The 57,671-nt window shown below is 34.0% G+C and carries 54 protein-coding genes, 1 other RNA gene and 1 pseudogene (2 of these 56 running past the window's edge); 17 read left to right on the top strand and 39 right to left on the bottom strand.

The genetic code is table 11. From position 1 onward, the window contains the following. From ilvA to SLH52_RS15205, 12 genes are all read right to left on the bottom strand, one after another. Positions 1-454, bottom strand: the beginning of a protein-coding gene (ilvA, locus tag SLH52_RS15260; RefSeq protein ID WP_320210131.1) for a threonine ammonia-lyase IlvA. It extends 818 nt beyond the left edge of the window; 454 of the gene's 1,272 nt are visible here — the first part of the coding sequence; the start codon lies at positions 452-454; its stop codon lies off the left edge, out of view. 233 nt (positions 455-687) lie between these two features. Then, entirely contained in the window at positions 688-1,200 is a 513-nt protein-coding gene (locus SLH52_RS15255) for a dihydrofolate reductase (RefSeq protein WP_320210130.1), read from the bottom strand. 9 nt (positions 1,201-1,209) lie between these two features. Next, on the bottom strand, positions 1,210-1,920 hold the full coding sequence (locus tag SLH52_RS15250; protein ID WP_320210129.1) for an anthrax toxin lethal factor-related metalloendopeptidase: 711 nt from the start codon (positions 1,918-1,920) through the stop codon (positions 1,210-1,212). A 175-nt stretch (positions 1,921-2,095) separates the two neighbouring features. Continuing rightward, a complete protein-coding gene (locus SLH52_RS15245; RefSeq protein WP_320210128.1) occupies positions 2,096-3,331 on the bottom strand; it encodes a dicarboxylate/amino acid:cation symporter in 1,236 nt (411 codons plus the stop codon). A 373-nt stretch (positions 3,332-3,704) separates the two neighbouring features. Continuing rightward, positions 3,705-4,307, bottom strand: coding sequence for a YpjP family protein (locus SLH52_RS15240; protein ID WP_413785542.1), 603 nt, complete (start codon positions 4,305-4,307; stop codon positions 3,705-3,707). A 443-nt stretch (positions 4,308-4,750) separates the two neighbouring features. Further along, positions 4,751-4,885, bottom strand: a complete 135-nt coding sequence (locus tag SLH52_RS15235; RefSeq protein WP_320210127.1) for a YuzL family protein — start codon at positions 4,883-4,885, stop codon at positions 4,751-4,753. A 193-nt stretch (positions 4,886-5,078) separates the two neighbouring features. Further along, on the bottom strand, positions 5,079-5,858 hold the full coding sequence (locus SLH52_RS15230; protein ID WP_320210126.1) for a class I SAM-dependent methyltransferase: 780 nt from the start codon (positions 5,856-5,858) through the stop codon (positions 5,079-5,081). Positions 5,859-5,981: 123 nt separating this feature from the next. After that, entirely contained in the window at positions 5,982-6,416 is a 435-nt protein-coding gene (locus SLH52_RS15225; protein WP_320210125.1) for a BrxA/BrxB family bacilliredoxin, read from the bottom strand. A gap of 74 nt (positions 6,417-6,490) precedes the next feature. After that, on the bottom strand, positions 6,491-8,170 hold the full coding sequence (gene ilvD / locus SLH52_RS15220; protein ID WP_320210124.1) for a dihydroxy-acid dehydratase: 1,680 nt from the start codon (positions 8,168-8,170) through the stop codon (positions 6,491-6,493). Between the two features lie 384 nt (positions 8,171-8,554). Further along, positions 8,555-9,424, bottom strand: coding sequence for a LysR family transcriptional regulator (locus SLH52_RS15215; protein ID WP_320210123.1), 870 nt, complete (start codon positions 9,422-9,424; stop codon positions 8,555-8,557). A gap of 63 nt (positions 9,425-9,487) precedes the next feature. Next, positions 9,488-10,198, bottom strand: coding sequence for an aspartate/glutamate racemase family protein (locus tag SLH52_RS15210; protein WP_320210122.1), 711 nt, complete (start codon positions 10,196-10,198; stop codon positions 9,488-9,490). A 174-nt stretch (positions 10,199-10,372) separates the two neighbouring features. After that, a complete protein-coding gene (locus tag SLH52_RS15205) occupies positions 10,373-11,512 on the bottom strand; it encodes a conserved virulence factor C family protein (RefSeq protein WP_320210121.1) in 1,140 nt (379 codons plus the stop codon). Between the two features lie 247 nt (positions 11,513-11,759). On the opposite strand from SLH52_RS15205, the gene SLH52_RS15200 reads away from it, so the two are divergent. After that, positions 11,760-12,734, top strand: coding sequence for a peptidoglycan-binding protein (locus tag SLH52_RS15200; protein WP_320210120.1), 975 nt, complete (start codon positions 11,760-11,762; stop codon positions 12,732-12,734). 492 nt (positions 12,735-13,226) lie between these two features. On the opposite strand, the gene SLH52_RS15195 is transcribed toward SLH52_RS15200, so the two are convergent. Then, the gene (locus tag SLH52_RS15195; protein WP_320210119.1) at positions 13,227-15,110 is read right to left on the bottom strand and encodes an ABC-F family ATP-binding cassette domain-containing protein; all 1,884 of its coding nucleotides are present in this window, start codon (positions 15,108-15,110) and stop codon (positions 13,227-13,229) included. Then, the gene (locus SLH52_RS15190) at positions 15,107-15,751 is read right to left on the bottom strand and encodes an HD domain-containing protein (RefSeq protein WP_320210118.1); all 645 of its coding nucleotides are present in this window, start codon (positions 15,749-15,751) and stop codon (positions 15,107-15,109) included. The genes SLH52_RS15195 and SLH52_RS15190 overlap by 4 nt, the downstream gene beginning before the upstream one ends. Positions 15,752-16,552: 801 nt before the next feature. Here SLH52_RS15190 and SLH52_RS15185 point away from each other — a divergent pair. Continuing rightward, entirely contained in the window at positions 16,553-16,735 is a 183-nt protein-coding gene (locus SLH52_RS15185) for a hypothetical protein (protein ID WP_320210117.1), read from the top strand. Between the two features lie 220 nt (positions 16,736-16,955). Here the strand turns inward: SLH52_RS15185 and SLH52_RS15180 are convergent, their stop codons facing one another. The 4 genes from SLH52_RS15180 to SLH52_RS15165 all read right to left on the bottom strand — a co-directional run bounded on the left by SLH52_RS15180 (position 16,956) and on the right by SLH52_RS15165 (position 21,001). Further along, positions 16,956-17,798 (bottom strand): DegV family protein, encoded by an 843-nt coding sequence (locus tag SLH52_RS15180; RefSeq protein ID WP_320210116.1) that lies wholly within the window; start codon positions 17,796-17,798, stop codon positions 16,956-16,958. Positions 17,799-18,231: 433 nt separating this feature from the next. After that, on the bottom strand, positions 18,232-18,711 hold the full coding sequence (locus SLH52_RS15175) for a glutathione peroxidase (protein WP_320210115.1): 480 nt from the start codon (positions 18,709-18,711) through the stop codon (positions 18,232-18,234). Between the two features lie 75 nt (positions 18,712-18,786). Then, entirely contained in the window at positions 18,787-19,338 is a 552-nt protein-coding gene (locus SLH52_RS15170; protein WP_320210114.1) for a hypothetical protein, read from the bottom strand. Further along, positions 19,313-21,001 carry a formate--tetrahydrofolate ligase gene (locus SLH52_RS15165; RefSeq protein WP_320210113.1) on the bottom strand — a complete coding sequence of 563 codons (1,689 nt, stop codon included), beginning with the start codon at positions 20,999-21,001 and terminating at the stop codon, positions 19,313-19,315. Before SLH52_RS15165 ends, SLH52_RS15170 begins: the two co-directional genes overlap by 26 nt. Positions 21,002-21,472: 471 nt before the next feature. Between SLH52_RS15165 and metA the strand changes: the two genes are divergently transcribed. The 3 genes from metA to SLH52_RS15150 all read left to right on the top strand — a co-directional run bounded on the left by metA (position 21,473) and on the right by SLH52_RS15150 (position 23,523). Further along, a complete protein-coding gene (gene metA, locus SLH52_RS15160) occupies positions 21,473-22,381 on the top strand; it encodes a homoserine O-acetyltransferase MetA (protein ID WP_320210112.1) in 909 nt (302 codons plus the stop codon). A 28-nt stretch (positions 22,382-22,409) separates the two neighbouring features. Next, positions 22,410-23,105 (top strand): endonuclease, encoded by a 696-nt coding sequence (locus SLH52_RS15155; protein ID WP_320210111.1) that lies wholly within the window; start codon positions 22,410-22,412, stop codon positions 23,103-23,105. A 289-nt stretch (positions 23,106-23,394) separates the two neighbouring features. Then, positions 23,395-23,523 (top strand): hypothetical protein, encoded by a 129-nt coding sequence (locus SLH52_RS15150; protein WP_320210110.1) that lies wholly within the window; start codon positions 23,395-23,397, stop codon positions 23,521-23,523. An 87-nt stretch (positions 23,524-23,610) separates the two neighbouring features. On the opposite strand, the gene SLH52_RS15145 is transcribed toward SLH52_RS15150, so the two are convergent. Together SLH52_RS15145 and SLH52_RS15140 are read right to left on the bottom strand one after the other, a co-directional pair. Continuing rightward, the gene (locus SLH52_RS15145) at positions 23,611-24,396 is read right to left on the bottom strand and encodes a nucleotidyltransferase domain-containing protein (RefSeq protein ID WP_320210109.1); all 786 of its coding nucleotides are present in this window, start codon (positions 24,394-24,396) and stop codon (positions 23,611-23,613) included. A gap of 387 nt (positions 24,397-24,783) precedes the next feature. Continuing rightward, the gene (locus SLH52_RS15140) at positions 24,784-25,083 is read right to left on the bottom strand and encodes a DUF4870 domain-containing protein (RefSeq protein ID WP_413785544.1); all 300 of its coding nucleotides are present in this window, start codon (positions 25,081-25,083) and stop codon (positions 24,784-24,786) included. Between the two features lie 440 nt (positions 25,084-25,523). On the opposite strand from SLH52_RS15140, the gene yjcZ reads away from it, so the two are divergent. Next, a complete protein-coding gene (yjcZ, locus tag SLH52_RS15135; protein WP_214481214.1) occupies positions 25,524-25,634 on the top strand; it encodes a sporulation protein YjcZ in 111 nt (36 codons plus the stop codon). Between the two features lie 145 nt (positions 25,635-25,779). On the opposite strand, the gene SLH52_RS15130 is transcribed toward yjcZ, so the two are convergent. Then, positions 25,780-26,469, bottom strand: coding sequence for a class I SAM-dependent methyltransferase (locus tag SLH52_RS15130; protein ID WP_320210107.1), 690 nt, complete (start codon positions 26,467-26,469; stop codon positions 25,780-25,782). Between the two features lie 161 nt (positions 26,470-26,630). On the opposite strand from SLH52_RS15130, the gene SLH52_RS15125 reads away from it, so the two are divergent. Together SLH52_RS15125 and SLH52_RS15120 are read left to right on the top strand one after the other, a co-directional pair. After that, complete coding sequence (locus tag SLH52_RS15125) at positions 26,631-26,774, top strand: hypothetical protein (RefSeq protein WP_320210106.1); 144 nt, start codon at positions 26,631-26,633, stop codon at positions 26,772-26,774. Between the two features lie 436 nt (positions 26,775-27,210). Further along, complete coding sequence (locus SLH52_RS15120) at positions 27,211-29,379, top strand: DNA topoisomerase III (RefSeq protein WP_320210105.1); 2,169 nt, start codon at positions 27,211-27,213, stop codon at positions 29,377-29,379. 45 nt (positions 29,380-29,424) lie between these two features. Here SLH52_RS15120 and SLH52_RS15115 read toward each other — a convergent pair whose 3' ends face one another. Then, positions 29,425-30,402, bottom strand: coding sequence for an HD-GYP domain-containing protein (locus SLH52_RS15115; protein ID WP_320210104.1), 978 nt, complete (start codon positions 30,400-30,402; stop codon positions 29,425-29,427). 319 nt (positions 30,403-30,721) lie between these two features. Between SLH52_RS15115 and cspD the strand changes: the two genes are divergently transcribed. Continuing rightward, on the top strand, positions 30,722-30,922 hold the full coding sequence (gene cspD / locus SLH52_RS15110) for a cold-shock protein CspD (RefSeq protein WP_320210103.1): 201 nt from the start codon (positions 30,722-30,724) through the stop codon (positions 30,920-30,922). A gap of 314 nt (positions 30,923-31,236) precedes the next feature. Beyond that, positions 31,237-31,506, top strand: coding sequence for a DUF2564 family protein (locus SLH52_RS15105; RefSeq protein WP_320210102.1), 270 nt, complete (start codon positions 31,237-31,239; stop codon positions 31,504-31,506). A gap of 240 nt (positions 31,507-31,746) precedes the next feature. Here the strand turns inward: SLH52_RS15105 and SLH52_RS15100 are convergent. Beyond that, positions 31,747-31,944: pseudogene (locus SLH52_RS15100) on the bottom strand (zinc-finger domain-containing protein); the annotation flags it as partial. A gap of 32 nt (positions 31,945-31,976) precedes the next feature. After that, on the bottom strand, positions 31,977-32,630 hold the full coding sequence (locus SLH52_RS15095; protein ID WP_320210101.1) for a ribonuclease H family protein: 654 nt from the start codon (positions 32,628-32,630) through the stop codon (positions 31,977-31,979). Positions 32,631-32,929: 299 nt separating this feature from the next. Between SLH52_RS15095 and SLH52_RS15090 the strand changes: the two genes are divergently transcribed. Beyond that, positions 32,930-33,847 (top strand): DMT family transporter, encoded by a 918-nt coding sequence (locus tag SLH52_RS15090; protein WP_320210100.1) that lies wholly within the window; start codon positions 32,930-32,932, stop codon positions 33,845-33,847. Positions 33,848-33,893: 46 nt separating this feature from the next. Here SLH52_RS15090 and SLH52_RS15085 read toward each other — a convergent pair whose 3' ends face one another. Then, the gene (locus SLH52_RS15085) at positions 33,894-34,172 is read right to left on the bottom strand and encodes a DUF6123 family protein (RefSeq protein WP_320210099.1); all 279 of its coding nucleotides are present in this window, start codon (positions 34,170-34,172) and stop codon (positions 33,894-33,896) included. Positions 34,173-34,705: 533 nt separating this feature from the next. Here SLH52_RS15085 and sspL point away from each other — a divergent pair. Further along, entirely contained in the window at positions 34,706-34,855 is a 150-nt protein-coding gene (gene sspL, locus SLH52_RS15080) for a small, acid-soluble spore protein L (protein WP_413785541.1), read from the top strand. Positions 34,856-34,989: 134 nt separating this feature from the next. Here sspL and SLH52_RS15075 read toward each other — a convergent pair whose 3' ends face one another. From SLH52_RS15075 to SLH52_RS15060, 4 genes are all read right to left on the bottom strand, one after another. Then, positions 34,990-35,127: a hypothetical protein gene (locus SLH52_RS15075; protein ID WP_320210097.1), complete on the bottom strand. Its 138-nt coding sequence runs from the start codon at positions 35,125-35,127 to the stop codon at positions 34,990-34,992. Positions 35,128-35,210: 83 nt separating this feature from the next. Further along, positions 35,211-36,035, bottom strand: coding sequence for a sulfurtransferase (locus SLH52_RS15070; RefSeq protein WP_320210096.1), 825 nt, complete (start codon positions 36,033-36,035; stop codon positions 35,211-35,213). Positions 36,036-36,521: 486 nt separating this feature from the next. After that, a complete protein-coding gene (locus SLH52_RS15065; protein ID WP_320210095.1) occupies positions 36,522-36,788 on the bottom strand; it encodes a YpbS family protein in 267 nt (88 codons plus the stop codon). Between the two features lie 11 nt (positions 36,789-36,799). Next, positions 36,800-40,480 carry a dynamin family protein gene (locus tag SLH52_RS15060; RefSeq protein WP_320210094.1) on the bottom strand — a complete coding sequence of 1,227 codons (3,681 nt, stop codon included), beginning with the start codon at positions 40,478-40,480 and terminating at the stop codon, positions 36,800-36,802. Positions 40,481-41,362: 882 nt separating this feature from the next. On the opposite strand from SLH52_RS15060, the gene SLH52_RS15055 reads away from it, so the two are divergent. The 4 genes from SLH52_RS15055 (at position 41,363) to SLH52_RS15040 (ending at position 44,657) form a co-directional block, all read left to right on the top strand. Then, positions 41,363-41,875: a chemotaxis protein CheX gene (locus SLH52_RS15055; RefSeq protein WP_320210093.1), complete on the top strand. Its 513-nt coding sequence runs from the start codon at positions 41,363-41,365 to the stop codon at positions 41,873-41,875. Between the two features lie 497 nt (positions 41,876-42,372). Further along, positions 42,373-42,519 (top strand): cytochrome c oxidase subunit 2A, encoded by a 147-nt coding sequence (locus SLH52_RS15050; RefSeq protein WP_320210092.1) that lies wholly within the window; start codon positions 42,373-42,375, stop codon positions 42,517-42,519. 18 nt (positions 42,520-42,537) lie between these two features. Further along, positions 42,538-43,008, top strand: coding sequence for a cytochrome c oxidase subunit II (locus tag SLH52_RS15045; protein WP_320210091.1), 471 nt, complete (start codon positions 42,538-42,540; stop codon positions 43,006-43,008). Further along, positions 43,008-44,657: a b(o/a)3-type cytochrome-c oxidase subunit 1 gene (locus SLH52_RS15040; protein WP_320210090.1), complete on the top strand. Its 1,650-nt coding sequence runs from the start codon at positions 43,008-43,010 to the stop codon at positions 44,655-44,657. The genes SLH52_RS15045 and SLH52_RS15040 overlap by 1 nt, the downstream gene beginning before the upstream one ends. 139 nt (positions 44,658-44,796) lie before the next feature. Here the strand turns inward: SLH52_RS15040 and SLH52_RS15035 are convergent, their stop codons facing one another. The 9 genes from SLH52_RS15035 to SLH52_RS14990 all read right to left on the bottom strand — a co-directional run bounded on the left by SLH52_RS15035 (position 44,797) and on the right by SLH52_RS14990 (position 56,387). After that, complete coding sequence (locus SLH52_RS15035) at positions 44,797-46,317, bottom strand: carboxypeptidase M32 (protein WP_320210089.1); 1,521 nt, start codon at positions 46,315-46,317, stop codon at positions 44,797-44,799. An 83-nt stretch (positions 46,318-46,400) separates the two neighbouring features. Continuing rightward, positions 46,401-48,335 carry an ATP-dependent DNA helicase gene (locus SLH52_RS15030; RefSeq protein WP_320210088.1) on the bottom strand — a complete coding sequence of 645 codons (1,935 nt, stop codon included), beginning with the start codon at positions 48,333-48,335 and terminating at the stop codon, positions 46,401-46,403. A gap of 157 nt (positions 48,336-48,492) precedes the next feature. Then, on the bottom strand, positions 48,493-49,632 hold the full coding sequence (locus SLH52_RS15025; RefSeq protein ID WP_320210087.1) for a class I SAM-dependent RNA methyltransferase: 1,140 nt from the start codon (positions 49,630-49,632) through the stop codon (positions 48,493-48,495). 390 nt (positions 49,633-50,022) lie between these two features. Further along, positions 50,023-50,412: RNase P RNA component class B (gene rnpB / locus SLH52_RS15020), an RNA gene on the bottom strand. A 68-nt stretch (positions 50,413-50,480) separates the two neighbouring features. Beyond that, positions 50,481-50,774, bottom strand: coding sequence for a cell division regulator GpsB (gene gpsB / locus SLH52_RS15015; RefSeq protein WP_320210086.1), 294 nt, complete (start codon positions 50,772-50,774; stop codon positions 50,481-50,483). Positions 50,775-50,996: 222 nt separating this feature from the next. Continuing rightward, the gene (locus SLH52_RS15010; protein ID WP_320210145.1) at positions 50,997-51,563 is read right to left on the bottom strand and encodes a DUF1273 domain-containing protein; all 567 of its coding nucleotides are present in this window, start codon (positions 51,561-51,563) and stop codon (positions 50,997-50,999) included. Between the two features lie 225 nt (positions 51,564-51,788). Next, complete coding sequence (locus SLH52_RS15005; RefSeq protein ID WP_320210085.1) at positions 51,789-51,998, bottom strand: spore coat protein; 210 nt, start codon at positions 51,996-51,998, stop codon at positions 51,789-51,791. A 610-nt stretch (positions 51,999-52,608) separates the two neighbouring features. Further along, positions 52,609-53,841, bottom strand: a complete 1,233-nt coding sequence (locus SLH52_RS14995; RefSeq protein ID WP_320210084.1) for a ribonuclease H-like domain-containing protein — start codon at positions 53,839-53,841, stop codon at positions 52,609-52,611. Positions 53,842-54,140: 299 nt separating this feature from the next. Then, a complete protein-coding gene (locus tag SLH52_RS14990) occupies positions 54,141-56,387 on the bottom strand; it encodes a DEAD/DEAH box helicase (protein ID WP_320210083.1) in 2,247 nt (748 codons plus the stop codon). Between the two features lie 145 nt (positions 56,388-56,532). Here SLH52_RS14990 and SLH52_RS14985 point away from each other — a divergent pair, with 145 nt between their 5' ends. Beyond that, a complete protein-coding gene (locus SLH52_RS14985; protein ID WP_320210082.1) occupies positions 56,533-57,225 on the top strand; it encodes a Crp/Fnr family transcriptional regulator in 693 nt (230 codons plus the stop codon). A gap of 270 nt (positions 57,226-57,495) precedes the next feature. Here the strand turns inward: SLH52_RS14985 and hcp are convergent, their stop codons facing one another. Then, positions 57,496-57,671: the 3' end of a hydroxylamine reductase gene (gene hcp / locus SLH52_RS14980; protein ID WP_320210081.1), read on the bottom strand. 1,120 nt of this gene lie beyond the right edge of the window; 176 of the gene's 1,296 nt are visible here — the last part of the coding sequence; its start codon lies off the right edge, out of view; it ends in the stop codon at positions 57,496-57,498.

Below are 57,671 nucleotides of genomic sequence, written 5' to 3'. Positions count from 1 at the left end.
TCTCTAATTTACTGCATGTCATGGCTTCCTCGTAGGCATCGTCAAATGTATCACCTGTTAAGATAATTTCAACGTTCTCTTTCCCAAACAGCTCTACTTGTGATACCTTTTGTCTTGGAGTTGTTGATGGCATAAATATCTTGCCATGAATACCAAGATGTCTACAAGAATATGCAACTCCTTGAGCGTGATTGCCTGCGCTTGCACATACAACTCCAGATTCCAACTCTTGCTTTGACAAATGTTTGATACAATTATACGCTCCGCGAATTTTGAAAGAACGTACAACCTGTAGATCTTCTCTCTTTATATATATATTACAATCAAATCTTTCTGATAAGACTTCATTGCGCTGTAAAGGGGTATGAGTTACTACATCTTTCAATGTTTGATGGGCGATCATTATATCCTCGAGTTGAACACGCTTTACTTGTTGTTTAACTTGTTGGCTCATTATACAAACCCTTTCTGTAAGTAGTAATTACTTTAATACGTTAATGTTGTGATTGGAACATTATATCATGAAATATTTAAAATGAAATATATTTTCAGAAAATATTTTAAATTTCTCACCAACAATAAAAACATGCAATTATACTTGGGTTTGTCATAATGATTAACGGAAATGACATCATTAATCGCACCTGTTCAAAGTATTAGGTGCAGCAAAGCTTCTTATGCACTTTTTTACCTTATTACTTCTTCACTTCTCCTACGTTCATAAGTTAAGAAATAATAGTCTATATTGTTATCTTCATCCTTCAAACCTTTTGTCTTTGATTTCAAATCCCAGTCATCATCAGAAATGATAAAAGGAAAATACGTATCCCCTGCATATGTAGCATCAACAAACGTAACATACAGCTTATCGACATATGGAAATAGTTGCTTATACAGTGTCTCACCACCAAAAATAAATACTTCCTCGGTGTTAGCTTGTTCTTCAATACGAAAGATGTCATCGATTGTATGAATCAGTTGAACACCTTCTATTTCTATACTTCGATCTTTCGTTAAAACCACATTTTTTCTACCTGGTAACGGTCTCCCTATAGAATCAAATGTTTTTCTTCCCATAACTAAAGTGTGACCCATTGTTATACGTTTAACGTGTGCTAAATCATTAGGAAGGTGCCACGGAATGCTGTTGTTTTTTCCAATGGTACGGTTTTTATCAAATGCAACAATGATTGATAACATCTAATTTCCTCATTTCATTAACGGTAAGCTACGTATATATCTCGTTGTTAACGGGGCATTTTCCGCAAGAAGCTCTCTCGTTTCATCACTTGTATAGTACATAGCAAAAGCTTCTGCAAAAAATTCTTCTGGATAATCATTAAAATATGGTTGATTAGGAAATATGGTAGACACTTCCGAATTCCAAGCTGCCAAAAACTCCATACTATGTCTAATGTTATCAAAAACAATCGCATCAATCGAATGCGCTAACTCGTGCAATTCAAGGTTGTGAGAACCGTGACCTTGCCCTTTATCACTATGTCCTATTTTTACAAGTACGACGTAATTTCCTCCCATTCCAGGAACACTATCCCACTTCATGTCAGTATCCACATAACCTCTCGGTCTCACACCTGCTAGGTGGTTAGCAAATGGTTCATTAACAATCGAACCATTAAACAATTTTACATATACTTTGTTATTAACTAATTTCTGCATTATTGCAGAATCAATTCGGTTAAGCGATTGTATTATATTAAGAACTGCTCGTTCGTCAAATTCCTCATTTGGAAGTAGTAGAATCTCTTTAATATATTCATAGTTTGATAGTTGTTGAACAACTGTCATTTCATTTATTGGATGATAGTTTTTTAGTAGTACACCATATTGATTAGCAGAGGAAGGGATCGTAAGGAAGGGGACAAATATACATAATAATAGCGTCATTTTTTTCATCATGTTCAATGGTGCCTCCCCCCAACTTGAAAATCTAGTGTAATATATATGTAATCTTAGTGTAACATATATCATTCAGTGGAGGGTGTGCTCAAACTCTATTAAATTATGGAAATGAGAAGATGAACTACTTAAATATAAAAATAGCCAACCTAATTATTAGGTTAGCTATTTTGGTTTATGCAGTTTTAGCATTACTTGCTTCATGCTTTTCTTCTGATTTAGCGATAAACTTCGCACATGCAGCGTCACCAGTAATATTAACTGCTGTTCTTGTCATATCAAGTAACCTATCAACACCAAGAACGAGTGCAATTGCCTCTAAGCTTAATCCAACAGATGTTAGTACCATCGTTAACATAATTATTCCAACACCAGGAACACCTGCAGTTCCGATACTAGCTAATGTAGCTGTTAATACGATAGTAGCTAGATCAGCCATTGAAAGATCTACACCGTATAGCTGAGCAATAAATACTGTAGCAACCCCTTGCATGATCGCTGTACCGTCCATGTTGATTGTTGCACCTAATGGCTGAACGAAACCACTAATACTCTTAGGTATTTTTAAGTTCTTTTGAGCTGTTTCCATTGATACTGGTAAAGTAGCTGAGCTACTTGATGTACTAAAAGCAACAGCTATAGCTGGTAAGAAGTTTTTAACAAAAGTAATCGGATTCATTTTACCAAGAACTAATATAACTGAACCATATGTTATTGACAAATGTATGAATAGAGCTAATAGTACAGCAATGAAATATTTACCCATCGCAGCAATCGCATCAAATCCTTGTCCACCTATCGCAACCGCTATAAGTGCGAATGCGCCGATAGGAGCTAGCTTCATAACAACATCTACCAAGAACATTAATATACTATTTGATTCTTCAATTATCTTTTTAATAGAAGGTACTTTTCCTTCAAGCTGTGTAATAGCAAAACCTATTAGAATAGAGAAAAAGATAATTTGCAACATGTTTCCTTCAACCATTGCTTGAAATGCATTAGTTGGAATGATATCGATTAATGTATCCATAACCGGTGGTGCCTCTTTTGCTTCTACTTCTGTATCTTCACCTATAGTTAATCCATCTACTAGACCTGGCTGTAGAATATTACCTACAGATAAAGCAATTACTAGTGCAATAGAAGTAGTAATTAAGAAAAAGATAACTGTTTTAATCCCGATTCGTCCTAATTTTTTCGGATCACTTATTCCAGCAGTTCCTAAAATTAGTGAGATAATAACAATAGGTACTACTAATAGCTTAATTAAGCCAATGAAGATTTTACCGAGTGGAGTTAAAATGTAAGTTTCTGCTGCGTCAAACCATTGAGGAATTCCGATATTGAAAACTAACCCGACGAAAATACCTAATGCCATACCAATTAATATTTTTTTTGTTAATGACATAACTTCACCTCTTTAATACTTTGTTGTGTTAAAAACTATAGGGTAATAATACTTATGAAGATGAGGATACCAAAGTCTTCATGCTGCTTTTTTATTTTAATACATGTGAACGATTGTTGTCAATTATCAAAATATTATGATCTAAAAAATATTATTTTGTCGAAATCACGATCCATATTGTTACAATCAAGCAGCTTTGTTACTTAAGTATAATAAACTACTGAATAATTCATCTTAAAGAATGTATATCTATCCATCAAGAAAGTAGTTTTTCACCTGAATCATATTTAATACTAGTTTCCTAAATAGTTTTTTAATATAGCAAAAAACAAAAAAATACGTTGCTTTTGAAAAAGCAACGTAAAAATCGACCTTAGGTTTTCCACCGTGGTGGGGTATTTTTGTCCCAATATATACTACCTAAATCGTTGTGTGTTTGGAATGTATCTTGATACGTATGGTAGTGAAAATTGAACCAATATCCGTCCAAAGGTGGGTGATCTCTTCTGACATGAAAACGGACAAGATCCTTATTTTTCTCATTATCATATATGTTAAATATTTTTTCTCCATAGCCACCAGATGGACTTTCTGTAATTGATAAATTATGCAATTTATAATCTGGGTATTGTTTAGTTAAATCTAGTATTACTTCTTCGATTTTGGGTAATACAGCTAGACGAAATTCATCCTCGATAACAGGACCAATTTTTTGTCCAAATTTCTCAAACGACTTATCTTCAACAGCAGTCATCGTCGTTTCGATAAATTGTTGTCTATTATTCTCATCATCTTCAACCTTTAACTGGAATAGGTGCTCCTCATCATCAGCTGTCAGCTCAGAGTTAACTAAATCTTGCTTCGATGTGTCATTGGATTTAGAAACTGGGACTGTTAAAGATGGCGGTGGAGTTATTAATCCAAATGTACATATGGTGATTAAGATGACAAGTGTTTTTCTCACCCACAGTGGCATTGTAATTCTTCCTTCCTTTTTAAATAAATCTACTTTTATGTAAATGTTTTCATTCTATTATTCCACATGATGATCATAATATATTAATACGAGTTTAGTAGTATAAATGTTTCATTTTTAAGTTCGATATATTAATAAATATTATAGCACAAATATTATGTAGAGAGGAGGTTTCAATTATGGAAAGTGATATTGTTTATTTTGTATTATCTATTGTCACATTGGGGTTTTTAACTTATTTAAACATAACTGACTAACTTTGTGATAATACAAAAAAAACAACCTTCATAAGCTGCGAATAAGCTGCATTTCAACTTCAACTTATTCACTAAAAAATCTTATAGCAGTAAAGAAATAACCGGTAAACATACTAACATAAAGGCTGGTGATGTTAGTAGAGTTTTGGGACGACTCAAATGTATGTCGAGTCGCCCCAACTTCGCTTATGATTGTTTATTTTTCTTTCGAGCTGAACTTTTCTGATAATTTCCAGTTTCAGCTGAAGTAGTCCCTTGCCCCTCCACATCAGGAGAGCTTAAACCGATCGTTGCAGGGTTTTTCTTATGTTTTTTAGACACTATAATCACCTCCATCTGTATACTTTAACCTACTTAACTAATTTCATTCGAACAGCAATTTATTTAACCAAACCTCGTACTTTTTTTATTTAACCAAAGGCTGTTTGCACCTTGATTGTTGTTAATCGTACAAAGAGCTACAATGCTATAACGATATTGAAAAAAACAATTTTGAATAATCACTATGAGAACATCACATAGTGGCATGAATGTAGCCAAAGTGAAATTTAGCTGTTTTTCGTTTTTCTACAATAAAATTAAACTTGTCAAACGTGTTACTTTGATAATGATCTTTCAACACTATTCTTCGTTTTGCTACGCGCTTTGCTTCAGATAACACTTCCGCTGTAATTTCTGAATAAACTGCTAAATGTTTTAAGCTATTAATACCGTTTGATTCGTTTATCGTTTTTTCAAACATTGGATCAAAATATACGACATCAAAAGAATCGCTCGGACACTTTTTTAAATATAGTAAATGATCGTAATGAACAACTTCAATCCATTTCATAGCATTGTTCATTTCTAATAATTGAGAGTTCCATTCATGTAACCCTCTCTTAACCAAATATGCTAAATAACGATTTCCTTCAACTCCTACAACTCTTCCGCTCCTACCAACTACATAACTTGCCAAAATACTATCAGAAGCTAGTCCGACAGTGCAATCTAAAAAAGTCATTCCTTCTGAAAGTTGCACAGCTCTAAGAAATGGGTCATCTAGTCCTATCATTATGCGTTTTAAACGGAACATAGCTGAGTTAGGATGAAAAAACACCGGCTCATTAGCAGTGATAGGATGTATTTCTAGTCTATTTCTACCTATCATTAGCACATCTTTGTTATAATGGTGTTTCAATTCCTTTATAGACGATTTTTTTCTATCAACATAAGAGATTTTTAAATCCCTCGCTACTTCTTTTGCAAGTAGAATACCATTTTCATCTGTTCGACCACCAGTTGTCGCAATCAATGTCATCACCTATTATTAATTCTTCTGTAAAATCTCATAAATAGTTGTAAGCTTTATTTAATCAAATAATATTAAGTGTACTTTCACGTACCATAAGAAAGAGGACGTCATATAGACATCCTCTTAACATGATTTATTAAAAGCAGATTGTAAGTTCTCCATAATCTGTTCCATCGCATGACCTTCAATTTCATGACGAGGAATAAAATGTACTACTTCTTTCCCTTTCAGTAGAGCCATTGATGGTGATGATGGCTCAAGGTCGACAAAATACTCCCTCATCTTAGAAGTTGCCTCTTTATCTTGACCTGCAAACACTGTCACAAGCTGATCAGGTTTTTTGTCATTATTTAATACAGCCTGCGTTGCAGCTGGTCTAGCTAGCCCTGCTGCACATCCACATACCGAGTTAACTACAACTAATGTAGTGCCTTGTGCTTCATCTAAAAATTCTTCAACTGATTCAGCTGTCAATAGTTCAGTAAAGCCTGCACTGACTAACTCTTGACGCATCGGTTTAACCATTTGTTTCATATATTCTTCATAAGCCATCGACATAAACAATTCCCTCCAATTACATTCCGATGCTTAAAGAATACTGTACAAATCATAGAAAATCAACTAATAAAAACTTAATAAAGATCCGTGACCGCACCTTTTGAAGCACAAGAGACTTGATGAGCGAATTTTCCTAAGACACCTCTTGAATGTAACTTAGGTGCTACCCAGCTAGCTCGACGTTTTTCTAGCTCTACTTCTGAAAGATCAACGGATAGTGACTGTAACTCACTATTGATGGTTACGATATCACCAGTTTTCAATAACCCAATTGGGCCACCTACTTGAGCTTCTGGAGCAATGTGGCCAACAACAAGTCCGTGTGTGCCTCCTGAGAAGCGACCATCAGTTAATAATGCTACACTCTCTCCTAATCCTTTACCAACTAAGATTGCTGATATTGATAGCATCTCTGGCATACCAGGACCTCCCTTAGGTCCTTCATAACGAATAACAAGTACATCACCAGCTTTGATATCATCATTTAGTACTGCTTGAGTCGCTTCATCCTCTGAATTAAATACTTTAGCTGGTCCAGTTAAGTGCTTTGTTTTCAAGCCTGATACTTTTGCAACTGCACCATCTGGAGCTAAATTACCTTTTAAAATAACTAAAGGACCCGTTGGTTTTAACGGTTCAGAAAATGGCGTGATAACCTTTTGGCCTTCTACTAAAGGTGGTGCCTCTACTAAGTTATCTGCTAATGTTTTCCCTGTTACCGTAAGACAATGTCCGTGTAATAGACCTTCATCAAGTAATACTTTCATAACGGCTTGTACCCCACCTGCTTCATGAAGATCTTGCATCACATATTGACCACTTGGCTTTAAATCCGCAATATGAGGCACTTTCTTTTGTAATCTATCAAAGTCTTCCAATGACAAATCGACATCAACTGAATGAGCAATTGCTAATAAATGAAGAATTGCATTTGTCGATCCTCCAAGCGCTAATACTACAGTAAAAGCATTCTCAAATGCTTCTTTTGTCATAATATCCTTTGGATAAATCTCTTTTTCTAACAAATGATAAACAGCTTCTCCTGCTTTCAAACAGTCTTCGCCTTTGAAGGAAGACTCTGCTGGATTCGATGAACTTCCAGGTAAACTCATTCCCATTGCCTCTATTGCAGAAGCCATCGTGTTTGCAGTATACATTCCTCCACAGGAGCCAGCCCCAGGGCATGCATGACACTCAATTTGATGAAGCTCTTCACGATCAATATCACCTTTATTATACTGTCCAACTCCTTCAAATGCTGAAACAATGTCAATATCTTTGTCATTATGTCTACCAGGTTTTATTGTACCACCGTAAACGAATACTGCTGGCACATTAGAACGACCAATAGCGATCATACATCCAGGCATGTTTTTGTCACATCCACCGATAGCAACAAAAGCGTCTAAATTTTCTCCGCCAACAACGGTTTCAATTGAATCAGCAATAACTTCTCGACTAGGTAATGAATACCTCATACCTGCTGTTCCCATTGAAATGCCATCTGAAACAGTAATCGTATTAAATATTAACGGTGCACCACCAGCATTTTTAGCACCTTCCTTTGCCTTGATAGCTAACTCATCAATATGAATATTACATGGAGTTACCTCGCTCCATGTACTTGCAATACCAATCATCGGTTTTTTAAAATCTTCATCACTAAAACCGACAGCACGCAGCATTGCTCGGTTCGGTGCTCTTTTTACATCATCACTAAGCGCTTTACTTCGGATACGTAAATCCTTGGACATATTATCAACCTCTCTTTGAGTATATATTTTAACAATATAGTTTGTTTTCATTTGTTTTGCAATAGTTTTTTTGTGAATTTTTTTAAAATACTGTAAATAAGTTAAAAGCTGTTCACAATGCTACAAAATGAACATAGGAAAAGGGCAAGATTCCAAAAAGTTCAATTGCTTATTTTATTGGATCAACCGCCAATAAAAACAGCCAACTTCTTAGAACCTAACCCTTTTTAAGTCTGCTTTATTTATGTTATTAAATTTTGACTACTTTCGCATTGAGTTATTTTTCTTACTATGAAGTAAATACGTATAACCCAAGCGGTCGTGGAAACTTGTCGCATTTTAAATGAGGTCAGTTGCATAAATTAGTCTTAATAGCAACAATGTTTACGAAAAGAGTCTTTCCTTAAAATAATTGATAAAAACAGATTGTGAACTCCCTTTTACGTAAATAAAATCAATGCTTATATTCATTCTAATGGGTGGCGTTAATTCAACACGAACAAGTTGCTCCTTTTGAAGCTCCTTTTTCACACAATGTTCAGGTAAAAAGCTAATTCCCATACCTTGTATGACTAAGTTTTTTGCTGTTTCCATATTGTCAACTTCCAAAGATATATTCGGTGAAATCCTATTCGTTGAAAAAATTCTATGGATATAAAGCCAATCCATTGAGCCATAATCAAAAAAAATGAGTGGGTATTTTGCAACTTGCTCTAACGTTATCGTTTCCTGTTTCAGTAAAATATGGCCGTTTGAAACAAACAGACTAATAGGGTCATCGTATAAATGAATCCCTTCAATTTCTGGATGAGTTTCTCTTCTTATAATTCCAAAATCAACTTCTTGATTAATTACTTTTTGTAAAACGTCTTTTGAATGCCCTGTTATTATCTTCATTCGCACATTGTTAAATTTAGCTTTAAAGTCAGGTAACATAGATGGTAAAACATTATTAGCTATAGATAATGCACAACCGAATTTTAATTCGTTCGGAAGCAATTCTTGCTGGAGTCTATACTTTGCTTCTTGATAAGATTGCAATATTTTTTGCGCATGGGGAAAAAAATATTCACCTTTATCAGTTAGCGACACTTTATTTCCTTGACGAAGAAATAGCTTAATATTCATTTCACGTTCTAGAGATTGAATTCGTGCAGAAACGGAAGGCTGAGTTAAAAATAACGCTTCTGCTGCTTTATTAAAGCTCCCAAGTTGACAAACATATATGAAAGCTTCAATATTATCAATATTCATACTCCCCACCCTTTTGTTTACTCACTCTTCTAACTTATCACTCTACTAAGTTATACTCTTGCTCTATACAGAAAGTAACTCATTGTTCATATTTGTTGCTATGTGGACGACCTTTTTTGCAATAATTTCAGTTGGGTCTACCACAATCAATTGTTTAGTTGATTGAAGTACAAGTGGTATTTCTGTACAGCCAGCAATAATTGCATCAGCACCAAGGCCCTTCACCTCTTTAGCTACAGCTGATAAGTAAAACAATCCCGTTTCTAGTTTACCACCTTTGATAGAATATATCCCTTTCATTACATCTGCTTGCATTTCTTTATTTAAATTGATAAGGGCAATGTCATATTTATTTAAACAATGCTGATACAAGTTAGATTGTAAAGTACCGTCAGTAGCTAATAAACCGACTGTGTTGTATTTGTGCTCTTGTAAATATTTCGCAGTTTCAATTGGCATATGGATCACCGGTATATCGACTGAGTTTATAACAGCCTTGTAGAAAAAGTGTGCAGTATTACACGCAATCATTAATAAATCTGCACCAGCCTCTTGAAGCCGTTGTGCAGATGCTACAATTGATGGTGTGGGATCTAAGCCTTCACCTATAATTGCTGATGTACGATCAGGAATTTGTGAGTTGCTATCCACAATGAGGTGAAGATGGTCTTGATCATGTTTAGCTGGCGTATTATTAATTATTTTATTCATTAAATCTACTGTTGCCTTTGGACCCATACCACCTATTATTCCTACTATTTTGCTCTCCATCATTATCACAACCTTAAAATAATCATTAAGTATGAAGTAAATTATAGTTTTATTTTTCTTCATTGACTTATAGAAAAGTTCTATTTAATGATAGAAACATTTAATGACCTGTATAATCAGTGCCAATAAAAAACCAGGTGTAATAAACTCTACACCTGATTTGAGTATATACATCTCCTATATTAAATCTTTGTTATTCCTGCTATCGGTCATTTGTTTCCAAACAGACCCTTTGGCTTCCTCCCCTTCTTTAATTCGTTCAATTGCTAGTTTCATTTGCATACTAACTTCAAATTCAGGATCATCTTGAGCTTCAATTAAAGCAGGCAACGCTGAATCGTCTCCAACTTCATACAAAAACATCGCTGCTCTCCACCGTACTAATTTGCTTGGATCTTGTAAAGCTTTAATCATTGCCCCAATCGCACTTGGATCTCCAATATCTGATAGGCAATCCCCAGCCGTTCTTCTAACTGTTATACTCTTATCAGTCAACGCTTTATATAAATATGGCAACACAACTGGTTTTTCTATCATGCCTAAGTAGACGGTAGCGAGACGTCGTATTGAAGCTTTATCATCATTTAATGCTTGTGCTAAAACTGGTATATCTTCCTCAGTTGGCTCCATTTGTTCAAGAGCAGCATACCGTTTAGTCCAATCAGCATTTTCTAGCATTTCAGGTGTTACTTTGTAACTGTTTCTTAACAAATGACTTGCTGCGGTATGGTCTTTATTCTTTGCTGCATCAACTAGTCTATTTAAGCGGTCTTCATCATAAACAGCTATCAGTTCCTCAACCACCTCTGATCCAACATCTTCAATATCACCATAACGAGTTCCATATTCCTGCCATTGTCTATCACTAACGACATTATTTACGGATGATTGCATTGTTAATACTGCTTCTTTAAATCGCTCTGGTAAGCCATATCGTTTTTCAGTTTGTCCATCTAATAATTTCACTTGCATCGGAATAAATTGGATCATTTGCACAAAGACTTTTACGTCCCCAAATGTATCAGCAACTTCTTGGCGTTTATCACTAGATTCTTCAATATCTTCCCCAAAAGCCTCCCTTACTTTTGGTAAGATCTCTTGCCAATCATACTTGGCATTACGTTCTACAGCTAAAAAATCAGCAACATGGTATACTCCTTTCACACCATCAATCGACAAAATGTCCTGAATGATTTGTGGTGCACTTTCGCTATTCTCTCTCTTATAATTATTACTTTTTCCAGAGGGTAATTCTTTGTTTAAGATAATTTTCATTGTGTTTGGACTAGGTGTTGGTTCAATTGTATTGATCTTCAAACTAATCTCCCCTTTTTTACTACAAGTATAGTAAAAATAATTTTAACATACGTACGTCCTTCCAGCCATTACACTCACTCCTTAAAAAGTTGTCCGATATATTTCTACAAAAAATGAGTAATTCTACTGTTAATTTGTCATAATTATTCCTATTCATAAATATTAATGATATAAATAATGCCCCTCTTTCTAAGCTCAGGTAACTTAACTTATTGCAAATGACACTTTATTGGAATGGAGGCCAAACATGAAGTTATCTACAGGAACAAAGCATAACTTTGTTATGTCATCAGTTGCCGCCACTGTAGTATTAAGTACGTCATTGCCAATTAACACAGCTGTAAATTACGATATTATAAGTGTACAGGAACTAAAGAAAGAACAATTACGATATGGACATACTGGGCAAGCAGTGAAAGCACTTCAACTAAAACTTAAAAACCTGGCAATGTACCATAGTCATATTGACGGGGTTTATGGTAAGAAAACGAAGGAAGCTGTACAATTATTTCAAAGTAAATCACAGTTAGCTACAGATGGCATTACCGATCAAAAGATGTTAACTAGATTAGCTAAGCTTGATACACTCCAAAAGCAAAAAGTTCTTTCATACGGTTCCACGGGTGAAGATGTATTACAATTACAACACCAATTACAAAATCTTGATTATTATGAAGGACAGGTTGATGGAATATTCGGTCCACTAACATTAACAGCGGTAAAAACATATCAGCAACGTAATAAGTTGACAATTGATGGCATAGCTGGACGACAAACATTGCAACACCTTGAAACTAATAAGAATAAGATTGGTAAAACAATATATATCAAACCAGCAAAACAAACGACAGTGAACAGTGTTGATACATCTTTGATTACAATTGCACAAAAATACATCGGTAGCCCATATGTTTGGGGTGGAACTTCACCAAGCGGCTTTGATTGCAGCGGCTTTTTAACTTTTGTATTTGATCAAAAAAACATCAAAATCCCTAGGACTGTAAGTGACATATGGAATTTTACTGTTGACGTCCAACATCCAAGTATCGGTGATATTGTTTTTTTCGAAACGTATAAACCAGGCCCTTCTCATGCTGGAATTTACATTGGGAATAATCAATTTATTCATACTGATTCATCAGTTGGCGTTACAGTTAGTCATCTCAGTAACACCTACTGGAACGCTCGATATTTAGGAGCAAAGCGAGTTGTCCAATACTAAGAAAGCTTCTACAATATCTAATATATACGTCATGATGTGTATGTCTACTAAGCTAGGAATAGATTTATTATTTCCATCAGCAATCATCATGACATACAAAAAGTCCAACTGTAAAAGTTGAACTTTCATAATACATTAGAATGTGAATGACACTGTAAATTGTGTCCCTACAACCAAAGGTGTAGGTGTTGAAAAAAGGCTGTTTTTCGCAATAAGAACCAAACACATACACAACTAGATTTCCTGGCACTTTTCTTCCGTACAACAATGAGCAACCATGTAAAACTACTATCTATAGTACTAATTTGATTTTAATAGCAATAAAGTTTACGAAAAGAGCCTTGAAAAAACAATACTTTATTATGTTTTGAACTGGTGACCTTTATCAAAAGTTAATTAGTCGGAAGTTGTTTTCAAACGGGATCTAAGTTTTAGTTCAGCGCATTCATAACTAACAACCATAGATACAATTAATCTCCATAATTTAGAGATTCATTTAGTTGCTTCTATGACTTCAGATAATTCTTCCCAACGTTCCATCAACTGTTCTAATTGTTTTGTAGTATCCTCATGTTCCTTCATTAGCGATTGAGCAGTTTCAAAATCACTTCCAGTTTGTTCAATTTGTTGCGTCAAATGTTCGCAAGTTTGCTCCATTTCAGCGATCCGATCTTCAATTGTTTCCCACTCTTTTTGTTCCTTATAAGTTAGCTTCCGGATTTGCTTCTTTTCTTTTTTCGTAACTTCTTTTTCTTTTTGTAATTCTTTCACTATCGACTTTTGAGTACGCTGTTCAAGAAGTGCTGTGTATAAACCAAAGTGTGTTTTCACATGTCCATCACCTTGAAAAACGAGAATTTGCTCCGCTATTTTGTCCAAAAAGTATCGGTCATGTGATACGGTGATTACAACACCTGGGAACTCATCTAAATAATCTTCTAATATTGTCAAAGTTTTAGTATCAAGGTCATTTGTTGGTTCATCGAGTAATAACACGTTTGGTGCATCCATTAAAATCTTTAATAAAAATAATCGTTTTCTCTCTCCACCAGAGAGTTTGCGAATTGGTGTACCGTGAGTATGCATCGGAAATAAGAACCGCTCTAGCATTTGAGCAGCAGAAATTGTGTGACCATCTAACGTTTCTATAACTTCCCTTGACTCCTTCACATATTCAATGATCCGTTGATTTTCATTCATTTGAAAGGTCTCTTGAGTATAGTATCCAATTTTGACAGTTGGACCAACTGAGACATTTCCACCGTCAGGAGTTGTTTTTCCTGTAATTAAATTTAGCAATGTAGATTTTCCAGATCCATTCTCTCCAACGATACCGATACGGTCTCCCCGTTTAATTAACAGGTTAAAATCTACTAAAATGTTTTTGTTCCCGTAAGATTTGGTAACACTTTCTAATTCGACTACCTTCTTCCCTAGACGGCTAGATTGTAATGATATATCCAGTTTACTTTCATTTGATGTAAATTTACTATTTTCTAATTCCTCAAAGCGTTTTATTCTTGCCTTTTGTTTCGTTGTTCTTGCTTTTGCACCTCTTTTCATCCAGGCTAGTTCATGACGGTATAGATTCTGACGTTTTTCCTCACTAGCTTGTGTTTGTTCTTCTCTCAACGCTTTTCCTTCTAAAAAAGATGAATACCCCCCTGAATAACTATATAAGTTACCGTTATCCAACTCCAGGATACGATTTGTAACTCGATCTAAAAAATACCGATCGTGTGTTACGAGCAAAATAGCTCCATTAAACTTAGCTAAATAATCTTCTAACCACATGATTGTTTCATAATCTAAATGGTTCGTTGGCTCATCTAAAATTAACAAATCAGGTTCTGCTATCAATGCCTGTGCTAATGAAACTCTCTTTTTTTGTCCCCCTGATAGCTCCCCAATTTGTTGTGAATAATCTTTTATACCGAGCTTAGTTAGAATTGCTTTTGCATTTGAATTTGCTTCCCAAGCATTCATTGCATCCATACGTTGCTGTGTAGTAAATAACGCTTGTTGGATTTTTTCATTTGTCGGTTCATCTGCTAGTTTTAATAAAATTTGCTCGTACTCTTTTAATAAGTTAATAAGTGGCGTATCACCATGAAAAACTTGATCAAGCACTGAATGGTTTTCTTTAAATACTGGTTGCTGAGCTAAATAGCTTATTGCATAGCCTTTTGAACATATCATTTGACCTTCATCAGGAATTTCTTCTCCAGCAATAAGCTTTAACAAAGTTGATTTCCCAGTCCCATTTACACCAATGACCCCGATTCGGTCACCAGACGTTATACTGAAAGATATGTGTTCGAACAACGTTCTTTCTGTATAGCTTTTTGTGAAATTTTCTACAGTTAGTAATTTCATAGTTGACCATTCCATTCCTCAAAAAATTGTTTTAAGTACTTTTCTATAAAACCATGCCTTTGATGCGCTATCTTCTTTCCTTCTTCCGTGTTCATTTTATCTGAAAGGCGTAATAATTTCTCATAAAAATGGTTAATTGTTGTACCTTGCTCAAATCGATATTGTTCATACGTCATACTTTCCCTTATCGGTATGTCAGGGTCATAAAGTATATGTCCCTTTAAGCCACCATATGTAAATGCTCGAGCTATACCGATCGCACCTAATGCATCTAATCTATCTGCATCTTGAACAACTTGACCTTCAAGCGATTTCATTGGAACTCCATTTCCGCCTTTAAACGAAAGTGAGGTAATGATATCCATTATATGTTCACTATCAACAGATCTTACTCCGTTTGAATGCATAAAGCTTGTTACGTGTTTAATTGCAGCTTTTGGATCATCCATAATTTTGTCATCTATCGTATCATGTAACAGCGCAGCCATTTCAACTATAAGAAGATTTGCCTTTTCAATTTTCCCAATACGTAAAGCCATGTTTCTTACACGGTGTATATGAAAATAATCATGACCAGTTCGGTCATCAACTAATATTGATTTCACAAATTGTTCAGTAATTTTTATCATTTCTGCATGCATTTATATATCACCTGTTTAAATTATTGGACGTTTGACACTATATAACTTGTCTGTTGTAATAGTAAAACCACAGCATATTTTCTTCTATAATACAATGCAACAGACAATTTAATGATACAGCGATTTTCGCAAATTTTGATGCTATAGAGGTTAATATAGGATAGCATCAATTTACTCGTCTATATTTAAGTATACGAAAAACAACTTCTGTGGGAAAAAAGCCAATTTTTTAAAAAACCGACATAAGCCTATTGCTTTCTCAACACATTGTAACATGACGGAAGGATTATTGTGGAATCATTTTAAATAAGGACATTTGACTAGCAACATGCATATAATAATGAAGATTTAATTTTCGTGCGACACAATATCAAGGTTCTCTTGTAATATTTGTTGCTTTTAAACTTCCCTTAATTTCATATTATTTTATGGGTAAAGGCTCTTTTCGTAAACTTTGTTGCTATAGTTCCTATAATTGAAGATAAAAATATCGTTTTTATTCAACAGTCATACGTGTTTATTTGTTAGTAAAGAAAACAATATTCTATACGAAAACAGCCCTGTTAAAAGACTTGTTAATTATTCTAGTTATAGAACATGTAATATTATGGTTGTCCCCAAAACTGACTGGAGCTCATACACCCTTTTAATGCGTCATGTTTAGTCTTTGTTAGTTTACAGGTAGGTAGATAGAAAAATTGAAAGGATCTGGTTCAGATAAATAAAAACAATTGCTTTCACCGACACCCTCCCCAAAAGCAAACAACAATAGGCACAGCTTGGTATGGACGTCATGTAATTATGATTGTCTGTAATCCAACAACAAACCAATTCGTTTCATTACACTCAAGCTTACATGCACCTATAGAGCCTACCAATCCAAATTGTGCTGAAACTGTAGCTCAATTATTAAGTATAGGCTATAAAATTGAGGCAAGCGTAGCACTTTCTACTCATTTAGTGCAATATATACTAGTGTTATAACTTTATTTACACATATGTGTCCCTTAAAACAACATTAAAACTATATGTATTTACCTTTCATAATTATTGGCTGTATCATCGGTTATTGCTTTGCATCCAAATAAATAAACATGGACACAACAATAGTTTCGTCTCATTTTTTCTTCTATAATATGATGATAATCATACAAGACTTCCTTTTATTATCGTAGTTTTTTATAAATAACAACAAAGTTAGAGCCTAATTATTAAACCAGCTAATTCCAATTGTGTCTTCACCTGTATGCACACCTAGAGAAGTAGAAAATGGGAACGTAAGTACATTTAACGAAGGAAACAAACTTTCTATTTTTCGTTTTAATACCTGTGCTTTATCACTATGTAATCCATATAATAAGTACACTTCTGAGATTTTTGAGTTTTGGATTTCTTCTTTCAATATAGTAAGGAAGCGATGTAAGGCCTTCCGTTCTGTGCGCACTTTGTCATAGATTGCTAATGTACCATTGTTAAAAGTGATGATCGGTTTAATTTTCAACAAACTACCAACCACGAATTGGATACTATTTAACCTTCCACTTGCATATAGCTGCTCAAGACTACCAACTATTACATACATTTTATTTTTATCTACTAGTTTTTGTATAGTAGATACGATGTCATTAATTTCTGTGCCTGCTCTGTTAAGTCGAATTCCTTCAGAAATTAAAGCTGTCATTGGATATGAGGTAACTTTCGAATCAATTATATATATTGGTTTTTGGATTTGTTGTGCTGCTTGAAAGCTTGAAGAATAAGTGCCACTTAATTTCGAAGAAACATGAATTGAAATAATGTAATCATAACTGTACTGTAACTTTTCATACAATGCTAGAAATTGACCAACCGATGGTTGGGAAGTTTTCGGTTGGGAAGTTGAAGATTTTAATTTATTATATAACTCATAAGGCGTTAGATCCACACCATCCCGATATTCTTGATTATCTAAGATAATTGAAATTGGTACTACGTATACATCAGGGTGATGCTGTAATTCTTCATCAATGCAAGCTGAACTATCCGTTATCCACGCTATTTTAAGCATATTCCTTCAATCCTTTCTCTTCATTGAACAACACAGCTATTCACATTCTTTAGATATTTTTCTAACTAGTATTTATTGTAATATCGATATTTTTTATAAAAACTCATATAACTTAGCACTTTTCGTAAACTTTGTTGCTATTGTTACCAAATTAGCACCATTAAAAGTGGATTTATACGTTAGCCATCGTTGTAAAGAAGAAAAGATGCCAAGAATACCAGTTTTGTAGATGTTTATTGTTTAACTCAATATGATAACAACCTACAATTTTATATTTAAAGTAGGGCATTGTGTTACCCCACTTCACAAATGATAATTTTTAACCTATTTAACCTCACTTAAATATATAAAAACTGCACCTTCATAAATATCTACTGTTATTTTGAAGGTGCAGCTTTTTATAACGATGGTTGTATTACAATCGATAGCTCAATTATTTTAGCAACTGCTCAATATTATCTTTTATAGCAGATGGTTCTACTTTAGGAGCGAATCTTGATACAGGTTTGCCACCTTTATCAATCAAAAATTTGGTGAAATTCCATTTAACTCCTTTTGAACCTAAAATTCCAGGTGCTTCTTCTTTTAAGTATGTAAATAACGGATGAGCATTCTCTCCATTCACATCAACTTTCGAAAACATCGGAAATGTTACACCATAATTAATTTCGCAAAAGCTCTCAATTTCTTCGTTAGCACCAGGCTCTTGATTCCCAAATTGATCACAAGGGAATCCTAATACTACAAGCCCTTTATCTTTATATGTTTTATATAACTCTTCCAATTGTTTATATTGTGGAGTAAAACCGCATTTACTGGCTGTATTAACTACCAATACTACCTGCCCTTCGTAATCATGTAAAGATTTAGCTTCACCCTTTATTGTTGATGCAGAAAATTCGTATATAGACATCTTTATCCCTCCTGTTACTATTGTATAAGGTGTTTCATGGTATATCAAATGATTAATTCTATTAAGTCTTTAATTTCATAACTGTTGAAGGGTGCAAATTATAAAATCAATCATTTCAATCAAATCATCAATATTTTCTTCATACATAAAACGGTCAAATATAATGTCCGTACGATGCGTGTATAAGGTTGGATGTTCACTTGGATTATGTGATATTGTTTGATGATAAATATACTCCTGTCCCCACACACTTTGGACGATTTTTAAAGCATGTTCAGAATTACCCTCAACTGACTTTGAACATTGTAAAAACCCTATACTTATGCTACAACCTGGTTTTTGCCCTGGTGTTTGTAGCAATTCTTTACTAAGATTAGCGACATCCATAGATAGCTTCATGTATGCAGTTGGTGATCCTTGTCTGTCTTTTAATTGAAAGTTTATCTTATAAGATCTTGACATCGTGGCAAGATTAACTAAATCATCCCGATTTATCACTTCGATTGTGCCATCTAAATCAAGATCATATATTTCTCCTTCAAGGACAACCTTTAGATTCTCAAAAACGGTAGGGTCGAATATAATTCCATTTTTCATAATACTAGAATAAGCCCACCGCATTACCATCTTCATCTACATCCATATTTAATGCAGCTGGATTTGTTGGTAACCCCGGCATAGTCATCATGTTTCCTGTTAAAGCAACGATGAATCCTGCTCCGATAGATGGTTTTAGTTCTCTAACTGTAATTGTAAAATCTTTCGGTCTGCCACCCTTTGTCGGATCATCTGATAAAGAATATTGAGTTTTAGCTATACAAACAGGTAGTTGATCCCAACCCAGCTGTTCGAATTGAGCAATTTGCTTTTTAGCTTTTGGTGTAAATTCCACCCTTTCAGCACCGTAAACCTGTGTTGCAATTGTATTAATTTTTTCAGCGATTGACTCATTTAGGTCATATAACGGTGAGAACTGATTGTTATTAGATTCCATGACATCTAATAATTTTTCTGCTAAATCCACACCACCTTGACCACCTTTTTCCCATACTTCAGTTAAGGAAACAGGATAGTTTTGGTCATTACACCAAGCGATTAAAGAGTTGATTTCTTCATCAGAGTCAGTGACAAATTTATTTACTGATACAACAAACGGTAACCGAAACGCTTTGACAGTTTCAATATGCTTTTGAAGGTTTTCCAACCCCGCATTTAACGCAGACACGTTTTCCTCTTTTAAATTATTTTTATTTACTCCTCCATGCATTTTTAACGCACGGATCGTAGCGACAATAACTACAGCAGCAGGGTCAATTCCTGCTGTTCTCGCTTTTATATTAAGAAATTTTTCTGCTCCTAAATCTGCCCCAAAACCAGCTTCAGTTATAACATAATCCCCAAGTTTAGAGGCCATTTTCGTAGCGATAACACTGTTGCACCCATGTGCGATATTAGCAAAAGGACCACCATGTATAAGCGCAGGAGTGTGCTCAAGTGTTTGTACTAAATTAGGTTTAAGTGCATCTTTAAGTAGTAAGGTCAAGGCGCCTTCTACACCTAAATCTCTAACTGTTACAGGCTGTTTATCAAAATTATATGCAACAACGATATTTGAAAGCCTATTTTTGAGATCATGTATATCTGTTGCTAGACAAAAGATAGCCATAATTTCGGACGCAACCGTAATGTCAAAACCATCTTCACGTGGGACTCCTTGAATAGGTCCACCCAACCCGATAACGACCTGACGTAAAGCCCGATCATTTAAATCAACTGCACGTTTCCAAATGATTCTTCGTTGATCGATTTTCAGTTTATTCCCATGATGAATGTGGTTATCAATAATAGCTGCAAGTGTATTATTTGCTGTAGTAATCGCATGTAAGTCTCCAGTAAAATGTAAATTAATATCTTCCATAGGGATAACTTGTGAGTAGCCACCACCTGAAGCTCCACCTTTGATCCCCATAGTCGGTCCTAAAGAAGGCTCTCTCATTGCAATAATTGCTTTTTTTCCTAATTTAGTAAATGCTTGCCCTAGTCCAACTGTAACTGTAGACTTACCCTCACCAGCTGCAGTAGGATTAATAGCCGTTACTAATATGACTTTACCTTCTTGCTTCGTTTTCAAACGATCCATAGCATTTAAAGAAATCTTAGCTTTATAATGACCATATGGCTCCAATTCTTCTCGTGTCAGATCAAGTTGGTTAGCTATTTCTGAAATCGGTTTCATTTCTGCCTTTTGAGCTATTTCAATATCTGATTTAATTGTCATTTTTGTGCTCATATGTATCCCCCATATTCATTCTTTTTATGAGTCATTTTACAAATTTATTGTACCACTTCTTAATAATTCAAGTAGAGAGAAAAGTGAATTATATTTAAATAAAAACTAAAATTGCATTGATTATTATTGTAATACGGCTAGCGTTTTATCGAATCATTCCTGCTAAAGATAAAGACAATAAAAACCCTATTCGTGATTGTTAGGTTTCGTATCGAATGTTGTTTTTTTAACAACCAGTTCGTTTTATAACTACAGTTAAAGTCGTTTTTTCTTTTTTTGAACCGTATAAAACCTAAGGTTGCATGCGTAATTTAGTAAATTTAGCAACAAAATATACCCAATGATCCTGTTATTTTGCAAAATAGCAACAATGTTGCGATAAAAATCCTAAATAAGTGAATACAATTTTTCATTGAATAATTTATTAATAGTTTATATAATATGAATATTTACATAAAGGAGTTGGATCCGATGCCAATTAATATTCCGCATAACTTACCAGCTAAAGAAATACTGGAGAAGGAAAATATTTTTGTAATGGATGAGTTAAGGGCATATTCACAAGATATTCGCCCTTTAAATATTGTGATATTAAATATTATGCCCGAAAAAGAAAAAACAGAAACAAGGTTGCTAAGGCTGTTAGGAAATTCACCTTTACAAGTTAATATAACTTTACTAAGACCAACAACACATGAATCTAAGACGACAAAAAAATCACATCTCGACCAGTTTTATAGAACTTTTGATGAGATTAGAGATAAAAAGTTCGATGGCATGATCATTACAGGTGCTCCTGTTGAACAACTTTCTTTTACTGAGGTAAATTATTGGGACGAATTAAAGGAAATCATGGATTGGACTACTACAAATGTCACATCAACACTTCATATTTGTTGGGGTGCTCAAGCAGGGCTCTTTCATCATTATGGTGTAAAGAAATACCCCCTGAAAAAGAAATGTTCTGGCATTTTTCAACATCGACGTCTTTATAAAAACATTACTCTTTTACGTGGTTTCGACGATATATTTAACGTACCTGTTTCTAGATATACAACCGTAAAACAAGAAGAAATTGAGGAAATTCCTAATTTAACTATTTTATCTACATCTGATGAAGCAGGTGTTTGTCTCGTCGCCTCAAACGATGGAAAAAGGATATTTCTAACTGGACATTTAGAATATGATGAATACACATTGAAAGAAGAATATGATCGGGATACTTCGAAAGGAATCTCTATTCATATGCCAAATAATTATTTTCCAAATAATGATCCTACAAAACAACCTATTCATTCTTGGCGTTCACACGCAAATTTATTATTTGTAAATTGGCTTAATTATTATGTATATCAAGAGACACCTTATATTTGGGAATAACAAGTCCTGTTAATAGGAGTGGATGCCAATGAATCAACAATGCTTCATTGAGTTAGCAGGTGGTGTATATACACACCATAAATTTTATAGCTCCTTATCAAGAAATAACAAGTTTGATCTTTTTTGGTCATTTTTTACTAGTGACTATAGTTATGTTAAATCAGTCTACGCGGGGATCGAGATTGACATTTTACAAAAAACTAACAAACATAGTATCGAACATATCTTTCCTCAAAGTACTATGAAAAAATATTTAGCTATGAAAAAAGCTAACGTCAATGTAATTAAAGGTGCAACTGTAAACCCTCTTAACTTTGCTGCTGCACATAAAAAAGTCAACTCACACAGAGGACACCTAACATTTGATATTGAAAATGATACCGTTATACACCGCTTAAAATTGAGTGTACCACATAACTACACTGATTTTGGTATTGACTATGAAAATGAATGGATTGTTCCGCATGTGAGTAGAGGTAATATAGCTAGAACGATGCTATATATGATGTTAGTTTATAATATTCAGGAGTTGCATATGGATCACTTACATACTTATCGGTACTGGGCAAAATGTGATCCCCCTGAAGTTTGGGAAATTGAGTATAACGCTTGGGTTTTAGAGAAGCATCATATCTCTAATTTATTTGTTACTGATGACATTGAGCAAATGGTGAAATTACTAGATGATGATCATTTATTTCAACATATACTATGTAACAAGTGATTTTCAATCATAAGAGTTTGGGACCTACACGACGATTTAAGTTGGATTGACTTTCGACCTATTTTAGCAAAACTAACCTTTTTACTTGAATGAATACAACAAATAAAAATATTTTAAAAAACGGACAGTCGCTTTTCTATCGAGATCGTTCGTTTTTTATTTTTTCTGAATTTTATTAATTGTTTTACTTTTTGTGCCTTTTTACCTTTTTACCTTTTTTCATTAATCAACAATCTTCCTTTTGAATATATAAATCATGTCGTAATAAAAAAGAAAGGAAGATCGAGAAATGTCTATATTGAAATTATTTACACTTTTTAAAATGACTCCTGAAGAAAGAGTAAAACATGAGGCTATAAAAAAGAAAATAGAAGAAATGAAGCAAAAACAATTAACATACTGGCGTTGGCATATTTAATTTTCATAAGGCTCAAAAGCATGTAGTAATGCAATTGAGCCTGTTAATTATCATCGTGTAATCTACACCGTCTTATACTTAAAGACTTTATAAATCCGCCACAGGTGTTCGTTGATTCATCCAACTCCATTCTGTTTCAACCATAAAGCGGTTTGGCCACCCTTCTTTTATCATAGGCCAATCTGCAAATTGTTCTATACTTTTACAAAAAAGCTCGGCATTTTCACTGTTTGGGGAAGACAGTAACTCTTTTGTTAGTTCCATAAAATTTGTAGGCTTGTTGTCAAGTTCACTTAACACTTTCATGAACCATTTATGATAAGGATACAATACTTTGTTTTGAGCCAATATTAACCTTCCGCCAAATAGGACGAGTGATGAAACGATGTGCATCATCAAATATTTGTCATTCCTCTTCTCAGCTTCTGCAACATACCATCTTGCTGCTTCAAATTGCACATAAAATTGTTCTATCTTCTGTTGTTGTTCGTGTACTGGATATGTTGTTATTTGTTGTAATATCATGTCTAATTGAGGTATTTTTGAAAAGCCAATGATGGCATCTTGAAATGCAAATCTTGCTGGCTCACTTCCGTGATGTGCAACATCTTCTAAAAATTGAAGATTTACTATTTTGCCATCTACATAGCCACCTTCATAATCACATTCATCACCGGACCAGTAAAATAAGTCATGCTGCTCCTTACGTCTTTCAAATTCTTCATCTGTAGCTATTATAATTATATCCACATCCGAACTTTCACTAGCGTACCCTTTGGCAACTGAGCCACCTATTAACAGTGCTCGAACTTTGGGGTCATCTTTAAATTGTTCACTTAGTACTTGTACTGCTTTTTTATGATGTTCGTACATTAGTCCCACTCCTCTATTAATAGATCATTTTCTATAGCTGTTTGTTTGAACTTTGTTTCTCACACTAATGCTCTGAAAGAAATACACACTCTTTATTGGTATCCACTTCTATTTCTTAATACCAATAACATCAATCAATCCCTAAGAACCAGTTGTTTACATGATAAAACAACACGTAATAATCATATGCCTTTTGTTCCGCAACAAAATCACCTAACTTTAACAAAAATACAAGCTCATTTTAACCATTATTATGATAGCTATCAATAGAATTAAACGATCACATTTGGACAAATCCGACTTATGGCTGTGCTTAAATTTTCAGTGAACAGATTTTTAACATCAATAAAAATAGGCCACAGTCATGTGGCCCTAATCAAGTACTGCTTATAACAATCGAATCGCAAAAGGAATTTGATACTCTTCCCCTTGATATGCTTTTATAGCTCCTATAACTGTAAAAATAAAAATGTAAATTCCGACCAACCATATAGTTAAAAATCCTATAATGACTAGCATTAATAGCATACTTATTAAACTATAAATGGTGTATGATATGAAAAAGTTAAAATACATCCTTCCATGGTAATCAACAAAAGATGATTCATCCTTTTTAATTAACCAAATAACCAGCGGACCTAAAAACACTGTAAAAAAACTAATAACGTATATTACTGCTGCTAACATACGATCTTCATTTGATGGCAAGTTGTCACCTCCAAAATATTATTCAATATTACATACGTATGAATATTCAATTAGTTACAAAAATATGTTTTTTTAAAATTATTGATTCAAGTTATTATGAACAAATAGAAAGCTTATTCATCTTGTAAATTAATCAAGCCCTTTTTATGAACTTTGCTGCTTTTTCAACTACATCGAGTAACTCATGTATATGATATGATTTATATACCCTTTAATAGAAAAGATCCATAAAGCTCCTATAACGAAAAGCAACCATGCATACGAAAACAGCTTTGAATAACAATAGGAACAAATCACCAATTTGAACTTTTGAGACTAAATAGGAATAATACACAAGCAATTTGACACTGCATGAATATGTTAATGTTGATGAGGGAATGGAATCCACCCTCATATGATTAAATTTAAGGAGTGATAACATGGTTGATGGTGTTCGTTCAGGAGGAATATTTGCACTCGTAATTGTCTTATTTGTACTGTTAATTATCATTGGCGTCGCTTGTGGCGGTGGGCTTGGTTACGGGTATTAATAAAATTCCCAGAAAAGTGAGAAGGTATGGGCAAGCTACAACAGGTGGATAGTAATTTTTCTAGCCACCTGTTTTTTTATTACCTCGGTTATTAGGTTGCTTAAACCTCTATATAACAGAGGCTCTATAAACGAGTTTAACAGCATTATTTTTCACTTTTATTTATAAGCATAGATACCCACATGAAAGTCAGGGCTTGCTTTAACTCTTTCGGTAAGCTGTTAATTTGTTCGTCTTGGACCTCCTTTTTATATATCCCATGACCATCTACAATGTCCCAATCATGTGCCTTTGCTAAGTTCTCAAATTCCCAAGGCATCATCGTGTTGCATATGACTTTTTCTCCAAATAGTCTAGGATAGCTATGTTGTCTAGGACCAGCAGTAGGGCCTAATATACCTGCACAAAAAAAGCCGTTAGGTTTTAAGACACGCTGAAATTCTAATAACACATGCTTTGGGTCTTCAGTCCATTCAAGACAATTAATAGCGATAATGGCATCTACTGAGCTAGCTTTAAAAGGAAGTTCTCTAGCATCAGCTTGTATAAATGTTAACTTTTCCTCATTATTAAAAAGGCTTGCTTTCTCAATCATCTCTTTCGATAAATCAATACCTACCACTTGATAATTTTCTTTCGCTAGCTTCTGTGAACCATAACCGTCTCCACAGCCAATATCTGCAACAACCCCACCCAATTTAAAGTACTTTTTTACAAATGGGATAATTGTTTTCCGGCTACCATCTTCCCACATTTGTTCACTTCTGTTATTCCAAAATTCAGCTTTTTTATCCCATTCTTGACCAGATCGATGATGCCAATTAAAATCCTCCACTACATAAACCTCCTATAATTACTGTTATATTATTATTCGCCAATTTAATTATAATTCCTTGATTAATAAAGGTTTAGCTGTACAAACTAAATTTGTAAGTTTATAGATGAAGGATAACATCAACTAATTGACACAAAAATAGTAAGAAAGAAGCTGATATGATGACTAAAAAAATGAATTACGGGAGCAAGAATCAAAATTCACCAACTAATGGTGAAGTACCCGGTAAAATAGTAGCTGGTGATAATAGCAAGGGCAATAAACGGAATAAAGACCAAAGAGACAAATCAGATTTGTACGAATAACAAAAGTTGATATGATCCAATGAGAGCTTGAACATCGTTTTCAAGCTCTTTCTTTTTGGCTGTTTTCTTAATGATTGTTGTTTTTTGTATTAAAACCAACTAGAGTTCGAGCATCTTTTCTTCTGTATAACGATAACTAACAATATAAAAACACTTTTTTGGTACTAAATTGATAACAATAGCATCAAAGTTTACGAAAAGAGCCTTCTTTTTATCAATGCTCCTGTCATCTATGATGCCGTTTATACATGATTAAAGGTAATTTTGTTCTAATAATCAAACTAGATTTAACTGTATATCATTCTCTAAATAACCATGATAAAAGCTTAAACCTCTTTAACCGATAGATTTTTTTACGTATCCTCGAAGTTCAACATATCCTTTCACATAATCTACTGTTATAATCATAGAGCGATCAAAATTAAGGAGAAGAAATATGAAAGTAGTTATAGCCGAAAAACCAGACCAAGCCACTAAATTAGCTGCTCCTTTTTCCTTTACTAAAAATGATGGTTATTTAATGGTGAAACCAAATACTACATTCCCAAATGGAGCTGTTATCACATGGGCGATTGGACATCTTTGTGAATTAAAATCACCTGAGGAGTACCATTCAACATGGAAAAAATGGGATAAACTTACACTGCCAATGGTACCTAATAGATTTGAATATAAAGTAACTAAATCTAAATTAAAACAGTTTAATATTATTAAAAATATATTGAAACGTGCTGAAGTTCAAGAAATCATTATCGCTGGAGATGCTGGACGAGAAGGTGAATTAATTATACGTACAATCATCAAACAATGCGGAGTAAGTATACCAATGAAACGGCTTTGGATTTCTTCACTAACTCAGGCTTCAGTCATGAAAGGTTTCTCCTCTTTACTTACAGAAGAAGATACGAGACATATTTATTTTGAAGCTTTAAGTCGCGCCTGCGCAGATTGGCTGATTGGTATAAATTCCTCAAGAATTTATACGATTCTACTAAAAGAAAGAGGGATCCAAGATGTTTTTTCTATCGGGAGAGTTCAAACACCTACCCTCGCTTTAATAGTCAAAAGAGAGCATGAAATAGCTAATTTTAAACCAGAAGATTTTTGGGAGGTCGAAGCTCAGTTTAATTTTTTGGGACAGTCAATTAAAGCTAAGTGGCATAAAAAAAACGAAACTAAGATTTATAATGAAAACCAAGCGATCGCTGTAGCTGAATTTTGTAAAGATAAAAATAGTATCATTTCAGATGTCAAAAAAGAAAGAAAAGAGTATCAGCCTCCATTTCTATTCAATCTGTCTGCACTTCAAGCAACAGCAAATAAAACACTTAAACTTTCACCACAGAAAACATTAGATATATTACAAAAACTATACCTGAAAGGAAATATATCGTATCCTCGATCAGATTCACAGTACCTCACAACAGAAGAAGCTGCAGTTCTACCAACTGTACTATCTCGCTTAAAAGGTATAGAGAGATATGAAAATTTATTACCCCCACCAAATGGGTCGATAATTAATAATAAAAGATATGTAAATGAAAAGAAAGTAACTGATCATCATGCTATCATTCCTACCGAACAGATACCTGATCATACAAAGTTAAGTTCAGAAGAGGCTAAAATTTACGATTTAATCGTAAGACAAGTAATAAGTGCCTTTTATAACAATGCTATTTTTAATTATACTACTATACATATATTAGTAGACAATCGTGCTACTTTCATCGCAAAAGGTAAAGAACAAATTGAAGAAGGTTGGAAAAAAGTTATAAACCATCCACATAACCAGTCGGATGGTGGAGATCAAATCCTCCCGATCATAGAAAAGAACACAAAAGGCACCGTTGCAAAAGTAAATGTAAAAAAAGGACAAACAAAGCCACCAAAAAGATATACTGAAGGTAACTTGATTACCCTAATGAAAACAGCAGGGAAACATTTAGATGATACTGAGTTAGAGAATGTATTAGCTAAAACCGAAGGGCTAGGTACCGAGGCAACACGAGCGGGAATTATAAACCTATTAAAGAATCGTAATTATATAGACATTAACAAAAACCAAACGATAGCTACCGCAAAGGGCATGCTACTAATAGAAGCTTTAGGAGATAGTATATTGGCCTCCCCAAGCATGACAGCAAAATGGGAGCAAAGACTTTCAGAAATAGGTGAGGGTTCTGCTTCACCCCGAAAATTTATTGAACAAGTGAAAAAATTATCACAGAATATAGTAGAAGATGCTCAGCAGCACAGTCACAGTTGGTCATTTACAAACATTCCTATTGAGACGGTCGGATCGAAGCAGAAAAAAAGTAAATTTAATAAGAAAAAAATATCTTTCGGTAAATGTAAAATGTGCAATGGTAGCATTCTAGACTTCGGAAATTTCTACGGTTGTACAAACTATAAAAAATCTAACTGTAAATTTACAATTTCTAAGAAAATCTTAGGCAAAACGGTATCTCAAACAAACATAAAAAAGCTATTAAAAACTGGTGAAACTAACGTTATAAAAAACTTCAAAAAAGATGGTAAAACGTTTGATGCTATAGTTTTATGGAGTGATCGCGACAAGAGGATCGTCTTTAAATATATGAAATAGGACTTGATATGGCTATAGGTACTACTCCCTGCCATTTCAAGTCCTTTAAGTTATAATTGTTTTTACGAATAAATCTTTTTCTTTACTTAAATCGATCATTTCATTTTGCACTTGCACTAGTGGATTTACTGGATCAAAGCGATTTATCAAAATTATTTTTGCCTGTCGACCATCTGTTAAATAACATCCCTGTCCGACTGTTGTATCCATCATGTGAAATAGAAAAACAAATAAGATATTTGGATCAAACTTACCGAAAATATGATCATTCATTTCCTTAATCACTTTATAGAACGGGGATGCAACACGATATATACGATTGGATGACATCGCATGGAAAACATCAGCAACAGCAACAATTTTGGAAAAATAATCTATTTTATTTCCTGTTATTCCATAAGGATAACCTTCACCATTTTCACGTTCATGGTGCTGAAGAGCAACTAAACTAATTTGCTCATCAATACCTTTAGTATTATTTAACATGTCATAGCCGTATATGCAATGATTTTTTATCTCTTCATATTCATCTTCGGTAAGTTTATTAGGCTTTTGGAGTATGTCTAATGGAATTTTCGTTTTGCCAATATCATGTAACGTTGCTGCAAGTGTAAGACGATGTAACTCCTGTTCATTTATATTCAGCCACTTGCCGATCAATGTTGCAATCACTCCAACACCGATATTGTGTCGATATGTATAGTCATCCTTTTTATGCAATTCATTAAACAGATAGAAAAGATTAGGAATTTCTGCAGCCTGCTGTATTGTTGGAATGATGTCTCTTTTAATTTCATAAAGAGGAATTTTATGTGAATTTCTTACCTCTGTAAAAATATCCTTTACTTGGTCTACCACTTCATCAATTTCACGGGAAACAACTGTGATTTTTTTGTCATATATCGAGTCAGTGCGAAGTTTAGTAGCATGTGATTGTGTATTTCTTAAATTGCTGAGCATCTCATCTATTTCTTGAACTGTTAGTGGTGTCAGCCTATTCTCTTTTTGTACAAATGATCTCATTATAACACCTCTCTATATTTGATTGTATCATAATTTCCAAACCCTTCCTATCATTAACAGAGTCGAAGAACTATTTTTTACTTTATTTACAATATAAGATACTTATGTAAAGTTCTTATTTTTCTGTTATTTCTGTCTATTTATCTTGACGCAATAATTTCATTGGTGTATATTTAAGACATCATTTAGCAGAATGTAAGATTTCATCATCTTAGACAGCTATTGATATTACAAAGCTTCAGCTTAATATATTCCGTTAATTGATAATAAATTATTTTGTAGCACTTTTGTGCAGGAAGTATTAGGAGGAAATAGTATTATGCAAAACGGGAAAGTAAAATGGTTTAATAATGAAAAAGGTTATGGGTTTATTGAAGTTGAAGGTGGCGATGATGTATTCGTTCACTTCACAGCTATTCAAGGTGATGGATATAAATCATTGGAGGAAGGTCAAGAAGTTTCCTTTGAAATTGTTGATGGAAACCGAGGGGCTCAAGCAGCCAATGTTGAAAAACTATAAATTCAGATTCATTCACATAAAATTTTTTTGAAAAAGACTGAATCATACAGTCTTTTTTGTTTTGTAAATTGGCCCTCACACTTTATGAACAGGTTGCTCTTATATTAATAGTTGCTTTTAACTTTAATATGATTACGCAAGCTACTCTCCTTAACATCCTATCTCCGACACTACAATGGCGATCTCATAAATTTACTATGCTAATCTTAATCCTATGGCATCAATGTTAACAACATGATCTTATATAAAAATATTCAATTACAGTGAATAATCGTCTACTCTCCGACTAACTATATAGTCAGGAGGTGTATGTATTGACTAAAGAAGAAAATGAAGTATACACAGGTTATAATGATATTCAAGATCTTAACATGTCAATTCAAAGTGCACAAAAAATAGTAGGACGTGCCACAATGAGTATGGATGAAGAACAACTAGAGGGAGCTACTCAGGCTGTTTCAGAAGCACGTGCTAAGCTTGTAGATGCAAATGCAAACTCAACTGGTTTTGATAATGAATTTTTACAACAGTCAGAGAAATTATTATCACAATGTGAAGAGCAGCTCAATGAAGCAAAGCAGTAATTCAAATCATTTTAGTTTGAGTATTTACTTCACCTGATTGGAAAGGTTCAACATAACGAACTGGGATATTTCCCATTTAACGTAGCTAAGATAAACATAAAACCGCAATTATGCGGTTTTTTCCTCGTAGGCTTATTAGCCATCATCTCCAAAATAATTAAGCTAGTAATCCCTATCAAGAATTGGCATATTACGTTCAAGCTCTTCATTATTATCTTTCCCACATTGATATAATTGACCATGTGACAAATTCTCTCCATATTTCTTTAATAAGCTACCAACTGTACAAGTATGAATACAAAATGATTGTGCATACGTTTTCCCGTATTCTTTTCTAAAATTACTTTTTACAAAACAATCTTGGCAGTACGTATCGAGGATTTCACTTATCTGTTCAATAATTAGTTTTCTTTCCAAAGTATCCACCCTCCTTGTCATAACTACAATACATATATATGTTATGATAAGTTTTAAATTTCTACATTACTGTGAATGACTATCCCTTCCAACGCTTGGCTAGCAAGCTGATCAGCCTCACCATTTTGCTTTCTTGAAATTGGTTCGTAATGAGGACGAATACCTAATTGGCGTATCTTGTCCTCTATTTTATCTAACCATGTATTATATACCTCATCAAAGCATGGCCAATCACCTGAAAGCTGATTAAGTACTACATGTGAATCTCCACGAAATGTAACAGAGATGTGGTGAATACCTAACTCTTCTACCTGCCCCAGTAAATACCACAGCGCTGCATATTCAGCTTCATTATTTGTTTCAATTTCTGAAAATAACGCATTGGATCTTAAACGATATTTTTTATTGTTTTGACTATAATAAATAACTGCACCAAGCCCTGCTTGTTTGTTATTGTTATCATAACCACCATCAAAATATACAATTATATCGCTTGGTTCAGTTTCTAGTTCTTTAGAAAGCCTAATTAACTCCTTTTTCGTCCATTTTGTATCTTTTTCATCATAAAATAATAACTCGTTTGTTCGTCCAGTACGTTCGAAGTCTTCACTGATTGAAAGAGCAGCTTCCACACTAATTTCTTCAGATGTTAATGTTATAACTTGCTTATTGATTGTTTTATACGTCCATTCTATTTTAACTTTCATTTCTTCACCTCTCACCTTCGTTTTGTTCAACTATTGAAATGTCTTTTCGTAAGTCTTTTTTCGTTAAATTTATGCTGTGTTATTAAAAAATGTTCAATTTAGATGAGAAGTTTTTGTAAAACCGCATCAAAGATACATCGAACATCAGATATTTATGAATTTATTTCACATTCCGAAAAACATCAATCAATTGGAAAATAACTAAACATAAACACAATTTTTGCATTCCCTATTTTGTAGTATGTATGATACACTACAATTTAGATTTTTATTTAGCTTGAGAAAGGAAGAAAGAAATATTGAGAAAGTCCGTAGTTGCAGATGGTGCTCTATTGCTTATAGCTTTCGTATGGGGTACCACTTTTGTTCTCGTGCAAAATGCTATTTCTTTTTTACATCCATTTTCCTTCAATGGTATTCGTTTTTTTATAGCAGGAATATTTTTATTGTGCTGGCTTATTATCTTTAATAAACAACAATTAAAACAGCTAAATGCACCTATGTTCATGTCTGGAGTAATATTAGGTATTTGGCTATTTCTTGGTTACGCATTTCAAACATTTGGTTTATTGTACACAACTTCATCTAAGGCTGGATTCATTACTGGCCTAAGTGTTGTACTTGTTCCTATATTCGCGGTTTTTTTATTAAAAAATAGCATGACACGTAATGGAATAGCTGGTGCTATACTAGCTACCATAGGTCTTTATATGCTAACGATGGGTGACGAAGTGTCAATTAATCGGGGTGATATTCTTGTACTGTTTTGTGCTATATCATTTGCGATGCACATTATATTAACAGGTAAATACACGAAGCGCTTCCCGAGTTTAATTCTAACTGTCACACAAATCTTAACGGTGGCTTTTTTATCATTATTACTAGCGTTTCTTTTTGAAGATTGGAATAATCAATTACAAATAAACATTTTACTTCAGAAGGAAGTATTTATTGCTTTAGTAATTACTTCAATCTTTGCAACAGCATTAGCTTTTTTAGGACAAACTTTTTTCCAAAAATCCACTACTCCAACTCGAGTTGCGTTAATTTTTGCAACTGAACCAGTATTTGCATCCTTAGCTGGATTTCTTTGGGCAAATGAGCAATTAAGCCGCATTGCAATTATTGGCTGTATTTGTATTTTTAGTGGCATGGTGCTATCAGAATTACCTGAAAGGAAAAATAAAGAAGTGAAATGTAGTACAGGAGTCGAGTAAAAACGCTCCTGTTTTCTTTTTGTGTTAATTTTTAGCCTATAAGAAATTACATAAGGTTTTTTATGTAGGCAAATCGTACGGCTTCTTCTCGAGTTTTAATGTTATTCTCTTGGAAAGATTCTAGTAAAGAGACAAAAAAACTTCCATCAAACTCTTTTTGTACCTTCAATGTTATTTCTATCGCTGAATTAACTAGTTCATCTGTTGATTTTGTGTATTGCTGTCCGAATGTAATAAATCCTAGCGCATCTTCTCGGAAATGAAAGCCTTTATTAGTTAAGTATTGAATGTATTCATCAACTGTAAACGACTTATGTTTTATCATTATGCCTCAACCCTATCTTGATTTGGTTCGAATCCACCAAAAAGTTTGGATAACACATTCCTTATATTAACGTAAATTCCTTAAAATATCTATTCGTTTTTTCAATGTTATGCTCTAACAATATTGTATACATGATGATGTAATAAACACTGAGGAGACATTATACAATAAAATTAATGAATGGCTCTTTTTCTAATTGTTAATATCGTTCCTAAACTAGAATATGTTTTACGCAATAGTCATTGCTTTACTAAACAAAAGATGCCCCCTAACACTACATGTATATGTGCTTACATCATAGATCGTAGAGCTACAATGATAGCGAAAAAAGCCTAATGAAAGGCTCTTTTCGTAAACTATGTTGCTATTTTTACTAAAAAGGACTATGTGATGAGTTTTATTGTATTACGTGCTTATGTATTATAAGAATAGCAACAACAAAAACGAAAACAGCCTAATGAAAAGAGACTAATCTATGTACTATTTGATGAAAGGTCCATTCATAATAAATGATGAAGTGGATAAAATATTAGATGGAGGTGAAGTTGTTGACTAAACAAAGTAAAACGAGAGGGCGAGTTAGTTCAGGAGTAAATCCACAAGGTTATGGACAAGAATCAGCAGCAAACAATTCTCCAAAAAGCAAACTAGAGAATGCTGCAAAGATGAAAAACACAAAATAACAACATGATCATAGATTATAAGCATTCGGTATGCTATCTATAATAAAATAAAGGCACCCCAACAGTCAGCATTTTATGTATCAATTACAAATTGTTGACTTTGGGGTTAAGTGTTTATGCTTACTCTATTACAATTACTCTTCTTTTTTACGGTTTTTCATTTTGTTTGATTCAACTTCTGCATATGACGCAAATTCATTGTTATAGTCATTTTTCTGTTTAGCGTTATTATTTCTTTGTGCATTTGCATTACCTGCTTTTGTTTTTCCCATTTTATCGTACTCCTTTACGGCTATTTAGGAGGTCGATCAAACCTCCAAGCTTAGTATAGGAAATTTATACGAACATATACTTATTAATTTTTTACAAATTCATTGTCATCATACGATATCCAATCACTCCAGCTACCCACATAGAGTTTAATATTATTATAGCCAGCTTCCTTTAAAGACAAATAATTTGGGCATGCAGTAACGCCAGACCCACAATAGACGATTATATTTTCATCCTTGTCGAGTTGTGAGAACCTGCTTATCTGCTCATCACTCATTTTCCACATGCCATTGGAATGTAGACTATCCTTCCAAAAATAATTAATAGCTGATGGAATATGTCCAGCAAGCTGATCAATAGGTTCTTCAATTCCTGCATATCTACTATTTTCTCTCGAATCAATAATAATAGCGTCATTGCGTTGGCTATGTACTTTTACTTCTTCCATAGCTACCAACATATCATGCTGAATACGTGGAGTAAAAAAACTCCTTGTTACTGTTGGTATATCCGTTGTTATTGGCATGTGCCCTTCTTTCCATGCGGCATATCCACCATTCAAAATTTGTACATGCTTTAATCCAACATATAAAAGCATCCAGCAAAAACGTGATGCAAAGGCTCCTCCTTGATCGTCATAAGCTACTACCCTTGTATGTTGATCAATTCCTGCTGCATGTAATTTTTCACAGAATTCTTCAATGTTTGGCAGTGGATGACGGCCTCCGTGCTTTTCAATAGGGCCTGATAGGTCCTTATCTAAATCAAAATACAATGCGCCTGGGATATGCCCTTGTAAATAACTATTTAACCCTGCCGTAGGGTCTTCTAAGTGAAATCTACAATCAATGATTCGAACATTGGAATTATGTTTGTGTAACCAATCGACTTCAACAATATGTTTCATGTCCTCTCTCCTTTCCATTGATATAAACTCTCATAGAAGCTAATGGGTAAAATAAGCAAAAAGTTATACTCCATTAGCTCTCTTCTTCAAAAAAGGAAATCAGTTAATGAACTTAAACATGTTGTCAATTACATAGGCAATTGTTCATTACTCCTATTATTTCTACATTAAAACAATTCGCATTGATTAAACTTATGCTAATAGCTCTTGGTTAATAAAAGTAGGTAATCACTTATCAAAATTCTGTTCATCTAAACGAAAAAACTATTACAAATTACCTTGAAAATTGTCCCTTCCGTAGGCTCTTTTCGAAACATTGTTGCTATTGTTATCAAATTAGTAAAGTGGTTTTATATTGTTAGCCATTGTTGTACAGAAAAAAAGATGCCACGAACTCTATTTGTGTACATGTTACTTCTTAATACGAAAAACAGCAATCAATGCGAAAGCAGCTTTTACGTAACAACAACGAATTACTGACCGAATTTATTTAAAACCGAGCTTTTGTGCATACTCTTTCACCATCGTGTTAGTAACATATTTCCTCGTAGGACTGACTCCTTTACTGGCAAGTGCATTTATTTGAGTAGTTACTTCGTTAATGCCATCAACAGAATAAGGTTGATTCGCTTTACACAATTCAAGAGCCTCATCAATTAAAGCTTCTCTTTGATTGTCTAATTGTACAAAAATCTGAATATGGCGATGCTGACTTTGTGAATGACTCGTAATTGCTTTGTGTACTTCTGACATGAGAGTTCCTCCTAAATATCCATATTACTCACTATAGATTGGCGTATTTCCTGTAACAAGAATACATCTACATTATCTGATAATGCAAGAATTATTCCTTCATAATAATCTTCATTTTCGTTTAATAACTTTTGTAGAGATGCTTGTACATACTGTTCGAAATTATACTGGTAATGGCTTGTCACTTGAGTTTTCATAGTTTCTAAAAAGCTAGGTATAGTCCCCTCTAATTGCTTAACTATTTCATCACTCATTTTTTGTTTGCCATTTTTTTCGAAGAATGTCTTTGCGTTTTTATACATCCCTATTACTTTATTTTTGTTGATTTGATCTCTAATAAAAGGATAGTGAAAAGCTGGTGTAGGAAACTCAAACTCACTATTTATATTAAATTGTAAATGATCGTTTATTCCCGCAACACGAGTATTTATATCCTCTAATATTTCAGCAACTTGTTTTCGTAAAAATGCTTCAACACGTAGACTAGTTGCCCGTATTTCCTGCTCTAAATCGAACGATATTGCTGACAGTAATTCCTCTAATGCACCTTCCAATTTCACTTGAATATTATTACCATCTTCACGTAAGGTCGAAGGGTTAAAACTTTCTTTAAATAAGTCTGAAAAACGTAAAAAATTCCGTTGTTGAATATAATAGACTAATTCTTTTATTTCTTGATCAATTGACCGCCTTTGATTGTCGATCTGGTAAGTGCTAATAATAGATCGAATGCTTTCTCGTTCATCTGTTGCTGCCAACAGCTTGCTATTTTTTTCTTCATTACTTGTAGTTGCTGTTTTGATATAATCATCTAACATATTTTTTACTTTCTCTATATCCGTGTAAGCAGAGCTTATAGTTATCTCTGCTAGTTCTTCTATGATAAATGTTTTAAAATCCCGTTCAAAACGTAAGATTCCTGAATAATCTTTCATCTCACTACCATTATCATTAGATCCTTTTTGTTTTGATGTTAGCGCCTTATGACTAGAGAGTGGATATAGACGTGGGTCTCTTATACCGTAAGAGACAAGTTGCTCGTCTACAAAGTTCATAACTGAACCGAGTTCCTCTTCTGAATGTGCCAAATCTGATGCGTTAACTACGAAGAACATTTTATCCATACTAAAAGTATCTTTCACTCTTCCAAGTTGAATTATAAATTCTCTATCTGCTTTGGAAAATGCATGGTTATAGTAAGTGACAAATAGAATAGCATCTGCATTTTTAATATAATCGAAGGCTACATCTGTATGTCGAGCATTAACTGAGTCAGCGCCTGGTGTATCTACCAATGATATACCTTGACTTGTTAACTCACTATCAAAGGCAAGCTCAATCCATTCAACGAAGCACGCCTTTTCTTCCACAGAAACATAGTCGGAAAAGGCAGCAAGGCTAGTCGTGATGATAGAGCCTAAATTTTTGAACATTGTATCATATCCACTACAAACTGCATGAAGAAATGAATAATGTGATTGATCTCTACTATCAATAACTTGCTGGCGATATGTACCTTGCTTTAATAACTTAATCGCATCTTCCAAATTGTTAGCTTTCAAATTAAATATTTTTAATGACTGTTGGACATCTTCAAAAATTTGTTGCCGTGTCTTTAATTTAACTTTTACCGTCCCGTGTGGAAATTCCTCCGATGGTGGGATAATTTTGTTAATCGTTGCTGTTGTAGGATTTGGTGAAACTGGTAATACCTTGTCTCCTAAGAGAGCATTTGCAAATGATGATTTTCCTGCGCTGAAAGCTCCAAATAATGCGACTGTAAAGTTTCTATTTTTAAGCCTTTCAGATTTTTCACGTAGCTCCTTAGCAACTGTTGCAAACCCAGTTGTTGCTGAAATTTGATTACAAACGTGGTTTAAGTATTTAATCGTTTCGTTAACGCGATCCCCTTGATTACGATTATTACGTAGCGTCAAGTTTGTATTATCTAAACTGCTTTGAATCACTTGGCTATCAGTTACTTCACTATTTTGATTTGTATCTTCCATTGAAGTAAAGACAATTTGTTCTTCCAATAAAGCTTTCAACTCTTCATTATCCTGAGGCAGTTCATTTTTTCTATGAAGAAGATTATTTAGAGATGTTCTATGTCTCTCTTCCATCGATACCAATTGATCAAGCCCTGATTTAGCCTCCATCAAATTGTTCTGCTGCTTAAGAATATTTTGTAACATATCAATTTGTGTACTTGTATGCTTTTTCAACTCAAAGATTATGTTACTAATAATTTCATTTGTGTCATCGCGGCACATTCTCTTAATCATTTGAACTACATCATTCGTATATGTCAGGACATAATCACCCGTTAATCTTGCTCCTTGTTTTAATACGTTTTCCAACATAGAAGGTTCGAGTGTAATGGAGAAAGTTTGAATGTCTCTCGTCAATTCATCTTCCCCAATAGCCTGTTTTTTACAAAATTCTAAAAAATAATCTTTAATATGCCATTCCAGTTGTGAAGAAATCTTATCCTTTATATCTTCAAACAGTACACCTAAGCGATCTTCCCGTTCTTTTGCAATTTTCTTTTTGGAGCCGAATATACCTATTTTGAAATCAGCTTGACCAGCTTCAATAAATGCTCTTGCATGTTCTCTAGTAGAATATGGCATAAGATATGCATTATCTAAAATAGCCTGTATGTCTTTTTTGCAATTTAGCTCTGCACTTTCCAATGCTTGTTGTTTCTCATCGATTTCTAGTTGTACATTATTTATGCTTGTTAGAAGTTCTTCTCGTTCATTTGCAGGTAACTGAGAAAGAGTTTTTTCAAACATATTTTGCTGATCTAATGTTTTGTTTACATAATATTGCAAATGTTCATTTAGTAAATTTTCAGCCGCTAATAAACTAGTTGTTACGAGGAGGCTATCCTTATCGTTGATTTTTTCCTGTAACAACTTCTTGACGCTAGCTAGTTCATTTAATGGATGATCCTTTTTCTTTAAAGACGTGTAAAATATACCATCTGCTTCAACTTTCCAATTAAAAAAAGATTTTTTTACACCGTTTGCAAAATCAAAAAAACTAACTTCCTGTTCCTGGTGTTTATCAATTTGATTAATGATTAAATATACTTCTTTTCCACGATCCTTTAATTCCTTTGCAAACAAAAAATTTTCTTCTGATTGTACATGGTTATAATCCATTACAAAAAATATCGTATCTGCGATGTGAAGAGCTGATTCAGTCGCCAAACGATGCGCATCATCAGTTGAGTCGATCCCAGGAGTATCCATAATTGATACCCCTATTGGAATAGAAGTTGTTTCAACACTAAGTTCAATAGATGCGACTGAATCACCGTCCTTACAAAGAGATTTTACAAGTTCATAATTATACGGACCTTCATATTGCACCACTTCACCACTATGAAAGTAAACCCGTGCATACTTGTTTCCCCTCTTTACTTTAACAAGGTTGGCACTTGTGGGAATTGGACTAGTAGGCAATAGCTGTTCACCTATTAATTCATTGATCATACTTGACTTCCCTGCCGAGAAATGGCCACAAAAACCTATGGTAAATTCCTCACTTTGAAGTTTTTTCATTAATTGCACAATTTTCAACGCGGTTTGGCTATCACCTTCATCATTAATTTTATGATAAATATCGAACAATCCGCTCGTAACATTTTGAGTTGTGTACTTCTTAACCCCTGTTTGCCCCATATACAATACCCCTTAACATTCTGACTGATTAGTTATTTTCTTATTTTACAATATTAAATAGGATGTTTCATAGTAAAACTAAAAATTATTCAGAAAAACCCCAGCGCCATAACGATTTTGAAATGGTATTAAAGTTATATCATTTGAACATATATTTTCCCATCTTTTAACTCGCCTCATATGAAATAGGTAATGAAATTATTGGCTTTAGCAAGGAACATGCTTTGTAGTCATATTTAGAACGAGCTACGTAAACGTTGATTTAATACTAATCTAATCGATCGATTTATAAGCTTGACTCATAAGATTAAATAACTTATTTTCTTTCTTAGCTTAGTTCCTTAGTATCTTTTCTTCATTAACATAATCATAATCACATAAGATTTCTACTATCGTAATTTTGTATATATAACAGCATAGTTTACGAAAGTGTCAAATAACAAGTACATGAGCATTTCATATGTACGTATATCGTTCTTCGAAAAACCCAAACATGTAAGAGCTGTTAAACAAGGAGATGAACATCGTTCATATAATTTGTTGCTTTTATTACAGAAATAAGACATCTAAAGAAATGTTTTGAACAATTTCAACGAATTATTCAATCAAGCTATGTAACGCTAGTTAAATGTGGTGTAACTCTTACAACAAGTGAAAGGGAAGATTATTGTGAAGGTGATTAGGAGATTTCAAATAAAAAGGACTTCCCCTGTTTGGAGAAGTCGAACGTTTTAAAGGAGTTGTTGTTGTGCATTATTATTATAAATCTAAAAATCATTACGTTCAGCACACAATTATTGGAATTATACGAGGAAATCTATTAAATTTATTAAATAACAGTATAGGTCATTACACAAATCAATATTATGAGGTAAAATAGTAATGGGTATATTTTACCCAATTACAATCCCTGAAATAAATGATGGAGGTGAATTCAGTTTGGCCACATTAAGTTCAAAAGTAACAGGTGTTTTAAACAGCACAATTCATGTAGTTAAAACAGTAGTACCAATAGATGTAACAATTGATAAACCAGCGTTATTCACTCAACCGTTACTGCAATCCTCAATGGGCGTATTAATTGGTATAACTGGGGATATAAGAGGAAGGTTAATAATAGAGGGAAACCCAACTGTATTTGGTGGAGTTGGTGAAATCATGTTTGGTATGCCTCTTGAGGGAGAAATGCTTGAATCATTTACAGGCGAGTTTGGTAATATGATTGCAGGTAATTTGTCTACACAACTTTCTCAAAAAGGGATCAATATTGATATTACACCTCCTACAGTGTTAGTTGGTCAAACAAAGATCTACGGCTTCGAAAAAGCCTTTAGAGTTCCTATTCAAGTGGAAACAATGGGAGAAATGCAAATCATTTTAATGATTGAAATGTAATCAAATACACAACAAAGCAAAACAATCGACATTTAGTCGATTGTTTTCTGTTTATAATCGCTTGTTTTTACATTAATTGTTGCTATTCGTTCTATGATATAAGCACCTTTAAATCAGTTATGGCGGTATCTTTTTTATTGTACAATTGTTGAGCTTTCATAAAACCATCCATTTGTCTATTGTTCGTAAAAGTAGCAATAAAGTTTCCGAAAAGAGCCATTTAATTTCACTTTCAGCCCAAAAACTAACTCCTTATGACAAAAGTCTCAAGCAGCCACATCAAATCTATTTAACTATTTCACATTTTTTTCACAAATTGTTTTTATTTTTTGTGATATTTATCACTGATAAATTAGTTTATCACTATTATCATAGTGTTTGTATTACATATGAACAATTTGTGAAACCCCAATAACTGTATGGATTTTACACATTAGTCTAGTAAGATAATAGTGTAATAATAGGAAATTTGTTCAATAACGAAGGGAGTGAGAGAGATGCCGAAAACTGAGCTTCAAAATCAAAAAACTAAAATAGAAAGTGAGCCTTCATTAAAAGGAGCGTTAGCTTCAGTATTTTTGTTGGGTTTCTTTCTAATCATTACTTGGTTGGGAGTTTACTTTTTATTTGTAGACCGCTTATAGAAGGAGGGGAATTAGTCGATGCATATGCACAAGTTTGAAAAAATATGGTTGTTATTTGGAGTTGGAACTCTACTTGTCTTTTTAACTGTTATAGGTATTAGCGCATTTTATTTAGGGAACCAACCTCCTAGTTGTTTAACAACAATTGATCCAGAAAAGGTTGACCAAACAGCACCATTTGATAATCCAGGGTTAGTACAAATCGGGGACAACGAATATCAATTAACTTTTGTTGCTTCTGCATTTAGTTACTCTCCAACAAAAGTACAAGTACCAAAGGGTGCAAAAGTAAAAATCGTTGCTACAACGAAAGATGTTATTCACGGCTTTGAAATTGCAGGCACAAATGCAAATATGATGCTTGAACCTGGGTATATAAGTGAAGTAACAACTACGTTTGATGAAGTTGGAGAGTATTTAGTTTTATGTAATGAATATTGTGGAATAGGTCATACTAGTATGACTGCAACAATCGAGGTGATTGAATAATGAGTATTGTTGAAGCGAAAGTTGATCGACGCGATGGAAAATTGGCAATGGCACATATTTATGTCGCATTTATTGCACTAGCACTCGGAGGATTAGCAGGATTATTACAAACCCTTGTTCGTTCTGGGAAATTTACGCTCCCTTCATGGCTTGGCTATTATCAAATTTTAACTGTACACGGCGTATTACTTGGTCTTGTTTTAACTACATTCTTTATTATCGGCTTTCAATTTGCCAGCCTAAGTAGAACAGCAGGTGCATTATCCAATAAGGTTCGTTTGACTGGTTGGATCGGGTTTTGGATGATGACAATTGGTACGGCAATTGCCGCAGTATTTATCCTATTAAATGAAGCATCAGTACTTTATACATTCTATGCTCCTTTAAAAGCACATCCAGGTTTTTACATAGGCTTAACATTAGTTGTTGTAGGTAGCTGGGTAGCTGGCTTTGCTATGTTTGCACATTACAGAAAGTGGCGTAAACAACATCCAGGTCAAATTAGTCCACTTTTAAGCTTTATGTCTATCGTTAACATGATATTGTGGTTAGTAGCAACATTAGGCTTAGCTGCTACAGTGCTAGTTCAATTTATTCCATGGTCATTAGGTATTGTTGAAACGATTGATGTGTTGGTTAGTCGTACATTATTCTGGTATTTTGGACATCCACTCGTATATTTCTGGCTGTTACCAGCATATATGATTTGGTATGTTGTTATTCCTAAAGTATTAGGTACTAAAATTTTCTCAGATGCTCTAGCTAGAATGTCATTTATTTTATTCTTACTATTCTCTATCCCTGTTGGATTTCACCATCAATTAACAGAGCCAGGAATTGATCCAGCGTGGAAGTTTTTACAAGTCATTTTAACATTCTTAGTAGTCATACCATCCTTAATGACGGCTTTCTCTATGTTTGCAACGTTCGAATTGTATGGTCGGTCAAAAGGTGCAACTGGGTTATTCGGCTGGGTTAAGAAGCTTCCTTGGAAAGATGCACGCTTTTTTGCACCGTTTATAGGAATGTTGTTCTTCATTCCAGCTGGTGCAGGTGGTTTAATTAACGCAAGTAACCAATTAAATCAAGTTGTCCATAACACCATTTGGGTAACAGGGCATTTCCATTTAACATTAGCAACAACTGTTTTACTTACGTTCTTTGGTGCAGCCTATTGGTTAATCCCACACATTACTGGGCGAGTAATGACGAAGGCTATGAACAAACTAGCAATCATTCAAACTATTGTATGGGCTATCGGGATGACATTTATGTCAGGAGCAATGCATGCTGCTGGGCTACTAGGTGCCCCACGTCGTTCCGATTATTCAACATACGGTGGCTCAGAACAAGCACTGGAATGGATACCTTATCAAATCGCGCAAGCAATTGGCGGTTCTATCTTATTCATCGGTATCATCTTAGTACTAATTATTATTACTAATTTAGCATTTTTTGCACCTAAAGGTGAAACAGAATTTCCAGTTGCAGAGGTTACTGAGCATGCTGAAAAAACACCAATGGTTCTTGAAAACTGGAAACTATGGATCGGAATTACTATTTTGTTAATATTATTTGCTTATACAATTCCGTTCATAGACATGATCCAAAATGCTCCAGTCGGTTCAAAAGGCTATAGGTTATGGTAACAATGTAACAACAAGCGCCTTGTGAAGTCATGTTAAATTACTTTCACAAGGCGCTTATTATATGTCTGTTATTTATAGCAAAGCCTCCTTTGTAAAATGACAAAGGAGGCTTTGAAATGTCTTAATGTGCTAAACTACATTAGCTGTTAATTTGATAGACTCTACGATACTTCTCTTCTAAATACTCAATCAAATGATTTGCATTTAATCCTTCACCTGTTACATCTTGTAGGATTTCTAGTGGTTTTTTCAGTTTACCAAATTGATGTACATGCTCTGTGAGCCATTCGCGAACAGGCTCTAATTCCCCTTTTTCCATTAACTCATCAAAATTTGGAATATCTACAAGCATTGCTTTATTTAGTTGGGCTGCATACATATACCCTAACGCGTAAGAAGGAAAATACCCAAACATTCCACCTGCCCAATGTACATCCTGTAGTACTCCTTCTGCATCATTTGAAGGGCGTACACCTAAATATTCTTCATATTTATTATTCCAAACTTCCGGTAAGTCTTTCACTTCAATTTCTCCGTTAAACAATCCTTTTTCAATCTCATATCGTATCATTATATGTAACGGATAAGTTAATTCGTCTGCTTCGATACGGATTAATGAAGGCTTAGATTCATTAATAGCTTTATAGAAGTCATCTAACTCTACAGAATCAAACTGACCATTTGTATGATCTTTTAATAAATCATAATTCTTTTTCCAATAAGAATAATTACGTCCTACAAAATTTTCGTAAAACAGTGATTGTGATTCATGAATACCCATTGATGTTCCTGAACATAAAGGCGTGCCTGTTAAGTCAGGTGATATATTTTGCTCATATATTGCATGACCACACTCGTGAATTGTTCCAAAAACCGCTGTACGGAAATCCTTTTCATCATACTTTGTCGTAATGCGCACATCTCCTGGGTTTAAGCCTGTAGCAAATGGATGCACTGTTTCATCTAATCTACCAGCTTCAAAATCATAGCCCAATTGCTCTAGAATTGCTAAACTAAATTCACGCTGCTTACCTTTAGAAAAATGTTCAAACAGGAAGCTCGTTTCAGGCTGTTCTGCTGCAGCAATTTCTTTTACTAATGGGACAATTCGCTCACGGGCTTCATGAAACACCTTATCTAAAATGTCCACTGTCATACCTGGCTCATAATCGTCAAGTAGAACATCATATTTGTTATCTTTATAACCCCAGTACTCAATAAACCGCTTGTTAAATTCGACTAATTTTTCTAGGTAAGGCTGGAACATAGAAAAGTCTGATGCCGCTTTTGCTTCCTCCCACACAGATTCAGCTTTTGATTGAAGAATGACAAACTCCTTATACTCTTCAGCAGGAATTTTTTTATTCTTATCATAATGTTTTTTACATTCTTTAAGAGTTTTAATAGTTTTTTCAGATAGCTGCTCCTTGACACCTTGTGACGAGAGCTTCGCAATATAGGAAGCCATTTCTTCAGAAGTAGTCATTGCAAAGATTTCAGATGATAAAGTTCCAATTACCTCAGAACGTTGGGCCACACCTTTTTTCGGAGCACCTGTGCGTAGGTCCCAATGCATTAATCCAACAGCTTCATTATAGCCAATTATTTTTTTTACATAATCTAAAAATTGTTGTTCTAATTTTAATATATCTTGATTCATGTTGTTCCTCCTTAAACTGTTTTCATTTACTATAATTCTATACAATTATAATAAATCCTTCTAAATCTTACATTTAAATATTCTTAAGATTTTGTAACATTTGTAGGAAGATTTGTTTCCACTTTTGCAATTAATTCTTTATCAATATCACTTGTACAAAAAATAGTCACAACCCCCTTATCATGATGAGAACGAACTAAACGTCCAACCCCTTGACGTAGTCGAAGCATCATATAAGGAACATCAATTGACCAAAAGGGATTCTCAGATGCTTTACGCTTTGCATTAAATACAGGGTCATTGGGAGGATACGGCAACGACCAAATAATAAGATTAGATAAAGCTGGGCCAGGTATATCTAAACCTTCCCAAAGATGCTGCGCACAAAGTATAGTATGTTCTTCATTTTGGAATATTGAAACTAGTTCACTAATCTCTCTATCTCCCTCAAATAAAAATGAAAATTCCGTTTGCTCACTACAGTGTTCCTTGAATAACTGTAAATCGTGTTTACTATTAAATAATATTAACGCTCTTCCATTTGTTTTCTGTAGCTCTTTCAGTGTATACGTAAACTTCTGTTGAAATAAGTTGTCATTGGCTGTTAGAATTGGCATCTTTATCTTCATTTGTTCATCATAATCAAATGGAGATTCCACTGAAAACGATAAATAATCACGAATACCTAAGCTAGCTGTAACATACTCAAATGATTGGTTATTTGAAAGTGTTGCAGAGCTAAACACAAACGGAATGTTGTTTGAGAAAACTTTTTCCTCAAGTACATTCTCCACCGATTTTGGCATAATAACAACAGTTGTTTCATCATCGTTTGCTTCAACCCATGTTATAGCTTCATCATTTTCGACCATTAGCTGCAAAGAATATTGCACTTGATCAATGTATTCATCAACAATATTTAATTGATACTCTTCTATCGTATATGTTTCACTTTCGAAAACTAGTGCATCTCCAATAGCAATTAACTTTTCGTTTAATTGTTTAGCATAATTAATAATAGAGTCGGATAAAGCAAGGTTCATTCGATGAGACCCTTGTACTTGCACAGCTTGCTCCACTATTGAATCAAAAAATAACTGATTCGTTTCAATCGTCTCTTCTATTAACAACGCAAGCTCTTCTCTTATCTCATTTTCAAGCAGTCGAGTTAATAATCCTTCTAATAATGTTGCTTTTATTTTATAAGTCAACGCCTTTTGTGCCGCAATTTCTAACAGATGCCCTTCGTCAAAAACTACGCTACTATATTCAGGTAGTAACGGCAATTGCCCTTCTCTCTTACGTGATTCTTTCGTCCACACATGCTCCATATAAAAGTCATGTGAACAAATAATTAAATCTGCAGCCTTTCGATAATGATCTCTAGACAAAATTTGTCCACATCGATGTCGCTTTTCACAACTTGAGCAATCTTGAAAAACATCCCATGAAATCATGTTCCATTCCTCATCAGACAACAGAGGATATTGTTTTCGATCCCCATAAGGTGTAAATTGTTGTAAGGCTGCATGATTATTCACAAATTTCGGTAGTGAATCATAAACATCATTAATATTGTCATGTTCTGAAAAAGTCATTGCATCATCTAGTTTGTTTAAACACAAATATTGCTCAGGGGATTTTGCCAGTCTGACATCAATATTTATATTTAATAGTTTTCGAAGTTTTGCAATGTCTCCTTCCTCTTTAACAAGCTGTTCAATTAATGACTCATCAGCACAGCTTATAATTGCGGGTTTATTTGTATACCTTGCGTAACACAATGCATATAATAAATATACGATTGTCTTTCCTGTTCCAACACCAGCCTCAGCTAATATTATCTTCTTTTCCTTAAATGCACGTTCAAGCTGAAATGCCATGAAAATTTGTTCATCTCTTAGCTCTAAACCTGCTTCAGGTAGTATGTCATAAAATACATCGCCAATCCATTCATTTAATTTATCAAAAAAGTTATCATTCGTTAATACTTGAAAAGGTAGTCGTTCACGAATCATTAATTATATTCCTCCGATATTAAATGTTACAACGATAACGATAATTTAATGAATAATATGCACCGGGTAATTATGCACGTTTTAATTACTCACCTATCATCACCATTTATAGATTTTTCATCTTTTCTCGTAGAAGGAGAACAGTGTCATTAGTTATTTATTTTCTTGGAGGTTTAGTTCCCCAATATTGATAATAGTCTGTTCTAATAAAACCGTTAAATAATTTTCTCTTTTTAGTAGCTTTCTTCCCGTATAATTTTTCAAATTCAGGATGGGAAGTAACGATATACTTTGACCAAGTATCAAGGTCACCAAATACCTCGCCCATGTCTTTATACATTTGCTCTACTACTTGTTTTTCACCTATGCGCTCACCATAGGGTGGGTTACCAACGATAACACCATATTGATCCTTAGTCGTAAAATCTTTCACCTGCATTTGCTTAAATGTAATAAGGTCCCCTAGTCCAGCTTCTTCAGCGTTTTCTTTTGATATAGTAATCATTCTATGATCTATATCATGACCAAATATATGCAGTGGTTGGTCGTAATTTGCTCGGTCCTCTACTTCTTGACGTGCATCATTCCAAGTGCTTTTACCAATCCACTCCCATTGCTCAGAAACAAAGTCTCTATTGAAACCAGGAGCGATGTTTTGCCCTATCAATGCAGCCTCTATTGGTATAGTACCAGAGCCACAAACTGGATCTACAAACGGTCTATTAGGCTCCCAGTTTGTAAGCATCACTAACGCGGCTGCTAAAGTTTCTTTCAGAGGAGCATCACCTTGTCCAACACGATATCCACGTTTATGTAGTCCAGAACCACTCGTATCAATTGTTAGCGTTGCGATATCTTTGTGAATAGCAATTTCTACTTTATATAATGGTCCCGTTTCTGCTAACCAACCAGCAGATCGATAATGTTCCTTCAAGTTTTCAACAATAGCTTTTTTCACGATACTTTGACAATCAGACACACTAAAAAGCTTTGACTTAACAGATTTCCCACTTACAGGAAATTCACCATCTTCAGGTATAAAGTTGCTCCACTTTAATGCTTTTGTCCCTTCAAATAAGTCTTCAAAAGAAGTCGCTTTGAACTCACCAATTTTTATCTTAATTCTATCAGCGGTACGTAGCCATAAGTTTGATCTGCATATAGCCTTTTCGTCACCTTGAAAAATGACTTTACCGTTTTCTACTGTACATTCGTAGCCAAGACTACGTACTTCCTTTGCAACGATAGCTTCTAAACCCATTGCAGAGGTTGCAATAAGTGTATAAGTATTGTTCATGTCATCACCCTATTTTCTCAAATTACTCGCTAAGTACACTTAATATCAATTTATTACTTTGCCCTTCCAACAACTAAGGTTATTCGATGGTTTAATCGACCTACTGGATGGGCGGTTTTTAAATAACTCTTATTGATCATATCCAAATTTCTTCATTATCATAACATCTACATATGCTCTATACGCAAACTTTGTTGCTATTTTTAAAAAATTTATCCATCTGGAGAAAGTTAAATGAAATTCTCAATGTTGGTATACATTAATATTTTTTTAATATAAGTAACTGCATACGAAAATACTTTTTTCTTAAGGTCATCGACATAACAAAAGCTCTCCATGTTAAAGGAGAGCTGTTAAGTCTAATCTAATTTACTCAGTTCATTAATAACGTTCTGTAAGCCATGTTTTGTTCCTTGTACTACAAACGGCCAACGCCTCGTACCAAGGTGGTAATCATCTATCTACAGGTAAATCTCCTTACCTGTCCTCCTTCTCGTTCATTTTCTCAAAGAAGGTGCCCCTACCATAATTTGGGTTTCTCGCTCGTGGGGTTTACCTCGTTCCACTCTTGCAATTTCTTGCAAGATTTCGTCACTGTGGCACTTTAAAGGTATTCTAACCATATCTAGAAAGACTTAGGTTATTTCCCTGCCGTTAGTTAGTATTACACTAACTACCCTAGCTTATTTATTCACTAGGCACGAACACTACGAGCATCTCAGCTCGTGCGAGCATGGACTTTCCTCTACACATGAAAATGTGCAGCGATTACCCGAACGTTATTAACGCGTAACATTAATTATAGTAAATAACATTGTAAATAGCAATAGTTTTTATATGGTAATCATTTACTCGTATAATTTACTACCGAAAACATGCTTTTCAAGACTCGATAATCTTTGTAAAATATCAAAATTAGTATTTCCAGATGGTACACTTTGTTTTTTAGATGTATCATCTACTTGACGTTTCAAGCGTAAATTTTCTTGTTGTAGTTCTTCAATAATTTGATGGAATGATTCATAATCTTTAATGATGAAGTCTAAAAACTTATCTACTTCTTCTTGTTTATAACCTCTCATCGCAGTTTTAAATTCTTTTTCCAATATTTCTTTAGCATTTAGTTTAATTCGTTCTAACATTGTATTCACCTCTACATAATTCCCCATTCTTCCACTTCTATTTTTTCAAATGAAAGAGCAATTGTCAATTTGTCTTTTGGGTATGTCATTTCGTATTAGTTATTTTTTTGTACTAAGAAAATAACATCGACTTCAATTAGCATTCGTGGTTGTTGTTAAATAGCTTTTATAGCAAATCAAATTTAGAAACAGTAACAACAAAATTGTAGTTCAAAGGCTTCTCTACAATTCTTCATTCCATTGTTCATTCATTGATTCTTCTTCAGCAACTAAATGAAGATCATCAAAATTTATCATAATTATATCATAGTTGTCCGTATCTCTTCTATTTTTTGCAACATTTAGCAAATATGTAGGGCTTCCTTGCTTATCTTCATCAAATACAGCGAGTAGTGCATCACTTTTGTTTACCAAAAAAAGGTTTTTTTGCCGGAATTGACTAGGACTTTCATATGTTCTGTTTGAAATACTTTCGACAAAGTCAGCTTGAGATAAAATATATTCGTAATATTCTTTATTTGCTTCATTCCAATTCACTTCTTGTTCAAGAAATGGTGTAAGAATTGCAAGCTTAAGGTGTGGATAATCTTCTTGTAAAGTATACACTGTTTCCGCAGCCCACAGTTCAACACCGAGTTGACCACTGATTAACACCCATTCAAGTCCATTATCAAGAAGTGAAACTAAACGACTTTTAAGTGCTTTCTTTATAAAATCTACCGCGGGATGATCATTAGAGAAAATACCAATTTCAAAGGGCTTATAACCTGAAACGACTAAGACTTTTATCAAAATTCATACTCCTTTAGGAAAAACATCATTTCTATGATCACTTGAGACTAGGGATGACGGCCTACTAAAATAGCACTATATTGCTATAACTAAAAATGACACCAGGAGTTACATAGTATTTATTTCTACGTAGGATTAACAGCAACTAATGAGCAAACGTCAACGCCCTTTAAAAATAGGAACGGTATAGCACCGTCCCTATAATTTACTCTATTCAAATTCTTATCTTCCACAATTGAATTGTTGATTAGATACTTCATTAACTACAGACTCTGTTTGTGGATAATAATGTTGATGCTGATACAATACATGATTTACATGCTGTATGTGACTAGGGTGAATGTGCGGGACAATAAATGTGCAATAGTGATGTTGGACACAGCATTTTGTTGGATGAACAATCGGTGGCTGTACAATGGGTCTAGGTTGCATCTCCTTATCTCCTTTCATATGCATATGTTACAATAACAGCCTATGAAAAAATGGGTAAACATGTACTAATGAATACACCTAATTTATCCACTATATTTTAAAAAGATTTAACTTACTAAAACGTCCACATAACACATGATCCATATGTTTCTAGTATATGTATGTCCAAATTTAGCTAAAATTAGCAATAAGTCACAGTAGACTTGTTTTAAAATTGCTCATAATAATGACTGTCAAGCATATTACAACGAAAAATAAATAAACGATTTTCTTATACATGATCAATATTCTCTCCATTATGTTTTTTAAAGCTCTATGTTGTCTTTAGGCTAGGCTCTTTTCAAACTTTGTTGCTATATTTACTAACTGAAACAGCTTCATCAGTTTCAGTTTTATTTGATAATCATAATAAGTGAAAAGAGCGTTAGTTATTAATGAATATTTTATCATGTTTTAACATGAACACAACAGTCTTAAGTAAGGTGATTAATTCCCTAGATGTATAGCTACGACACATGTTTACTATACAATAAATTTGTTGTCGATTTATTTTATTTATAATGCCGAATCAACTCTCTTTTTGCGCTTTCCGTGGAAATAAATGTGTTCGTTATTTCCCCTTCTTTTCCAGCCTGCTAATACGTTTTAGTAATTCAGCTTTCTTGTATTTTTTATACTCTTGCTCACAAGTGATTTTATATGCAAACCTCGCATATTTTAATGCTATATCAAATTCCTTAAATTGATGCTCATGTACTTTTGCTAATTCAACAGCAGCTTGTATTTGTAATGACATATCATTTGATTCGACTAACTGTTTCCACAAGTCGGTTGCTTTTTTTACATTCTTTTCTCTTTTATATATCATGGCTAAATTGAACTTAGCTTTATCAGAATGCTCATCTTCACTAGTAGCAATAGCTTTATATTTATGACTAGCGCTTTTCTTTTCCCCCAAAGTATCTAACCAACGGGCAATTTCAAACTGTTCGTTAGGGTTACTCAATTTGTAATTAGCTAATATTTTTTTTGAGAGGTGTATATATAATGAAATTAAAGAAAGGATATCCGTTTCATTATGGTGTAACACAGAGAAAATCCCTGTTGGGTTTTTATTTTGTAAAAAGTCAAAGTACAGCAAAGGTGCTAAATATCCGGGAGTATCTTTCCCTCGGTTAATCGCAAGTTTTTCTTTTTCAACTGTAGTTAACTTTACGTTCTCCAAATCATTCTTCCACAACCTTCGTGATCCATGAAACAAGTCAAAATGGCCGAACTCTGGCAATTTAGGAACAGACTCCTTAATTAATGTATGTCGTGTCTTCACCTGTGGCCAATCAAACGCTTTACCGTTATATGTTACTAATGTAGTATAATCTACATTTGTAAGAAAGCTTTGATAAAGAGCAACTTCATTTCCAGGAGCAGGCAAAAAATGTTGTCTTATTTTTACCTCGTCCTGAAACACTCTAGCATATCCTAACAAAAATATCGTATTTCCAACTCCACCACCTAATCCAGTCGTTTCTGTATCAAAAAAGAACAAATCATGTGGTTGCTTATTTTTTGCTGAAAGAGGGTGTTGAATGTGATGGCTTTGCCACATCTCAATTACCTCATGGAGCTCAGCAAATGAGTGTTGACCATGTTTATATCCAATGGGATATGTAACTTCTCTGATAAGACAGTGTTGATCATCAAAAAAATATGGATTTGCCGAAAAAGAAGTCCATTGTTCAAGAAACGGTATAGTATGATCTTCATTCTTTAAACTTTGGCTATTCATCTCACTTTCGTTAACTAGGTGTTTCTTATATAAATTAAGTTTGTTTTTAATAGACATAAATAATAGTACTTATAACAACGTAAACAAATGAATGACCATTTGATTTATGTTATTACCGTATGTTCACCTGCCTCATTTCTATTATGAACATAGCCATGTATGTTCTAGAAGTCACACGAAAATAAATAACTTAAGCTGTTTTCGCTTTGATTGTGGCTCTTCGTTCTATACGATGGCACGTTTTCACCTCGTGTTCGTGGCACCTATTCTACTTTTACAATTATTAAACGCTCATAAAGCTCATCTTACTGTCCAATTTTAGTAAAATAGCGTAAATTTCACGAAAGAGTCATAGGTTAAAATTTTTCTAGCATGTTAAGCACCGCTCTCTTACGGTCTTTACCCCCTATTTCTATGCCAATACAGGACGGGCATCCTTCTTCACAAGGACAATGTATTATTAGGTTTCTCGATGCTTTAATGATTAAGTCCTGACTTTTATAAACCTCTTCTGCTAATCCTATCCCCCCTGGGTAATGATCACAAATAAATAATGTTGGTTTTCCTGTATGTGTAGCTTTAATTTGTGATACTACATGGATATCATTACGATCACACATGACGTGGATAGGTATAATATGGCTAAATACATTTCTAATCCCCAGTAGAATTTGCTCTAACGCTTTTTCATCTTTCTTATTGTCAACGTTTTGAACTTCAAGCCATGTAGCACTCGTATGTAATTCTTCTTCGGGTAAATGAATTGGACCAGAGCCTACATTTTCAAATGAAGACAATTTAATTTTCTTAAATATCGTAGGGCGAGCATTGATTGTTACATCTCCATAATTCATTGTAGTTGTTTTTCTATTCGTTGTTTTATCTATTTCCAATACTTTTAATTGTATAGCTAAATTAGCGTCAGTGTAATATTCTACATCCACTTTCTTTACGTACGCTTTCTTATGTTCCCAGTCTAGTTTTTCTACCTGATGTTGGATCCCTTCATGTATATAAATGGCTTCATCATGTAAAAGTGTCATAGCACTAAAGCGATCCATTTCGCCAATAATTTTAACGTCAGCAATATTTGATTGATCGATAATAACGACATTCTCTTGTGATGCCGACCTCAGGCTAATATTGCTCGCTGGAAAGGATTGATTCGCCCAATAAAATTTCTCACCATTACGATACAACACGCTTTCATCGACTAAATATTCCATTATTTCCATTACATCTTGTTTGCCAAATCGTTCATTTTCCCTAAAGGGTAATTCATAAGCTGCACATTTCAGATGGTCAACTAGTATAATTAAATTTTCTGGATTGATTCTTGCAGATTCTGGTGATCTTTCAAAAAAGTAGTTTGGATTGTTCACAATGTATTGATCAATTGGAGTAGAGTTAGCTACCATAATAATAACTGCTTCACTGTGACGACGACCTGCACGTCCAGCTTGCTGCCAAGTACTTGCAATACTTCCCGGATATCCTGTCATGACACACACTTGTAACTGCCCAATATCGACACCTAATTCCAAAGCATTCGTACTCACGACACCCATTATGTTCCCATTACGTAGACCTTGCTCAATTTCTCTTCGTTGCTTCGGTAAATAACCGCCTCTATATCCTCTAATAGATTTTGAACCGAGTTCTTTTTGTACTAGTTCTTGAATATGACTTAATAAAATTTCAACACGTACTCTACTTCTTGCAAATACAATTGTTTGAATATGATTTTTTAAAAATCTTTGTGCAAGATCATTTACTTCTACAGTTGCACTTTTTCTTATGTTTAAAGGTTTATTTACAACAGGAGGATTATAAAAAACAAAATGCTTCCTGCCACTTGGTGCCCCATTATCATCAATTAAGGTCATTGTGCTTTCTGTTAACCTTTCAGCTAATTCCTTAGGGTTTGCAATAGTCGCTGAAGTACAAATAAAGATCGGATCACTACCATAAAAATTACAAATTCTTTTAAGCCTGCGTATGACATTCGCGACATGACTTCCAAACACACCGCGATATGTGTGTAATTCATCGATAACGATATATTTTAAGTTTTCAAAGAGGCTAACCCATTTTGTATGATGAGGAAGTATAGCTGAATGTAACATGTCAGGGTTGGTGATAACAATATGTCCAGCTTTCTTTACTTTTTGTCTTATCGTTGGAGAGGTGTCACCATCATAAGTAAAGCTTTTTATATCAATTCCCATTTCTGAAATAATCTCATTTAATTCACTCTTCTGATCTTGCGCTAACGCTTTAGTAGGGAAAATATATAATGCGCGGTTCAGTTCATCTTGTGCAATAGCTTGAAGAACTGGAAGATTATAACACAATGTCTTTCCAGATGCAGTTGGGGTCACCGTTACAATATTCTGACCATCTTGCACTGCTTCATATGCAGTACATTGATGTGTATATAATGCGTTTACCCCCCTATTATGTAAAGCTGTTTTAATTCTGGAGTCAACACTGTCAGGTATACTCATTGTTTTTGCTTCCTTCGGCTCTACATCATGCCAATGTATAATATTTTCATTTACCTTTAGTTCGTCAATAATGTCGGACAGCGACTTCTTATTCACTACCTGTTCACCGCCTATTTAAATTAGTATCACATCTATTTTATTGTAACGAATAAACGTTCGCAAAGAAAGTTTTTATTTATCGTCGACAAATGATAAAATCTGTTAAAATATATATATTGAAAATACTGTGGAGTGGTAAGAAATGAATAAACAAACTATTGAAGACGTTTTAAGAAATGTACCTTTATTTAAAGAACTTATAAATACTGAATTAAAAGAAATTGTAAATATTGCAATCACCCGAACGTACCAAAAAGGGACTCATATTTTCATGCATGAAGATCCTTTAGATTATGTGTATTTTATACATACTGGTAAAGTAAAGATATATAAAAATGATATTCAAGGAAAAGAACAGATTGTATCAGTTTTAAGTGAAGGAGATATGTTTCCACACGTAGGTTTTTTTAGAAAAGGGAATTATCCAGCTTCGTCATTCGCTGTCGAAAGTACTGCTGTTGTAGCAATTTCTATTTCTCATTTTGAACAGTTACTTTTACAACATCCAGAAGTTTGTATTAAACTTTTTAGAGTGATGGGTGAAAAAATTATAGATTTGCAAAAAAGACTCGAAGAACAAATTTTAAATAATACATATGAGCAAATCGTAAAGCTGTTACTAAGACTTTCAGAAACTCACGGAACGGAAATTGATAGCCACACAAGAGTGCTATCTACCCAATTCACCAATAAGGAATTAGCTAATATGATTGGTACAACACGGGAAACGATTAGTAGAACGATTACAAAGCTTAAGAAAAAAGGAAGTATTACAGTGAATTGTGATGGCAATCTTGTTATTGATGTAAACAAGTTCGAATCAGAAATCTTGTGAGTTAAAAACAAAAGCTCATTTCAAACTTTGTAGAAATGGACAATTAGTTAAAGTTTTTAACGAAGTCCAACACTTTGAAGGAAATAAAATATTGGAAACGCAAGTAATATTTGAATTTAGCTCATTTTTCTAAAAAACAACGATTAATGTGAGAACAGCCAAAAAGTGAGTTGCTAGAGCAGCAACTCACTTTTCATGTTCGCAAACTGTTATTACATAGAGTGGCAGTATAAAATTTGGCATTCCAAAAAACAAAATTATTTAAGTTTATTAAACGGTTAAGGATAACATTTGTTCCATATCGTCCTGCGCATTATCAATTAATTGGAGGTTGAATGTTTCTTGTAAAACGTTCAGCACTCCCTCAGAAATAAACTCTGGTGGCTTAGGTCCAATGCGGATATCTTTAATGCCTAAACTAAATAAACCAAGTAAAATTGCTACCG

Source organism: Cytobacillus sp. IB215665 (assembly GCF_033963835.1).
Lineage (GTDB): Bacteria > Bacillota > Bacilli > Bacillales > SM2101 > Nanhaiella.
Note: the sequence above shows the minus strand (reverse complement) of the source record. Positions and strands in the feature narration are given on the sequence as shown.

Coding starts and splice junctions, on each gene's coding strand:
- SLH52_RS15120 (WP_320210105.1), top strand. CDS start 27,211: ATGAAAGTAGTTATAGCCGAAAAACCAGACCAAGCCACTAAATTAGCT.
- SLH52_RS15095 (WP_320210101.1), bottom strand. CDS start 32,630: ATGAAAGTTAAAATAGAATGGACGTATAAAACAATCAATAAGCAAGTT.
- SLH52_RS15175 (WP_320210115.1), bottom strand. CDS start 18,711: ATGTCTATATACGAATTTTCTGCATCAACAATAAAGGGTGAAGCTAAA.
- SLH52_RS15165 (WP_320210113.1), bottom strand. CDS start 21,001: ATGAGCACAAAAATGACAATTAAATCAGATATTGAAATAGCTCAAAAG.
- SLH52_RS15055 (WP_320210093.1), top strand. CDS start 41,363: ATGGGTATATTTTACCCAATTACAATCCCTGAAATAAATGATGGAGGT.
- SLH52_RS15185 (WP_320210117.1), top strand. CDS start 16,553: ATGATTGTCTGTAATCCAACAACAAACCAATTCGTTTCATTACACTCA.
- SLH52_RS15170 (WP_320210114.1), bottom strand. CDS start 19,338: ATGGTAATGCGGTGGGCTTATTCTAGTATTATGAAAAATGGAATTATA.
- SLH52_RS15045 (WP_320210091.1), top strand. CDS start 42,538: ATGCATATGCACAAGTTTGAAAAAATATGGTTGTTATTTGGAGTTGGA.
- SLH52_RS15060 (WP_320210094.1), bottom strand. CDS start 40,480: ATGGGGCAAACAGGGGTTAAGAAGTACACAACTCAAAATGTTACGAGC.
- SLH52_RS15210 (WP_320210122.1), bottom strand. CDS start 10,198: ATGATGGAGAGCAAAATAGTAGGAATAATAGGTGGTATGGGTCCAAAG.
- SLH52_RS15190 (WP_320210118.1), bottom strand. CDS start 15,751: ATGCATGCAGAAATGATAAAAATTACTGAACAATTTGTGAAATCAATA.
- SLH52_RS15200 (WP_320210120.1), top strand. CDS start 11,760: ATGAAGTTATCTACAGGAACAAAGCATAACTTTGTTATGTCATCAGTT.
- cspD (WP_320210103.1), top strand. CDS start 30,722: ATGCAAAACGGGAAAGTAAAATGGTTTAATAATGAAAAAGGTTATGGG.
- SLH52_RS15180 (WP_320210116.1), bottom strand. CDS start 17,798: ATGCTTAAAATAGCGTGGATAACGGATAGTTCAGCTTGCATTGATGAA.
- SLH52_RS15040 (WP_320210090.1), top strand. CDS start 43,008: ATGAGTATTGTTGAAGCGAAAGTTGATCGACGCGATGGAAAATTGGCA.
- SLH52_RS15145 (WP_320210109.1), bottom strand. CDS start 24,396: ATGTACGAACATCATAAAAAAGCAGTACAAGTACTAAGTGAACAATTT.
- SLH52_RS15245 (WP_320210128.1), bottom strand. CDS start 3,331: ATGTCATTAACAAAAAAAATATTAATTGGTATGGCATTAGGTATTTTC.
- SLH52_RS15240 (WP_413785542.1), bottom strand. CDS start 4,307: ATGCCACTGTGGGTGAGAAAAACACTTGTCATCTTAATCACCATATGT.
- SLH52_RS15075 (WP_320210097.1), bottom strand. CDS start 35,127: ATGGGAAAAACAAAAGCAGGTAATGCAAATGCACAAAGAAATAATAAC.
- SLH52_RS15255 (WP_320210130.1), bottom strand. CDS start 1,200: ATGTTATCAATCATTGTTGCATTTGATAAAAACCGTACCATTGGAAAA.
- SLH52_RS15115 (WP_320210104.1), bottom strand. CDS start 30,402: ATGAGATCATTTGTACAAAAAGAGAATAGGCTGACACCACTAACAGTT.
- SLH52_RS15155 (WP_320210111.1), top strand. CDS start 22,410: ATGAATCAACAATGCTTCATTGAGTTAGCAGGTGGTGTATATACACAC.
- SLH52_RS15065 (WP_320210095.1), bottom strand. CDS start 36,788: ATGTCAGAAGTACACAAAGCAATTACGAGTCATTCACAAAGTCAGCAT.
- SLH52_RS15050 (WP_320210092.1), top strand. CDS start 42,373: ATGCCGAAAACTGAGCTTCAAAATCAAAAAACTAAAATAGAAAGTGAG.
- SLH52_RS15070 (WP_320210096.1), bottom strand. CDS start 36,035: ATGAAACATATTGTTGAAGTCGATTGGTTACACAAACATAATTCCAAT.
- SLH52_RS15030 (WP_320210088.1), bottom strand. CDS start 48,335: ATGATTCGTGAACGACTACCTTTTCAAGTATTAACGAATGATAACTTT.
- SLH52_RS14995 (WP_320210084.1), bottom strand. CDS start 53,841: ATGTCTATTAAAAACAAACTTAATTTATATAAGAAACACCTAGTTAAC.
- SLH52_RS15025 (WP_320210087.1), bottom strand. CDS start 49,632: ATGAACAATACTTATACACTTATTGCAACCTCTGCAATGGGTTTAGAA.
- SLH52_RS15085 (WP_320210099.1), bottom strand. CDS start 34,172: ATGATAAAACATAAGTCGTTTACAGTTGATGAATACATTCAATACTTA.
- SLH52_RS14985 (WP_320210082.1), top strand. CDS start 56,533: ATGAATAAACAAACTATTGAAGACGTTTTAAGAAATGTACCTTTATTT.
- SLH52_RS15035 (WP_320210089.1), bottom strand. CDS start 46,317: ATGAATCAAGATATATTAAAATTAGAACAACAATTTTTAGATTATGTA.
- SLH52_RS15250 (WP_320210129.1), bottom strand. CDS start 1,920: ATGATGAAAAAAATGACGCTATTATTATGTATATTTGTCCCCTTCCTT.
- SLH52_RS15150 (WP_320210110.1), top strand. CDS start 23,395: ATGTCTATATTGAAATTATTTACACTTTTTAAAATGACTCCTGAAGAA.
- SLH52_RS15195 (WP_320210119.1), bottom strand. CDS start 15,110: ATGAAATTACTAACTGTAGAAAATTTCACAAAAAGCTATACAGAAAGA.
- SLH52_RS15215 (WP_320210123.1), bottom strand. CDS start 9,424: ATGAATATTGATAATATTGAAGCTTTCATATATGTTTGTCAACTTGGG.
- SLH52_RS15225 (WP_320210125.1), bottom strand. CDS start 6,416: ATGTCGATGGCTTATGAAGAATATATGAAACAAATGGTTAAACCGATG.
- metA (WP_320210112.1), top strand. CDS start 21,473: ATGCCAATTAATATTCCGCATAACTTACCAGCTAAAGAAATACTGGAG.
- SLH52_RS15140 (WP_413785544.1), bottom strand. CDS start 25,083: ATGTTAGCAGCAGTAATATACGTTATTAGTTTTTTTACAGTGTTTTTA.
- sspL (WP_413785541.1), top strand. CDS start 34,706: ATGGAGGTGAAGTTGTTGACTAAACAAAGTAAAACGAGAGGGCGAGTT.
- SLH52_RS15125 (WP_320210106.1), top strand. CDS start 26,631: ATGACTAAAAAAATGAATTACGGGAGCAAGAATCAAAATTCACCAACT.
- SLH52_RS15005 (WP_320210085.1), bottom strand. CDS start 51,998: ATGCAACCTAGACCCATTGTACAGCCACCGATTGTTCATCCAACAAAA.
- gpsB (WP_320210086.1), bottom strand. CDS start 50,774: ATGTTAGAACGAATTAAACTAAATGCTAAAGAAATATTGGAAAAAGAA.
- ilvD (WP_320210124.1), bottom strand. CDS start 8,170: ATGTCCAAGGATTTACGTATCCGAAGTAAAGCGCTTAGTGATGATGTA.
- yjcZ (WP_214481214.1), top strand. CDS start 25,524: ATGGTTGATGGTGTTCGTTCAGGAGGAATATTTGCACTCGTAATTGTC.